Annotated in this window: 46 protein-coding genes (1 of these 46 running past the window's edge); 20 read left to right on the top strand and 26 right to left on the bottom strand. The window is 38.3% G+C overall.

Annotated features, from left to right (window positions below; translation table 11 throughout):
- The 5 genes from CDW55_RS05445 to CDW55_RS05425 all read right to left on the bottom strand — a co-directional run.
- Positions 1–667, bottom strand: the 5' portion of a protein-coding gene (locus tag CDW55_RS05445; protein WP_088468761.1) for a GSCFA domain-containing protein. 284 nt of this gene lie to the left of the window's left edge; the window shows 667 of its 951 coding nt (coding positions 1–667); the start codon lies at positions 665–667; the stop codon falls past the left edge of the window.
- Between the two features lie 17 nt (positions 668–684).
- Entirely contained in the window at positions 685–1,656 is a 972-nt protein-coding gene (locus CDW55_RS05440; RefSeq protein ID WP_088468760.1) for a polyprenyl synthetase family protein, read from the bottom strand.
- 109 nt (positions 1,657–1,765) lie between these two features.
- A complete protein-coding gene (locus CDW55_RS05435) occupies positions 1,766–2,911 on the bottom strand; it encodes an inorganic phosphate transporter (RefSeq protein WP_088468759.1) in 1,146 nt (381 codons plus the stop codon).
- Between the two features lie 28 nt (positions 2,912–2,939).
- Positions 2,940–3,578 (bottom strand): DUF47 domain-containing protein, encoded by a 639-nt coding sequence (locus CDW55_RS05430; protein WP_088468758.1) that lies wholly within the window; start codon positions 3,576–3,578, stop codon positions 2,940–2,942.
- Positions 3,579–3,740: 162 nt separating this feature from the next.
- Positions 3,741–5,450, bottom strand: a complete 1,710-nt coding sequence (locus tag CDW55_RS05425; RefSeq protein WP_088468757.1) for a DEAD/DEAH box helicase — start codon at positions 5,448–5,450, stop codon at positions 3,741–3,743.
- A gap of 141 nt (positions 5,451–5,591) precedes the next feature.
- On the opposite strand from CDW55_RS05425, the gene CDW55_RS05420 reads away from it, so the two are divergent.
- Complete coding sequence (locus tag CDW55_RS05420; RefSeq protein WP_088469519.1) at positions 5,592–6,257, top strand: DUF2461 domain-containing protein; 666 nt, start codon at positions 5,592–5,594, stop codon at positions 6,255–6,257.
- A 9-nt stretch (positions 6,258–6,266) separates the two neighbouring features.
- Here the strand turns inward: CDW55_RS05420 and CDW55_RS05415 are convergent, their stop codons facing one another.
- Both CDW55_RS05415 and CDW55_RS05410 read right to left on the bottom strand, forming a co-directional pair.
- Entirely contained in the window at positions 6,267–6,791 is a 525-nt protein-coding gene (locus tag CDW55_RS05415; RefSeq protein WP_088468756.1) for a TlpA family protein disulfide reductase, read from the bottom strand.
- 2 nt (positions 6,792–6,793) lie between these two features.
- Positions 6,794–8,419 (bottom strand): alpha-amylase family glycosyl hydrolase, encoded by a 1,626-nt coding sequence (locus CDW55_RS05410; RefSeq protein WP_088468755.1) that lies wholly within the window; start codon positions 8,417–8,419, stop codon positions 6,794–6,796.
- 129 nt (positions 8,420–8,548) lie between these two features.
- On the opposite strand from CDW55_RS05410, the gene CDW55_RS05405 reads away from it, so the two are divergent.
- Complete coding sequence (locus CDW55_RS05405; protein WP_088468754.1) at positions 8,549–9,361, top strand: FkbM family methyltransferase; 813 nt, start codon at positions 8,549–8,551, stop codon at positions 9,359–9,361.
- Positions 9,358–10,836: a lipopolysaccharide biosynthesis protein gene (locus CDW55_RS05400; RefSeq protein WP_088468753.1), complete on the top strand. Its 1,479-nt coding sequence runs from the start codon at positions 9,358–9,360 to the stop codon at positions 10,834–10,836. The genes CDW55_RS05405 and CDW55_RS05400 overlap by 4 nt, the downstream gene beginning before the upstream one ends.
- On the opposite strand, the gene CDW55_RS05395 is transcribed toward CDW55_RS05400, so the two are convergent.
- From CDW55_RS05395 to hemN, 9 genes are all read right to left on the bottom strand, one after another.
- Positions 10,833–11,888: a hypothetical protein gene (locus CDW55_RS05395; RefSeq protein WP_088468752.1), complete on the bottom strand. Its 1,056-nt coding sequence runs from the start codon at positions 11,886–11,888 to the stop codon at positions 10,833–10,835. The genes CDW55_RS05400 and CDW55_RS05395 overlap by 4 nt on opposite strands.
- A gap of 3 nt (positions 11,889–11,891) precedes the next feature.
- Positions 11,892–13,514 (bottom strand): amidohydrolase, encoded by a 1,623-nt coding sequence (locus CDW55_RS05390; protein ID WP_088469518.1) that lies wholly within the window; start codon positions 13,512–13,514, stop codon positions 11,892–11,894.
- Positions 13,515–13,518: 4 nt separating this feature from the next.
- Entirely contained in the window at positions 13,519–14,397 is an 879-nt protein-coding gene (locus tag CDW55_RS05385; RefSeq protein WP_088468751.1) for a glycosyltransferase family 2 protein, read from the bottom strand.
- A 26-nt stretch (positions 14,398–14,423) separates the two neighbouring features.
- Positions 14,424–17,273, bottom strand: a complete 2,850-nt coding sequence (polA, locus tag CDW55_RS05380) for a DNA polymerase I (RefSeq protein WP_088468750.1) — start codon at positions 17,271–17,273, stop codon at positions 14,424–14,426.
- 113 nt (positions 17,274–17,386) lie between these two features.
- Positions 17,387–17,956 (bottom strand): phosphatase PAP2 family protein, encoded by a 570-nt coding sequence (locus tag CDW55_RS05375; RefSeq protein WP_088468749.1) that lies wholly within the window; start codon positions 17,954–17,956, stop codon positions 17,387–17,389.
- Position 17,957: 1 nt separating this feature from the next.
- The gene (locus tag CDW55_RS05370) at positions 17,958–18,284 is read right to left on the bottom strand and encodes a twin-arginine translocase TatA/TatE family subunit (protein WP_088468748.1); all 327 of its coding nucleotides are present in this window, start codon (positions 18,282–18,284) and stop codon (positions 17,958–17,960) included.
- A 68-nt stretch (positions 18,285–18,352) separates the two neighbouring features.
- On the bottom strand, positions 18,353–19,576 hold the full coding sequence (locus CDW55_RS05365; RefSeq protein ID WP_088468747.1) for a TCR/Tet family MFS transporter: 1,224 nt from the start codon (positions 19,574–19,576) through the stop codon (positions 18,353–18,355).
- Between the two features lie 98 nt (positions 19,577–19,674).
- On the bottom strand, positions 19,675–22,584 hold the full coding sequence (gene secD, locus CDW55_RS05360) for a protein translocase subunit SecD (RefSeq protein ID WP_088468746.1): 2,910 nt from the start codon (positions 22,582–22,584) through the stop codon (positions 19,675–19,677).
- A gap of 190 nt (positions 22,585–22,774) precedes the next feature.
- Positions 22,775–24,136: an oxygen-independent coproporphyrinogen III oxidase gene (gene hemN / locus CDW55_RS05355; protein ID WP_088468745.1), complete on the bottom strand. Its 1,362-nt coding sequence runs from the start codon at positions 24,134–24,136 to the stop codon at positions 22,775–22,777.
- A gap of 324 nt (positions 24,137–24,460) precedes the next feature.
- Between hemN and CDW55_RS05350 the strand changes: the two genes are divergently transcribed.
- Positions 24,461–25,024: a Crp/Fnr family transcriptional regulator gene (locus tag CDW55_RS05350; RefSeq protein ID WP_088468744.1), complete on the top strand. Its 564-nt coding sequence runs from the start codon at positions 24,461–24,463 to the stop codon at positions 25,022–25,024.
- Between the two features lie 201 nt (positions 25,025–25,225).
- Positions 25,226–25,906, top strand: coding sequence for a type 1 glutamine amidotransferase domain-containing protein (locus tag CDW55_RS05345; protein WP_179285913.1), 681 nt, complete (start codon positions 25,226–25,228; stop codon positions 25,904–25,906).
- Between the two features lie 185 nt (positions 25,907–26,091).
- On the opposite strand, the gene CDW55_RS05340 is transcribed toward CDW55_RS05345, so the two are convergent.
- From CDW55_RS05340 to CDW55_RS05325, 4 genes are all read right to left on the bottom strand, one after another.
- Positions 26,092–26,385, bottom strand: coding sequence for a putative quinol monooxygenase (locus CDW55_RS05340; RefSeq protein WP_088468742.1), 294 nt, complete (start codon positions 26,383–26,385; stop codon positions 26,092–26,094).
- 196 nt (positions 26,386–26,581) lie between these two features.
- Positions 26,582–27,358, bottom strand: a complete 777-nt coding sequence (locus CDW55_RS05335; protein ID WP_088468741.1) for a copper resistance protein NlpE — start codon at positions 27,356–27,358, stop codon at positions 26,582–26,584.
- 584 nt (positions 27,359–27,942) lie between these two features.
- Positions 27,943–28,959 (bottom strand): WD40/YVTN/BNR-like repeat-containing protein, encoded by a 1,017-nt coding sequence (locus tag CDW55_RS05330; protein WP_088469517.1) that lies wholly within the window; start codon positions 28,957–28,959, stop codon positions 27,943–27,945.
- A gap of 46 nt (positions 28,960–29,005) precedes the next feature.
- Positions 29,006–30,547: an APC family permease gene (locus CDW55_RS05325; RefSeq protein WP_088468740.1), complete on the bottom strand. Its 1,542-nt coding sequence runs from the start codon at positions 30,545–30,547 to the stop codon at positions 29,006–29,008.
- A 249-nt stretch (positions 30,548–30,796) separates the two neighbouring features.
- Here CDW55_RS05325 and CDW55_RS05320 point away from each other — a divergent pair, with 249 nt between their 5' ends.
- From CDW55_RS05320 to CDW55_RS05260, 14 genes are all read left to right on the top strand, one after another.
- Positions 30,797–31,108, top strand: coding sequence for a rhodanese-like domain-containing protein (locus CDW55_RS05320; protein ID WP_088468739.1), 312 nt, complete (start codon positions 30,797–30,799; stop codon positions 31,106–31,108).
- Between the two features lie 4 nt (positions 31,109–31,112).
- A complete protein-coding gene (locus tag CDW55_RS05315; protein WP_088468738.1) occupies positions 31,113–31,550 on the top strand; it encodes an OsmC family protein in 438 nt (145 codons plus the stop codon).
- Between the two features lie 121 nt (positions 31,551–31,671).
- Positions 31,672–32,337, top strand: coding sequence for a nicotinamide riboside transporter PnuC (gene pnuC, locus CDW55_RS05310; protein WP_088468737.1), 666 nt, complete (start codon positions 31,672–31,674; stop codon positions 32,335–32,337).
- A gap of 103 nt (positions 32,338–32,440) precedes the next feature.
- Positions 32,441–33,217 (top strand): diaminopimelate epimerase, encoded by a 777-nt coding sequence (dapF, locus tag CDW55_RS05305; protein WP_088468736.1) that lies wholly within the window; start codon positions 32,441–32,443, stop codon positions 33,215–33,217.
- A gap of 40 nt (positions 33,218–33,257) precedes the next feature.
- The gene (gene mltG, locus CDW55_RS05300; protein ID WP_088468735.1) at positions 33,258–34,292 is read left to right on the top strand and encodes an endolytic transglycosylase MltG; all 1,035 of its coding nucleotides are present in this window, start codon (positions 33,258–33,260) and stop codon (positions 34,290–34,292) included.
- 143 nt (positions 34,293–34,435) lie between these two features.
- Complete coding sequence (locus tag CDW55_RS05295) at positions 34,436–36,955, top strand: TonB-dependent receptor domain-containing protein (protein WP_088469516.1); 2,520 nt, start codon at positions 34,436–34,438, stop codon at positions 36,953–36,955.
- Between the two features lie 41 nt (positions 36,956–36,996).
- The gene (locus CDW55_RS12475) at positions 36,997–37,167 is read left to right on the top strand and encodes a hypothetical protein (protein WP_179285912.1); all 171 of its coding nucleotides are present in this window, start codon (positions 36,997–36,999) and stop codon (positions 37,165–37,167) included.
- A gap of 89 nt (positions 37,168–37,256) precedes the next feature.
- On the top strand, positions 37,257–37,538 hold the full coding sequence (locus CDW55_RS05290; protein WP_088468734.1) for a helix-turn-helix domain-containing protein: 282 nt from the start codon (positions 37,257–37,259) through the stop codon (positions 37,536–37,538).
- A gap of 159 nt (positions 37,539–37,697) precedes the next feature.
- Positions 37,698–39,878, top strand: a complete 2,181-nt coding sequence (locus CDW55_RS05285) for a VapE domain-containing protein (RefSeq protein WP_088468733.1) — start codon at positions 37,698–37,700, stop codon at positions 39,876–39,878.
- Positions 39,879–40,322: 444 nt separating this feature from the next.
- Complete coding sequence (gene dndC / locus CDW55_RS05280; protein ID WP_179285911.1) at positions 40,323–41,684, top strand: DNA phosphorothioation system sulfurtransferase DndC; 1,362 nt, start codon at positions 40,323–40,325, stop codon at positions 41,682–41,684.
- Positions 41,681–43,780 carry a DNA sulfur modification protein DndD gene (gene dndD / locus CDW55_RS05275; RefSeq protein WP_088468732.1) on the top strand — a complete coding sequence of 700 codons (2,100 nt, stop codon included), beginning with the start codon at positions 41,681–41,683 and terminating at the stop codon, positions 43,778–43,780. The genes dndC and dndD overlap by 4 nt, the downstream gene beginning before the upstream one ends.
- Positions 43,764–44,159, top strand: coding sequence for a DndE family protein (locus tag CDW55_RS05270; protein WP_088468731.1), 396 nt, complete (start codon positions 43,764–43,766; stop codon positions 44,157–44,159). The genes dndD and CDW55_RS05270 overlap by 17 nt, the downstream gene beginning before the upstream one ends.
- An 11-nt stretch (positions 44,160–44,170) precedes the next feature.
- Positions 44,171–45,313 (top strand): ParB/Srx family N-terminal domain-containing protein, encoded by a 1,143-nt coding sequence (locus CDW55_RS05265; RefSeq protein ID WP_088468730.1) that lies wholly within the window; start codon positions 44,171–44,173, stop codon positions 45,311–45,313.
- Positions 45,297–46,301, top strand: a complete 1,005-nt coding sequence (locus tag CDW55_RS05260) for a hypothetical protein (RefSeq protein ID WP_088468729.1) — start codon at positions 45,297–45,299, stop codon at positions 46,299–46,301. The genes CDW55_RS05265 and CDW55_RS05260 overlap by 17 nt, the downstream gene beginning before the upstream one ends.
- 61 nt (positions 46,302–46,362) lie before the next feature.
- On the opposite strand, the gene CDW55_RS05255 is transcribed toward CDW55_RS05260, so the two are convergent.
- From CDW55_RS05255 to CDW55_RS12470, 6 genes are all read right to left on the bottom strand, one after another.
- Complete coding sequence (locus CDW55_RS05255; protein WP_088468728.1) at positions 46,363–47,310, bottom strand: hypothetical protein; 948 nt, start codon at positions 47,308–47,310, stop codon at positions 46,363–46,365.
- A gap of 44 nt (positions 47,311–47,354) precedes the next feature.
- Positions 47,355–52,571, bottom strand: a complete 5,217-nt coding sequence (gene dptH, locus CDW55_RS05250; protein WP_088468727.1) for a DNA phosphorothioation-dependent restriction protein DptH — start codon at positions 52,569–52,571, stop codon at positions 47,355–47,357.
- Positions 52,519–53,991, bottom strand: a complete 1,473-nt coding sequence (dptG, locus tag CDW55_RS05245; RefSeq protein ID WP_088468726.1) for a DNA phosphorothioation-dependent restriction protein DptG — start codon at positions 53,989–53,991, stop codon at positions 52,519–52,521. Before dptG ends, dptH begins: the two co-directional genes overlap by 53 nt.
- Positions 53,988–55,730, bottom strand: a complete 1,743-nt coding sequence (dptF, locus tag CDW55_RS05240; RefSeq protein WP_088468725.1) for a DNA phosphorothioation-dependent restriction protein DptF — start codon at positions 55,728–55,730, stop codon at positions 53,988–53,990. Before dptF ends, dptG begins: the two co-directional genes overlap by 4 nt.
- A 14-nt stretch (positions 55,731–55,744) precedes the next feature.
- Complete coding sequence (locus CDW55_RS05235) at positions 55,745–55,957, bottom strand: helix-turn-helix domain-containing protein (protein WP_088468724.1); 213 nt, start codon at positions 55,955–55,957, stop codon at positions 55,745–55,747.
- 329 nt (positions 55,958–56,286) lie between these two features.
- Positions 56,287–56,439, bottom strand: a complete 153-nt coding sequence (locus CDW55_RS12470) for a hypothetical protein (protein WP_179285910.1) — start codon at positions 56,437–56,439, stop codon at positions 56,287–56,289.
- A 931-nt stretch (positions 56,440–57,370) separates the two neighbouring features.
- Between CDW55_RS12470 and CDW55_RS12400 the strand changes: the two genes are divergently transcribed.
- Positions 57,371–57,580 carry a DUF6943 family protein gene (locus CDW55_RS12400; protein ID WP_143332924.1) on the top strand — a complete coding sequence of 70 codons (210 nt, stop codon included), beginning with the start codon at positions 57,371–57,373 and terminating at the stop codon, positions 57,578–57,580.
- The last annotated feature ends 91 nt before the right edge of the window (positions 57,581–57,671 follow it).

Raw genomic sequence — 57,671 nt, 5'->3', positions numbered from 1 at the left:
GATAATGGCAGTTTTCGAACTGTGGCAGGATTTCATGAATTGCTGCAATTAATTTGGCTTTACTCAGATTATTTTCAACCATTCCGTCTTTGGTATGACGCACTGGAGAAACCGTGAACAGAATCTGAACATTTTCTTTGCAGATATCTTTCAGCAAGGTTACTGTTTCGTAAACAGCATCTGTGATTTCCAGATGTGTTAAAAGCCTTTTTTCAAAATATTTTCCGGGGATTTTATGACAGTTTGCCACCAGTTTTTTCTTGGGCAGAAATTCATAAACAAATGAAGTTCCGTACGTGATAATCACCCAATTGGTTTCCTGCAGAAAACGGTTTCCAAACTCAATTTCAGCATTTATTTTCTCCAAAGTCTGATGAACAAACCGGGAATTGAATTTGCTGTGATGATCCAGGGAAATTACTTCTTCATTGAACTTTATTAAATCGTCTTCAGCATAAAATTCGGAATGGTACAGCCTTTTAACCGCCTGATTGATTGAAAAGGGGTTAAATATTGTTCCGAACGGATTATTTAATGTCTGAATTTGCCCAGTTTTCAGCAAATCTGATATTTCAGACGCAAAACATGAGCCGATTGAAAACACGCGGTCATCAATTTCCAGCGCTGTATCTGAAACTGGTATTTGTACTTCGGTACGGAATTTCATTGGTTGCAGTGTGGCTGTTAACTTTCGCGTCGAAGAAGATAATTTGCAAGTTCGATAAACGGCTTCTTTTTCTCATCCGGAACATTAATCTGGTTAAGGTATTCCTGGGCGATTTCGTTATACTTTTGAATAAGATGAAGGGTTTTTTCATCAACTTTTGTACGGCGGAAGATCTTCTCAACACTGTACACTTTGTCTACATTATCGGTTTTTTTCGCGTACCAGTAATCAAGTTCTTTCTTTTCTTCTTCGGTTCCGTGTTCTTTGGCTAAAAGATATAGAACGGTTTTCTTGTTTTCGTAAATATCACCGGCGTGTTTTTTACCGAACTGTTCCTGGTTACCGAACACATCCAGATAATCATCCATAATCTGGAAGGCAATTCCTACATTTTTCCCGAAATTAAAAATCGCTTTAGCGTCTTTAAAATCCGCACCGGCAATCAGCGCACCAATTTCAAAAGAAGAAGCACTTAAAACCCCGGTTTTATAAGTAATCATCCGAATATAATCATTGAAAGTTACATCTTCCTGGGTTTCAAAATTAATGTCGTACTGTTGTCCTTCGCAAAGTAAAAGTCCGGTATGGGTAAATACTCTGATGCAGGCTTTGAACAGTTCCGGCTCTAGGTCATCGAAAAATTTATAGGCTTTCAGCAGCAGTCCGTCTCCCGACAGAATCCCGGCATTAATTCCATGTAAAGTATGAATGGTAGGTTTGTTTCTCCGCAAGGGTGCCTCATCCATAATATCATCATGAATCAGCGTAAAATTGTGGAAAAACTCAATAGCCAAAGCCGGTTTTATCGCTTTTTGAAGATCACCGCCAAACATATCGTTCGCCATTAAAACCATAATCGGACGAAGTCTTTTGCCACCATGGGAAATGATGTAATTCATCGGATCATAAAGCTCCACGGGTTTATCTTTGAATCTATATTTGTCGATCGCTTTGGAAACTATTTCCTGATATTCTTCTAAAAACTGCATAAATTTCTTGTTTGTACAAAATTACGATTTTAAAAACTTTTCTCCCTCACAGTTGGGCATAAAAAAACCACTTTGTTACAAGTGGTTTCAGGTTTTTTCTGAATAATTTTTATCTTACTGCAATAACAAGCAGGTAAGTAACTCCTGCTACGATCGCCGAAATTGGGATGGTTAAAACCCACGCCCAAAGAAGACTTACGGTGATTCCCCAGCGTACTGCGGAAACTCTTTTTGTTAACCCTACCCCGATGATTGCACCGGTAATGGTGTGGGTAGTAGAAACAGGGATCCCAAGGTGATCGGTAATGAACAGAGTGATCGCTCCGGCAGACTCCGCACTTACCCCTTCCAAAGGAGTAACTTTAGTAATCTTGGTCCCCATTGTTTTTACAATCTTCCATCCGCCGCTCATTGTACCCAAACCGATCGCGAGGAAAGATACAAAAGGCACCCAAATGTAATCGGTAGTGAAATGCTTAAACCGGTCTGCTGAATCCATCAATGCATAAGGATCATTTCCGCCAATCAGCGTTACGTGATAGTAGATTACTGCAGCACCAATAATTCCCATTACTTTCTGCGCGTCATTAAGGCCATGACCTAAACTGAAAAGTGCAGATGAAACCAGCTGCCATTTCTTAAAATGCGCGTCAGCTTTTCGCGGATTGCTGTTTTTGGCAAAATTTACGATAATCAAAGTAATGATTACAGAAACCAACATACCGATAAACGGCGCCATAAAGATGAAGAGGAAGATAGGAATCACCTTTTCATATTTTACCACGTTTTGGGTAAACAGCTGCTGGAAGGCCAGTTTCAGTTTCTCAAAAATACCCAAATCCGGACTCGCTAATGCTACGTGATGATAATCCGTCACCAAAGCGTGCATTAAGGCCGCGCCAAGGAAACCGCCGATCAAGGTGTGCGATGATGAGGAAGGTATCCCGAACCACCAGGTAAGGAGATTCCATGCTATTGCTGCGATAAGCCCAGAAAATATAACTTCAAGGTTAATATAATCTTCGTTTACGGTTTTGGCAATCGTGTTACCGATTTTAAACTCACCAATGATGTACATTGCCACAAAAAACGCTGCGAAATTCCATACAGCTGCCCAAAGAACTGCCTGAAAAGGCGTAAGAACTTTTGTTGAAACAATGGTAGCAATGGAGTTGGCCGCATCGTGAAACCCGTTGATATAATCAAATATAAGTGCGAGGACAATAATGATTATTAATAATATTGGTAATTCCATTCTTAACTTTTAAGGTTACTTCCCTGGATTAAGCATATTTAATAACAATACTGTCCATTGTGTTTGCTACATCTTCAGCCTTATCGGTTACGATTTCAAGATATTCCAGAACAGATTTAATTTTGATGATGTTAATCGCATCATTAGTCTCGAAAAGTTTTACGGTAGCCTGACTTAAGACATCATCAGCAATATTCTCGTAGGAGTTAATTTTAATACACGATTCTTTCACGGCTTTTCCGTTTTTGAAATCCTTCAGGTTTTCCATTGCAGTTTGGATTTCAATACAAGATTTGTATATCAATAAGCTGAATTCGGTATAAGCAGGATCAAGCGGTGTTTTATAAAGGTAAATGTACTTTGCAGAAGCATACATATAATCTGCAATATCATCCAGCCCGCTCGCTAAATGGCTGATGTCTTCTCTGTCGAAAGGCGTAATGAAGTTTTCGCCTAACTGTACAAAAATCTCATGGGTAAGATCATCGAGTTTGTGCTCATAATCGCTCATATTGGTAAGCATCGTATCATCATTGATATCGAAATCCAGAAGCCCTTCATGAAATTCTTTAGACATCTCAGTCAAAGTTGCTGCTACTTTTTCAAACAGTACAAAAAACACTTTGTCTTTTGGTTGGAACGCTTTAAAAATATTGCCGATTCCCATTTTTTTTGATTTAAAATTAGTGGTGCAAATTTCCGAAAAACCGTTTTAACTTAGCCATTTTAATATTAATTTTTCGTAACATTGAGAAATATCTATCCACAAAATTACAAAAAATAAGTCCCGAAATAATATCGGGACTTATTAATTAATTGAGAAAGGAAATTAGTTTGCCACTTCGGCTCTCATTTCTTTTCCTTTAAATTTCTGGGTTTGTAAACCTTTTATCACTTCATCTTTAAATGATTTTTCAACTTCAAAGAACGAGAATTTTTCCAGAATCTCGATTTCACCGATATCAGGTCTCTTCTTGGATTTTGCGGTAGATTTGTTAATAATCTCTAGCATATCCATTTTCTTCAGCTGGTCTTTTTTTCCTAAGTTAAAGAAGAAACGCACCATATCACTGTTGCTTTTTCTAGGCTTTCTGTCGCGGTCGCGTCCACCATCTCTGAAGCTGTCTCTTCTGTCGCCTCTGTCGCGATCTCTGCCACGGTCACGATCTCTTCCTCTGTCACGGTCTCTTCGACTGTCGCCACGGTCATCAGCATTAAATTTCTGGTCAGCAAGATCATTTTTGTCTTTATAGAACAGGGCCAAATCTCTCAACTGAAGCTGCAGTAATTTGTGAACCAATTCTTCTTTCGAAAATTCAGATAAATCCGGGATCAAAGAATCATCAAAAGTAAAAAACTCTTCGTGTTCGGTAAATAATTTCTCGAAAACACCGCCAACCTGAGCTTTGATAATCGCCTCACCGGTGGGGATTTTCTTTTCAACAATGTCAATTTTAGTTGACGATTTAATCTGCTTCAATTTTCTTGATTCCTCTGGCTTTATTAAAGCCATTGATACTCCGTCTTTTCCCGCTCTACCCGTTCTACCGCTTCGGTGAACAAATACTTCAGGATCATCCGGCAAAGAATAATGAATAACGTGCGTCAATGAATTTACATCCAATCCACGTGCAGCAACATCTGTCGCCACCAAAATATCAATATTTTTAAGACGGAATTTTTTCATAACCGTATCACGCTGAGCCTGAGACAAATCTCCGTGAAGTGCATCGGCAGCATAACCATTCTGCATCAGAAAATCTGCAACTTCCTGCGTTTCCATACGGGTACGGCAGAAAATAATCGAGTACTGATTAGGATTTGCGTCGATCAGTCTTTTCAAAGCTTCTTTCTTATGACGGTAACCTACCACATAAAATTCGTGCTTGATGTTTTTCTTCACCTCATTAATCGATCCTACGGAAATACGGTGTGGTGAAGTTAAATAGTTTTTAGAAATTCTTTCAACCTCTTTGTTCATCGTTGCAGAGAACAGGTAAGTTTGTTTGGTCTCGGGAGTTTCTCTTAAAATTGTTTCCAGATCATCTTTGAAACCCATTGATAACATTTCGTCGGCTTCATCTAAAACCAACCACTGGATTTCGGAGAAATCAAGTGCTTTTCTGTTAATTAAATCGATCACACGACCTGGCGTACCCACAATAATCTGTGGTTTTTCGCGGAGTGACCGGATTTGATCCATAATACTGCTGCCTCCGTAAACCGCGGTGGTTTTAACGCTCGGCATGTATTTCGAATAATTTTTAATGTCTTTCGTAATCTGAAGACACAGTTCTCTTGTCGGACAAAGCACCAAAAATTGGATTTTGCGACTACCCTCGTCAATCATATCCAAAATCGGAAGCGAAAATGCTGCTGTTTTGCCCGTCCCCGTCTGCGCTAGTGCGATCATGTCGCGTATATCTGTAGAGATAAAAGGAATGGTCTGTTTTTGGATTTCTGTGGGGCTTTCGAAGCCCATTTCGCCAATTGCCTTCAAAATTTCAGGACTTAGATTGGTTTCCGTAAATAAATTCATTAAGTATTTTAAAATATTCTGCAAAGATACACTTTTTTGAATTGATAAAAATTACATTGTTTTATTAAACTTTTGTTAAAGCAGTCTTCCGTTCTGCAGCTTTATAAATTTTCTCTAAATTTGAATAAAAATACCAGAAACATGTCTGCTGTCATCAAAAATTCTACTTTACTCTTTCTTAAAGATCTTCATAAAAACAATAACCGCGAATGGTTTAATGAAAACAAAGGCCGTTATACCGCCGCAAATACCAATGTGTCAGATTTTGTCGAAACGCTGATTGAAGAAATTGGAGAATTTGATGAAGAAATCTTAAAGACAGATGCTAAAAAAGCACTGTTCCGCATTTACCGCGATGTAAGATTTTCCAAAGACAAATCACCTTACAAAACCAATTTCGGTGCGGGTTTGGGAATGGGAAAAGGAAACAGAATTTCAGGCTACTATCTTCATATCGAGCCCGGAAAATCTTTTTTAGCAGGCGGTGTTTACCAGCCCGAACCTACAGTTTTAAAGGAAATACGCAAAGAAATCTCCATGAACGGCAAAGAATTCCTGAGTATTTTACAGCAGGATGAATTCCGCAATAATTTTCGGGGATTAAGTGTAGAAAATAAACTGCAGCGGGTTCCGGTCGGTTTCGAAAAAGATGATCCCATGGCGGAATTTTTAAAACTGAAAAGTTTTATTGTGGTTCATCCGGTTTCCAACGAAGCGCTGATGAAAGAAAATGCCGCAGAAAGTTTTGCCAAAATCTATAAAAGCATTAAACCACTCAATGACTTTCTGAGGGCACCTTTCCTTTAAATATTTTTTCTAAAGACTTTTGTTTTTCAGCTGATCAATCGTTTTCTGCATTTCGGGATCGGTTGGACTGATTGCATAATATTTTGCGATTCCGCCTTTCTGGTCTACAATAATAAACCTTGGCACCCAGTTCAGATCGATATAATTATTGAAATTATTTTTCCAGCCTTCATCAAACCAGTAATTTTCACTTTCAGCAATCTGGTATTTTTCCAAACCTTTTTTCCATTGCTCGTGCGAGCGGTCGAGTGAAAAATAAACAAATTCAATTTCAGGGTTTTTCTCCTTAAGTTCTTTTGTGGAAGGCAGCGCGAGAATACAGTCTCGGCACCAGCTTGCCCAGAAATCGATGATTAAAATTTTGCCTTCATGCATTTTTAAAACTTCCGATACCGAAAGTTTTTTGCCGTTTTGCGAAGTAATTTTCTGAGCCAGGGCTTCTTTTGAAAATTCCGTTTTATTGACTTGGGGAACTTTCTGTGAAAAAATCGTACACGAAATGAATATAATGACTAAACTGAATATTTTTTTCATATTTAAATCTGTTCAAACAAAACCAACGAAAATTCAGTATTGATTATTGCTTTTCCGTTTTCAACTTTTATCGTTTTGCCGGAATACGCATCGCGGAGTTTTGTGCCGTTTTCGAAAATACCTGTTACAGAAACTTCTTTGGTTCCTGTATTTAAATCCAAACCAATCAAAACTTTGTCGGTATTGAAAGTTCTTATAAACCAATAAGGTGAAGAAGAAACCATCTGATGAACTCCTGCTCCAACAGCAGGATGATCTGCACGGAATTTTCCTAATTTTTGGTAATGTACTAACAGTTTTTTCGTCTCAGCATTATTCTGAACATCGTTCCAGTTCATGTTGCTTCGAAGTGTGGCGTCACCGGAAGCACCTTCAATCGTTAAATCTCTGGCGGTTTCGTCACCATAGTAAACCTGCGAAATCCCCGGTGTAAGAAGGAGTTTGGTCGCGGCTTCGAAAGTTCTTGTTCTGTCTTTGTCGAAAGGTGAACCATCGTCGTGGGAAGTCAGATAATTCATCACGGTTTTACCGTTCAGGTCGCCGTGCAGAAGTTTTGAATAATTTGAAAACAGTTCTTCATACGATTTATTTGCGTCACCTTTAAAATCGAAATTAATTAAAGATTTGAAACCGTTTTGGTAATAATTTACTTTTCGGTCACTAAAATTGTAATCCTGTTTTTGGGAAATCCCGTAACCGTAAACCTCGCCCACGGTGAAAAACAGATTATTATCCAGAACTTTTGTAGGATTATCCCGCTTATAAATATCGAAAGCTTCCTGACAAACTTTCTGGAAGTCTTTCCAAACATCCTCATTCGTATGTTTTACTGTATCCACGCGATACCCGTCTATTCCGAAAGTTTCCACATAATCTGCGAGCCATTTCATAATGTAATATTTGGGAGCTTTCGGATAACCAGTTCTCGCAAAAAAATTGTTGAGCGATTTCATCTCCGCATCGTATCTGCCCTCTTTTTTCCATTTTTCCACCAACATTTGCGGCAGCTGTGCTTCAGCATCCGATTCCGTAAGAACGTCCGGAAGATTGGCAACCAAAGTACATGCCGTGGTATTTTGGTAGCTGTTATAAGTACATTGCGGGGAAGTGCGGACCCAGGAATTCGGGTAAACCGAATCAATTGGCGTTACCGGACCGGTGTGATTAATCACTGCATCCAAAACAACTCGGATTCCTTTGGCGTGAGCTTTTTCTACAAGTTCCTTTAGATCTTGTTTCGTACCGAAATTGGGATCCAGCGCCGTCCAGTCTTTCGTCCAGTAGCCGTGGAATCCGTATGTTTTACCAGTTCCCTCGTCAGTGGCTCCGTGGATTTGTTCCACAATCGGCGTCATCCAAATCGCATTGATTCCCAAATCTGAAAAATAATTGTCATCTATTTTCTGAATGATTCCGCGGAGATCGCCTCCTTCAAAACCCCTTAAAACTGCTGCTTTTTCAGTTCTTCCGAAGTTTAAATCATTGGTTTGGTCACCATTCTTGAAGCGGTCGGTCAACAGAAAATACATATTGGCGCCCTCCCAGGAGAACGGCTGTTTATTGGAGTTTTGCACTGTTGCACACGATGTAAGAAGCGCAAATCCGGCGAGGAGAAATATCTTTTTCATAAAAAAACTGTTCGAAGGCTAAAGGTAATGAAAAGCTGTTTTTAGAGGAAATAATTTCATCTTCAAACGTTGTTTTAACATTTATTTAACATAATTTACTATCTTTGTTTGCTGCAATCGAAAAAACGTATGTCTTTATACCACCGAATTACTGAAAAATTACAGTTTTTTGCGCCGGCTTTTTACAAGGAAAGATATTTTAAACACTTAAAAAATATTTCTAAAGTAAATTATTCTGCACGCAATATCGAACCGGAACTGATCTGGATTAAAGATTTTTTACCAAAAAATGCGGTAATGATCGACATTGGTGCTAACGTAGGAAGTTTCATTTATCAGCTTGAGCACAAACTTTCGCCACAGAATATTTACGCCTTCGAACCGAACAAAAAACTTTACATGCGTCTTAAAAGAATTTTCCCTCAGGTTCATGTTTATCCACTGGCGCTTTCCGACCGAAATGAAACTGCAGAGTTTAAAATTCCGGTCATCAAGGGAAAAACCTACACTTCACGGGGAACACTGAAACTCGATTACCGCGAAAATGAAGAATCGAAACATTTTCTTCAGCAGGTGAAAGTAATAAAACTGGACGATTGGGCAGGCCTTGAAAATCTTAAAAAAATCGATTTTATTAAAATTGATGTGGAAGGGAACGAAATGAACACCCTGCGCGGCGCAAAAAAAGTGATTGAGGATTTCCGCCCAACTTTAATGGTAGAAATGGAACAGCGCCATCATGCGGAACCGCTTCAAAAATTGATCAGTGAAATTGAGCATTGGGGTTACGGGGCTTTTTTCCTGAACCGCACCACATTCGAACTCGAAAAACTTACTGAAAATATTGTTGCCGGACTTTCCGGAAACAGTGTAGGCAGCAAAGAGACGTATATCAACAACCTCATATTTATTCCGAAACCTCTAAAAAACACCCACGGATGAGTGTTGTAGCAAGACAGGGTTTTAAATATTCGATTATTGGGTATCTGGGTTTTTTACTCGGAACGTTTTCGGCAATTTTCGTATTTCCGCACGATATGGAATTTTACGGAAAGCTCCGCTACGTGCTTCCTACAGCAGAAATGCTTCTTCCGGTTGTGGTTTTCGGACTATCTTTTTCAAATGTAAAATTCTACACCCAAAGCCGCGAAGACGGTAAACACCAGAATTTTCTGTCGTTGTCTTTAGTGGGAATTCTGCTGAATTTCATCATCTTCCTCATCGGTTATTTTGCGGTAAACCTAATTTTTCCAAAACTTCAGGAAACTGAAATGTGGCAAATGAAGCGCCTGATTTTGCCGCTGATTCTCGTGCTGGCATTCAGTGCCGTTTTTAATAAATATTTATCAAACTTTAAGAGGATTGCCATTCCGAATGTTTTTGAAAACCTTCTGCCAAAGCTTGCCAATCTGGGTGCCTTCTGTATTTTCTTTTTCCTGGGATTTCCCGAAAAAGCAGCGTACCTGTTTTTTATATTGATGTTTGTTTTAGGGCTTTTCGGCTATGTGTATTACACGAACCGCCTCGAAAAATTAAAGCCCGATTTTTCCACAGATTATATTAAAAAAGACAATCTATGGAAAGAAGTGCTGAATTACAGTTTCTACGGTTTCCTCGGAAATATCGGGAACTTCGTCGCTGTAAGAATCGACAGTGTGATGATCGGTGAATTTCTTGGTTTCGAGCCGAACGGCGTTTACAACACGCTCTACTCTATCATTTCGCTCATTACGGTTCCGGCCATGGGATTGTACAGCATTTCGGCGCCGATTATCAATAAACACCTCGCCGGAAATGAGTTCGAAGAACTCGACAAACTGCACAAGAAATCTTCCCTTGTGCTGTTTTTTTTAGGGTTTGTACTGCTTTCCTGCGTTTTGGTTGGTTTCCCTTATCTCACTCATTTCATTAAAAACGGCGAACTTTTACGGCAGTCGGAACCTGTGATCTGGGTATTGGGATTTGCCATGCTTTTCGATCTGGCAACCGGTTTCAACGGGCATATTATTTCGCTCTCGAAGTATTACCGTTTTAATATTGTAGTGATGCTGTTTTTAGCGGTAACCACGGTAACACTAAATCTTTACTTCCTCAACAACACCAACCTTGAACTGCTCGGCGTGGCGATTGCGACCGCAATTTCACTTACCCTTTTCAATATTGCGAAGATCGTTTTCAACTACATTAAATTTGGAGTTTTCCCACTGACGATTGAAATGATTTATGCCCTGATCATCGGGACTTTAGGAATTACAGTAGCGGTAATTCTTCCGGAATTTAAAAGCAGTTTTCTAAATCTGTTTTATAAACCCGGAATCGTATTACTCATGTTTTTCGTCGGCAATTATTTCCTGAAAATCTTCCCGCTGGAAGAATACATCAACCGAAATTTTCTGAAAAGTCTTTTTAAGTTTTAAAGAAATTTGGCCAGCATTTTTTCTAAAGATTTTAACACGGTGCCCTTCGCGAAATGTTCCCGAAAATCATAATCCATCCACTTTTGATAGGTGTAAATCTGTTCTTCGATATTTTCATTTTCGGGAATGATGAAGGGTTGTGAATTCGGATAATTCTCCGGAAATATCGCAAGTTTTCCGTACTTAATCGCATCACCAATATTTCCGCTCATTTTGGTGATTCCGTATGATTCCTTTTGGCTGAAAAATTCAGTTTCTTTCTTAAGCGGACACCATAAAAGATCGGCTTTCTGCATCCATTCGTCGAAAACCAATTGCGGAACTTTCTCGGTAAAATATTTAACTGAAATATTATGAGGTTTGTGTTTCTCAAAATCTTTTAACCACGATAGCTCCTGCCCCGAAGCTTTTCCCAGAAAAACAAACTGATAATGACTTTTTCGCTGAAAATTTTTTAAGGAGTTTAAAACATGCAGGTAATCCCGTCTTTGCTGAGAAACCGCGCCAGGAATCACGATCGTAATAATTGATTTTCGTGATTTTTCGTACTTAAGCAAATAAAAAACCGGCAGGAATTTGAGGCTTAAATCCGGATTTTTCTTAATTAAACTTTCATCTAAAACCAAAAGATTGCTTGCTTTTTCGAAAACTTTTGGAGCAGAAAGCAAATCTTCTTTCAACAGAAGTTTTAAACGGTATTTAAAATCTTTTTTAAAGATATTTTTAAGAAGTTGAAACCTGGAAATCTTCGTAAAATTAAGATTATGAACGATTACAGAGGTATTGAACTTATTTGAAATTTTTAAAAACGCATCAAAATACCGGTGAACAGTCCCGATAATAACCAAATCATAATTCTTTTCTTTCAGAATATTGAAAATATCAGAACTCTCCGCCACAAATATTTTGTCAGCAGTTTGCCCGAAATGCTTTGAAATCTTTTTACTAAAATAATAATCCACAGAAAAATCGTTGGAATCCTGCATGAGATCCATAAAATTTCTTGCAATTTCAGCGTGCGTATCGAGCTCAATGTAGGCGACTGTCTTCAACGGTTAATGTACTTTTTTTCCGTTGGAATACGTTGTATTCACTTTTGTATCAAGAATTTTTCCTTCTTCAACAGTCATTAAATCCTGATTCAGCACCACGAAATCCGCAGATTTTCCTACTTCAAGACTTCCTATTTCTTTTTCCTGAAAAGCAGCTTTTGCAGCCCAGATCGTCATTCCGCGCAGCGCCTGTTCTCTTGTCAGCGCGTTTTCTTTCTGGAAACCGTTTGCCGGGAAATTCTTCGCGTCTTTTCTTGCCACCGCAGCATAGAAAGTTTTTATCGGATTGATTTCTTCCACAGGAAAATCGGTTCCCAAAGGAAGCCAGCCGTTCTGTTTCAATAAGTCTTCGTAAGCATAAGAATATTTCAGCCGCTCTTTTCCTAACCGCTCTTCTGCCCAATACATATCCGAAGTCGCGTGTGTAGGCTGAACCGATGGAATAACAGAATATTTACCGAACAGATCGAAATCGGTTTTTTCCACAATCTGTGCGTGCTCAATCCGCCATCTTCTGTCATTTTTTATGCCTAAAACATCACCGTAAATTTTCAGAATGGTACGGTTGGCAGAATCGCCAATCGCATGCGTACACATTTGAAGATCGCTGTTTTTGAGTTTTTTCGCCAAATTCTCAAAATGTTTCTGATCACTTAAAAGAAAACCTTTCCAATCTTTTTTATCTGAATAATCGTGTAGCAAACACGCACCACGACTTCCCAAAGCACCGTCTGAATAGACTTTATAACCACCAAAAGTGATGTTACCATTGGTAAATCTGCCCTTTTTAATCCATTCGTTGTAACTTGTAGGATTGTCCTCAAGCAAGGCAAAAATCTTCATCTGAAGTTTATTCTGCTTCTGCATTTCTTCCAGAAGCGAAAAAGTATGCGTTGAAATTCCACAGTCGTGAAGTGAAGTGAGTCCGTAAGAAAAACACTCTTTTTGAAGATCTGCAAAGTAGTTGATCGCCATTTCGCTGCTGATTTCAGGAATGTGTTTTTCTACTAAAAGCATGGCATTGTCAATTAGAATTCCGGTGAGTTTACCATTTTTCTGTTCGATTTCTCCACCGGTTAATTTTGTATTCACCGTAATTCCTGCAATATCCAAAGCTTTCTGGTTCGCCACTGCGGCGTGTCCGTCGATTCTTTTTAAATATACCGGACGGTCCGGAAACAGTTGATCAAGTTTTTCCTTCGTCGGAAATTCCTTTACCGGCCAGTCGTTTTGATCCCAACTTCTGCCGTAAAGCCATAGCATGGGAGCGTTTTTGGAGTATGCTGTAAGCCGCGAGATAATTTCGTCCCAGGATTTTGTTCCCCACAGTTCACATTTCCACTTATCGGTTGCGTAGCCTGTAAAATGGCAGTGTGCATCGATAAATCCCGGAAAAACCGCTTTACCGTCGAGATTCTGAATGTTTTGGGATTTATATTTTTTCAGAATATCCTTGCTTTTCCCAACCGCAAGAATTTTTCCGTTGGTAACCGCCATCGATTCTGCTACATCGAATTTCTGGTTAACAGTATAAATTTTTGCATTCGTAATGATGAGATCCGCAGATTTTTGTGCAGATAATCCTAAAGAAAGCAGGACAGAAAAAATTCCAAAAATGTATTTCATGATTTTATTTTTTTTTAAGCATTTCACGCCAGCGCAAATTGCGGATGAACTGAAGTTCTTCTTTCGTCAATGACCTTTCACCTTTCTGCTTAAGGAACGATTTCATTGTGAGAATAAATTCAGAAAATGATCTGTTTTTTAAAGAAGATTTTGCTGAGGAAATTACAGCCAAAGGTAAACTCAAACCAATGTTGTAAAAATATTCACCAAGTTTTACGGCTTTTTGATTTTTGTATTTGTAGGCGGTTGGCCTTAGGTGCTTCACCCACAAATCTTTAATCGTCACCACTTCCCAACCGTGTTTTTTTGCCAGCATCACGTCGATATTATCCCAACCGAGAACAGGCCGCAAACCGTTCATGTCCTGGAAACATTTTTTACGGTAAGATTTTATAGGTCCGCGAACATGATTTTTTGAGGAAATATTCTCGAAAATCCACTGCTTTTTTTCGTCTCTGAAATCGGAAGCCAGTTTCTTTTCGAAAACGGATTTTTTAATTTTTACGATTCCGGAAACCATTCCTGCTTTTGGATTATTCTCGAAAACTTCATTTACTATTTTGAGATAATCGGGCGGAAAAATAACATCTGCATCGAATTTACAGATGATATCAAAGCTTTTCAGGTTCACCGTTTCCAAACCTTTATTAAAAGTGCGGACCACTTTTGCGCCAGGCTGATGTTCCGATTTTTCTAAATTCTTTAGTTCAAAATCTCGATGATTTGCGACAAATTCCTCCACAATCTTCTGAGTATTGTCACTCGAGCCATCATTTACAACTACAATTTTATAGTCTTTGAAAGTTTGATTTTTCAAGGATTCCAGACAGAAAAGAATGTTCTTTTCTTCGTTGTGCGTAGGAATAATGATGAGGAATTTCATAGTTTAAAACCGTTTATTTCCGTTTGCTAATGGGCTTCCAGCCAGTTATCACCTACTCCAACTTCCACCAGCAAAGGTACTTTGGTTTCAAATGCCGATTCCATTTCGGTTTTTATTAAATTTTTGGCGACCTCAATTTCCTCTATCGGAGCTTCAAATAAAAGTTCGTCATGAACCTGAAGCAGCATTTTGGTTTTTAAATTCTGTTCCGTCAACTTCTCATCTATTCTGATCATCGCCAGTTTAATCACATCGGCAGCACTTCCCTGGATTGGTGCATTCACTGCATTTCTTTCTGCATGCGCTTTCACCACAAAATTAGCGGAATTGATGTCTTTTAAGTGGCGCTTCCGGTGAAGAATTGTTTCCACATAACCCAGTTCCTGCGCTTTTTGCACCTGCTCTGCCATATACCTTTTAAGTCTTGGATAGGTTTCAAAATACGCTTCAATCATCTGTTTGGCTTCGGTTCGTGAAAGTCCGGTCTGTTCAGCCAAAGCAAAAGCGCCCTGGCCATAAATAATGCCGAAGTTCACCGTTTTCGCCTGAGAACGCTGGGTTTTGCTAACTTCTTCGAGTGGAATATTAAATAATTTCGAAGCTGTGGAAGCGTGAATATCTTCTCCATTCTGGAATGCCAGAATCATATTCTCCTCATTGGAAATTTCTGCAATCAAACGCAATTCGATTTGTGAATAATCTGCAGAAATAATTTTTTTCCCTTCACCTGCAACGAAAGCCCCGCGAATCTGCTGACCTCTTAAAGTACGGATTGGGATATTCTGAAGATTCGGATTTACCGAAGCCAGACGGCCTGTAGCTGCAGTTGTCTGCGAAAAATTGGTATGAACCCGCTGATCATTTTTGTCGATCTGCAGAGGTAACGCATCAACATATGTTGATTTCAGTTTCTGATAGGTTCTGTATTCTAGGATATATTTAATGATTTCATGCTTGCCGGAAAGCTTCTGCAATATATCTTCGGAAGTGGCGTACTGACCGGTTTTAGTCTTTTTCGCTTTCGGGTCGAGCTGCATTTTTTCGAAAAGAATTTCGCCAAGCTGTCTTGGGGAATTCATATTGAATTCTTCACCGGAGAGTTCAAAAATATTCTTTTCAAGCTCTCGCAGATCATTTTCGAGGTCTTTACTTTCCTGTTCAAGCCAGTTTTTATCCAGTGAAACACCCTCAAGTTCCATCTTGGCCAGAACTTTCATTAACGGCATTTCAACTTTATAAAATAAATCCTGAAGATTTTCTTTGTGAAGCTGTGGCGCAAAAAGCTTGTAAAGTTGCCACGTAATATCTGCATCTTCAGCAGCATAATCCGTTTGCTCTTCAACGGAAACTGCCCGCAAAGTGACCTGGTTTTTTCCTTTGCCAATCAGCGTTTCAATGGATACCGGTTTGTAATTCAGATAAATTTCAGAAAGGTAATCCATACCGTGTCTACCATCGGGATTCAGCAGATAATGGGCAATCATCGTATCGAAAATTGCTCCCTGAACCTCGATTCCATACCGCTTCAGGATTTTATAATCAAATTTAAGGTTATGCGCTACCTTCAGGATTTCTTCTTTTTCAAATAAGGGCCTGAAAATTTCGAGCGTTTCCAAAACTTCCTCCCTGTTTTCAGAAAGCGGAATGTAATAAGCCAACCCTTTTTTATAAGAAAAACTCATCCCGATTAGTTCCGCTTCCAGCTCATTTAAAGAAGTGGTTTCGGTATCAAAACACACGGCGTTCTGCTGCAGCAGGTTTTTAACGAGAATCTTCTGTGCTTTCGGAGAATCGATGTATTGGTAAAGATGATCGTTCTCGGTAATATTGGACTTGGTATTGGTCGCGTGATCGAGTTCTTCGTAGCTGGCAAAAAGGTCGAGCTGAACCGCCGCAGCTCCCAGATTTCCTTGCGGAGCAGGATTTTCAACTTTGTCATACCGCGAAATTTTATTGGGATCGCCATTCTGTGGTTCTACCTGGGACGGCGCAAAAGCCCGGTAAAGGTTTTCATACAGTCTGCGGAATTCGATCTCGTCGAAAACTGTTTTCACTTTTTCGAAATCGGGAGTTTCCAGATCGTACTGTTCCTGATGAAATTCTATTGGTGAATCACAAATAATCGTGGCCAGTTTTTTTGATAAAATACCGCGTTCGGCACTGGCTTCTACCTTTTCACGCAATTTCCCTTTAATTTCGTGCGTGTTTGCCAGAAGGTTTTCGATGCTTCCGTATTCTTTAAGGAATTTTTTTGCAGTTTTTTCGCCTACACCGTCCAGTCCCGGAATATTATCTACTGAATCTCCCATCATGGCAAGGAAATCGATCACCTGTTTCGGATCATCAATTTCGTATTTGGCTTTTACTTCTTCAACGCCTAAAATTTCAAATTCCGCTCCCTTTAATCCGGGTTTGTAAATTTTAATTTTATCGGTCACCAACTGCGCAAAATCTTTGTCCGGCGTTACCATATAGGTCGTGTACCCTTCTTTTTCTGCTTTGCAGGCAATGGTTCCGATAACATCATCGGCTTCATAACCTTCAACTCCAAGAATGGGAACATGCATCGCCTCCAGAATCCTGTGAATGTAAGGAATTGCTATCTTAATGGCTTCCGGGGTTTCGCTTCTGTTGGCTTTATAATCTGAAAAATCAGCAGTCCTCACGCTGGCTTCCCCAACGTCGAAAACTACGGCCAGATGCGTAGGTTTTTCCCTACGGATGAGCTCGATTAAAGAATTGGTAAACCCAAAAATGGCAGACGTGTCTTTTCCGTCGCTCGTAATCCGCGGACTGCGGATTAGGGCGTAATATCCACGAAAAATCATCGCATACGCATCGATGAGGAAAAGCCGTTTATCGTTGTTGTGTGACATAAAAGCAAAGATAATATTTTTGGCTGTAAGCCGGGGACGAAAACAGAAGTTTTGGCGCTCGCGAAGCGAGCGCCAAAAACTATAATAATAAAATCAGTGAAAAATAGGCGCTGTCAGGAATTTGTTTTCTGTCTTTTGTAAATCACTTTTAATGAAAGTGTCGCAAAAAAACCGCCCAGGAAAAAGCCCATTAAAGCGCCCATGATAAGATCCATCGGGAAATGTACCCCCAAATAAATGCGGCTGTAGGAAACCATTGCGGCCCAGAAGAATAATAAATAGGGCAAATATTTGTGGGTTTTCCGAAGCAGGATGCTCATTAACGTGGCAATAAAGAAAGTATTTGAAGCATGGCTGGAATAAAAACCGAATTGCCCGCCACATTTCACCTCTCTTACTAAACCTTCCAAAGTTGGGTCATGACACGGTCTGAGCCTTGCAATCCCGGTTTTGAAAATCCCGGCAAGCTGATCTGAAACCGTAACTCCCAGCGCAATGAAGATCAAAATGAAAATTAAATTCCGGACTTTGTATTCTTTGTACAGTAAATAAAGAAAAATAACATAAAGCGGAACCCAGATCCAGGTTGCAGAAACCATAATCCAAAACTGGTCGAACGGCTGGCTCCCCAGATTATTGAGGTAGAGAAAGGCTTGTTGGTCTTCCTGAATGATTTCGTGCATATTAACGGCTTACAGGTCCTTCGTGCTGGTCGTCGTCAGCAAGATTAACTTTAGGTTGTACTTTTTCAGCGAGTGCTTCCTTATGCTGTGCCTCAGCAAGTGGATTATAATCTTTGGCGGCCTGCTTTACTTTGTCGATTTCACGCTTTATTTCAGATACAGGATTATCGGTTTCTTTTAAAATCTCAGTTTTCACATCCTCCATAGCACCGCGCATCTTACGCACACCCTCTCCCAAATCTCGTGCAATCTGAGGTAATTTATCTGGACCGAATAAAACGACGATTGCAACAGCAATCAAAAGCATCTCTCCTATACTTAATTCCATGGCGTAAAATTACGAAAGTTTATGAAATCAATTTTCATTTTTAAAAATTTAAATCTTCGAGGGAAAAGTTAATGACTCCTTTTCTCCCGGAAAACATAATATACGATTACCGCACTGATGGCCATCAGCAAAAATCCAAGGAAAAACGGTGCTCCCGGAAATATAAACGGTGCTGAATCGTGTGTAAAATAATAAAAAGTATTGGTCATGAGCGGTGGACCTACAATGGCGGTAAGACTAACCAGACTTGCCAGCGCGCCCTGAAGTTCGCCCTGTTCACTTTTCGGCACTTCCGAAGAAATGACCGACTGCAGCGCCGGACCTGCAATTCCGCCCAGACCGTAAGGCACCAGAAACGCGAACATCATCCAGCTTTGGCTTGCAAATGCAAATAAAATCATCCCGACGGCGTACAGCGAAAGACCGTAGAAAATACTTTTTTCGTTTCCGATCTTAGGTTGAATGAAGCGGATTAAGTAGCCCTGAACCAAAGCCGCCATAAAACCTGAAACTCCTAAAGAAATTCCGACTAAAGTTTCAGTCCATTTGAATTTATACATCGTGAAGAATGTCCAGTTGGTCTGTACCGCATGTCCTGCAATATATACGAAAATTAAAGCTGCGATAAGTCCAAGGATTTTGGGGTATTTTTTCAACTGCAAAAGCGAACCTATAGGATTTGCACGCCTCCAGTTAAAGGGACGGCGGTGTTCTTTATCGAGACTTTCAGGGAGAATAAACCAGCCATAGAGAAAATTGACAAGACATAGAATCGATGCTGCGTAAAACGGAACCCTTGCGCCATACTGCCCCAAAACACCACCGATCACCGGTCCGATGATGAAGCCCAATCCGAAAGCCGCTCCAATCATTCCAAAGTTTTTAGCGCGGTCTTCATCGGTAGAAATATCGGCAATATAGGCACTGGCCGTTGTAATACTGGCTCCCGTAACTCCGGAGAACATCCGGCCTACAAAAAGCCAGAAAATAGTCGGTGCTAAAGCCTGAATCATAAAGTTGATCGAAAACCCAAGCAGTGAAAAAAGAATAATCGGTCTCCGCCCAAACCGGTCGCTTAATCCTCCCAGAACCGATGCAAAGACAAACTGCATTGCGGCGTACACAAAACTCAGCCAGCCTCCGTATTGAGAAGCCACACTGAGATCCGGATTATGAATTAACTCCTGAATAAGCTTGGGTACCACAGGAATTACAATTCCCCATCCTGTAATATCGATGAGCAATGTGATAAATATAAAACCGATGGCTGCGGATTTCTGATTCTTTTTCATGACAGAATGCAAAGATAGTTTTTGTAAAAGCAAGTTTTATTACAAAGCCAAAAAAAATGCCCTTTTTTAAAAGGACATTCTCTTTATATAAAATAAGATTAAGCTTCTTCAGGCGTAGCTTCTTTCTTAGCAGCTAAACTCTTCTTGGTTCCTTCCACCCCTTTCTTCTTCAGCAAATCATAAGATACTGCTGATGCGATAAACCAGGTAGAATACGTACCAAAACCAACCCCGATAAGCAGGGCAAACATAAATCCTCTTAAGTTTTCACCACCGAATATAAAGATGGCAAGAATTACAAGGAAGGTCATGAATGCGGTATTAAACGTTCTTCCCAAGGTACTTGAAATGGAGTCATTGAATAATCCTTCCAGAGTTATGGCTTTTTTCTCGTTTAGATATTCACGGATTCTGTCGAAGATGATTACCGTATCGTTGATGGAGTAACCCAGTACCGTAAGAATTGCCGCGATGAAATCCTGATTGATCTCCATATTGAAAGGCATTACATTCTTCAGGATCGAGTAAGCACCCAGAATTACAATCGCGTCATGCACTAGCGAAGCCACTGCGCCTGTTGAAAACTGCCATTTCTTGAAGCGTACCAAAATGTAAAGGAAAATCCCGGCCAGTGCAATAAGCAATGCAATAACACCGCCTGATTTAATATCATCCGCTACCGTAGGTCCTACTTTTACAGAACTTACAATTCCGTAACTGCTTCCTGAATCTTTAAACCCTGAAAGCTGTGCATCTGCAGGAAGATAAGGCTTCAGTCCGTTAAACAATTTGCTTTCAACATCCTGATCGGCTTCTACACTTTCTTCATCAATTCGGTAATCTGTTGTTATTTTAAGCTGGTTATCGCTTCCGAAGGTCTTCACATCCACTGCGTTTTTCTGGCCTTCTTTGTTAACGAACTGTTTTTCAAGATTATCGGCAGCGTCATTTGCCACTACAGGTTTCTCAAAACGTACCACATAACTTCTGCCTCCTTTAAAGTCGACCCCGAATTTAAATCCTGAAGTTAAGATGGAAGCAAGACAGATGATGGTAATAATTCCGGAAATGATATAAGCATATTTTCTTTTTCCAATGAAATCAACCCAGGTATTTCTGAAGATGTTTTTACTGAATTTAGTCCATACAGAAAGACCTTTTCCTTTTTCAAGTCTGCTGAAAATAAGTACTCTCGTTAAAAGTACACAGGTAAACATCGAAAGGATAATACCGATACCCAATGTTACCGCAAAACCCTGAATCGGACCTGTACCGAAGATATAAAGCACCACCGCTGTAAGAAGTGAAGTTATGTTACCGTCGATAATCGCCGAAAGCGAGAAGTTGAAACCTTCGTTGTATGCTTCACGGATATTTTTACCGGCAAAGAGTTCTTCTTTGGTTCTTTCATATACAATTACGTTCGCATCAATCGACATTGCCATGGAGAGTACGATACCCGCGATACCAGGAAGCGTAAGCGTAGCATCTACAGAATCCATGATTCCCATCAGGTAAAACAAGTTGAAAGAAATCGCGATTACCGCATAAATCCCTGCCCCACCGTAATAGAACAGCATATAAAGAATAATGATTACAAAGGCGATGATGAAGGAATACATCCCGGCATTTACCGATTCTGCTCCCAGTGATGGCCCTACCACTTCTGCCTGTACAATTTTTGCACCTGCAGGCAGTTTACCTGCTCCAAGAACGTTTACCAGGTCCTGAGCCTCTTCCTGAGAGAAACTTCCGGAAATCTGTGTTCTACCGTTAGGGATTTCGTTTACAACGTTCGGTGCGGTATAAACCACGTTATCCAATGTTACGGCAACGGGTTTGTTTACGTTTTTACCGGTCAGTGTTTTCCAGTCTTTAGAACCTTTAGAGTCCATCTGCATGTCGACCACGATTCTTCCAAGGTCATCATAGTTTACCCTTGCAGATTCCACCGCACCGTCTACGGGAGCTTTTTGGTTGATGTTTCCACGGATGGCGTAAAGTACAAGATTGTTTGCGTCACCTGCTTCCGGCTTATATCCCCACATAAACTGGGTATATTTAATGTTCTGCGGTCTTAAATCGTGAGCAATTTTGCTGTTGATGATTTTATTAATCGCAGCAGTATCGGAAAGTTTTACATTCGCAACACCGTTAGATCTTAACGAATTTAACTGTAAAAGGTTTATGAGGTTGGTATTTTTGGCAACACCCATAGAATCACCTTTGGTAGCGATTACAGCATTAAGCTGTTCCAGGTAAGGATACACTTCCTGAAGCTGCTGAACCTCCCAAAACTGTAGTTTCGCAGAAGTCTGAAGCATTTTTTTCACCCGGTCGATGTCTTTCACGCCAGGCATTTCCACAGAAATTCTTCCTGTTCTTGGTACACGCTGCACATTCGGCTGCGTAACCCCCATTTTATCGATACGGGTTCTGATTACTTCGTAGGCAGTCCCTGTAGAAAGCTCAATTCTGTTCTCTATAATTTTTTTAACCTGCTCATCGGGCGTATTGAATTTAATCTCAGAAAGATTAGTGTTCCCAAAGATTTCAGCGTCTGCAAGTTTCAGGTTGGTCCCTTTTTCTTTATTTACCAGATCGAATTGGGTAAAGAAATCCTTGATATAAGGATTGGTAGAGTTTTTCTGCATCTGGTCGGTACGGTCCAGCGCCTCCAGAAGTACCGGATTGGTAGAATAATTGGTTAGGTTATTTACCAAATCTCTTTGGTTGATCTCCAAGAGTACGTTAATCCCGCCTTTCAGATCCAGACCAAGCTTCATTTCCTTTTCTTTCGCCTGGGAGTAATAAAGTTTTGTAAAACCGAGATTCAGGGTGTCTTTAGAAAGTCTGGCCATCTCTTTCTGATACTTTTCCGGGTTGTTACCGGCGAGTTCAGTGGCCTGTTTTTCAATTTTGCCTGCATACCAGGTTGGTAACAATTCATTAAGACAAATAAGTCCCAGAATTATCGCAACCAGCGTAATAAGTCCTTTTCCTTGCATTGTTAATAGTTTACAACATTAAAATTATAGTCGGCAAATATAATGATTTTCAATAGAATTAAGAATTTTTAACAAAATAATTTAGATTGAATTATAAATGGATAAAAACTCTCAAAACATTGCTAAACCAACGGCGTTTTGCGGGTTTCCCGACTGAAATATAAAAAGCGGCTCAATGGCCGCCTCCCTATTATATCGTCATGGAGAAAATTCTGGTTTCGGGCTTGTTGCGCATCATTCTGAGATCGAACGTCATGGCAACGTTTCTGGTAAAGGCCCGTCCTTTCTCGGTGATCTTTATGGAATTATCGTGCAGTTCCACCAAACCGTCGGCTTCCATTTCCTTTAAAGCTTCCAGCGCGTTTTCAAGCTCAGGGAAAGAATTCTGAAGATCCCATGAAGTTTCCAGACGGCACATTAAATTCAGGATGTGTCTGCGGATATTCAGGTCTTCTTCGTTCAGGATATGGCCTTTAACCACAGGAAGTATTCCCTCTTTCACCAATTTCTGATAACCTTCCACTGTTTTTTCATTCTGGCCAAAGGCGTACCACGAATCCGAAATAGCGCTCATTCCCAAACCAACCATCAATTGGGTTTTGCTGGATGAATAGCCCATGAAATTTCGATGAATCTCTCCCGAAACCATCGATTGATATAGGTCGTCATGCTCCAATGCGAAATGATCCATCCCCACTTCGATATAGCCCAAATCTTCCAAGAGTTTTTTTCCGTTTTCGTAAAGTTTTCTTTTCTCCTCTCCACTTGGCAAATCGTTTTCATCAAAACCTCTCTGTCCAACCCCTTTGATCCACGGAACGTGTGCATAAGAATAGAAAGCCAAACGGTCGGGTTTCAGTTGCAAAGTCTTGCGGATGGTATATTCCATTTTTTCCCAATTATGAAAAGGAAGTCCGAAAACCAAATCGTGAGAAACGCTTTTATAACCGATTTCTCTAGCCCAATTGGTCACTCTTTCTACATTTTCGAAAGGCTGAATTCGGTTGATCGCTTTCTGAACTTGCGGATCATAATCCTGTACCCCGAAACTGCATCTTCTAAAGCCTAAATCGTATAAAGTTTGCAAATGCGCTTTCGTGGTATTATTCGGATGTCCTTCAAAAGAAAACTCCGGATTTTCGGCAATTTCAGCGTGAGCGAAAATCCCTTCCAATAAGATTCTAAGGTTTTCAGGCGAGAAAAATGTTGGCGTGCCACCACCCAAATGAAGTTCTTTGATTTTCGGTTTTTTACCAAATAATTGCAGGTATAATTTCCATTCCATCAGCACACTTTCCAAATAAGGTGTTTCCACAGAATGTTGTTTGGTAATGCGTTTATGACAAGCGCAAAACGTACAAAGTTGCTCGCAAAACGGCAAGTGAATATAGATGGAAATTCCCTCAGCATCGTTGCTTTCATTGAAAGATCGGATGACGGATTGCTGCCACAAATCCGCGGTAAAAGCCGCTTCGTCCCAAAAAGGAACAGTAGGATAAGAAGTGTAACGCGGTCCGGGAATATTATATTTATTGATGAGTGAAGTATTCATGGTGCAAAAGTAGGAAATTTATTTCCTTTGTTTCACTGATTAATGTCAACTGAAAAATTGCCTATCATGATAACAAAGAACCTTAGGATTTTCAATTCGATGGGTTTTACCTCATCGTATTATTATTTTGATGCAACCGATGGTTGGTAATTCTTTTGTTACCGGAATTGATATGATTTTATCTATTCTAATTTCTCTACCAATCCGTAAGAATTCCATCTACCCTATTTAAAAAATCCATCAAGAGCGATGGATTTTTTTGGTTTCAATAGTTTACATTTGGAGTCAACAATTCTTTTGTTTGCAATTTAGAATGATAAAAATATGAGTGAGATTTTAAGACGTCAAATTGAGAAAATTACGCCATTAACTGACCAAGAGTTCGAGTACATCCTGTCTCATTTTACCTTGAAAAAATTTAAAAAGCATCAGATTTTAATTCAAGAAGGAGAAACCGTACAAAATGATTATTTTGTGATGAATGGTTTGTTAAAAGCTTCTTACCTGAATAAAGAAGGGAAAGAGCACATCATGCAATTTGCAATGGAAGATTGGTGGATTACCGATTATCAAGCGTATTTTAATCAAACGGAAGCTACTTTTTCCATTGATGCATTAGAATCTACCGAAGTACTTACTTTGTCTCTCTATAACCGAGAGAAACTATGTGCAGATATGCATAAAATAGAACATTTTTTCAGGAAAAAGTCTAATAATGGTTATATAGCGCTCCAAAGAAGGATTTTATCTCTGCTGAATAGCAATGCCAAAGAACGCTATGAACAATTTATTTCTCAATATCCCACACTTTTACAACGATTGCCCAAAACATTAATCGCTTCATATTTAGGTGTTTCCAGAGAAACCTTAAGTCGGCTTTCGGTGTAATGTGATGTAGGTCACAAAAAAGTTGTGAGGTAAGTCCTGTTGTTTGTGGGGAGCTGCATTTACCTTTGCACTATCAAATCATTAAAAATCAATAGTAAAATGAATCACAACAAGTTTTTATCCAAGATTATTTTCTTAACGGTTTGTATTCTTTTTTTAGGGATTAGTATGATAAATGCACAAACAATAAAATCTAACAAAATGAGCAAAAAAGTATTATTCGTGGTTACGAGCCACGACAAATTAGGAAACACTGGTGAATCTACCGGTTATTATTTAGGTGAAGTAACACATCCTTGGGCTGTATTAGTAGATGCTGGTTACGAAATAGATTTCGTGAGTCCAAAAGGTGGAAACCCGCCGTATTATGGAAATACTCCAGATGATAAGGTCAATGAAAGATTTTTGGCAGATGAATATTATCAAAATAAAATTCAGAACACCATGACGCCTTCAGAAGTAAATCCTGATGAATATGTAGGGATTCTTTATGCTGGAGGTCACGGTACGATGTGGGATTTTGCAGATAATGAAGAATTGGCAGTAATCGCACAAAAAATCTACGAAAAAAATGGAGTCGTAAGTGCTGTTTGTCACGGTCCTGCCGGATTGGTGAACATTAAACTCAGCAATGGAAATTTTTTAGTAGATGGCAAAAAAATCAATGCTTTCACCAACGAAGAAGAAGCTGCTGTGAAATTAGATGAAGTGGTTCCATTTAGATTAGAATCTAAATTAATAGAACGCGGAGCCAAATTTGAAAAATCTGGTTTATGGCAAACTCACGTTACCGTAGACGAAAGAGTGGTAACAGGACAAAATCCTCAATCTGCTCATGCAGTTGGCGAAGCTGTTTTAGAAGAACTTAAAAAACTTCAATAATCAAGAATAGAAAAGAGACGTTTTCAGTCTCTTTTTTTTGTGCTCAATTGAAATTTTCTTTGAATAATCAAGATAAATCTTGTATACATAGCAAAGGTTCAACCTTTCACAAAATGATAAAAAAAAATGGAGCCGGGGAAATACCTGGCTCCATTTAACTGTATTAAAAATTTGTGTTCGATTGCTTACTTTACTGCTAGTAGATCTACCATTTCAAGTACAGGTTCTTTAGCAAGTAATTCAGAAGCATTGGCCATTAAAGCCTTTGCAATCTCACCATTCAGGTGAGCATCTCTTGCATCTGTAGTTCCGAACGTATCGAATATACCAAAAGTAGAAGGGCCAATTTGTAAAGCATACCATCTTACGGTTCCTGGCTCACCTTCCGCAAGCGGTAAGGCAGACTTTAGGAATTCCAATACGTCATTTTCTTTACCCGGTTTTGCTTCTACTCTAGCTAATATTGCAAACTTTTCCATAATTTAAAATTTTAATGTTATTAAGAGTGTTCTTCAACTCTTTATAACAAAAATAGGTTTTACTAACCAGTCTAAAAACACAAAAGATGTTAAATAACGTTAATGTGGATCATCGCAAATCAGCATCATTTGTGCTGCCCACCTACAATTTGTTCAGCAGAAAGTAGTTCAGACGATTCCTTGGGTAGCTTTAGTATTATTTTTTATAATAATCTCCGGCTAAACTTGCACCGCCGCCACAAAAGTAATTTAATGCGAATCTATCTTCAAATCTCGAAGTAAATACTTCAGCTGTTTTATCCTTAAATAAAATCGTCATCGTCCCTTTTAATTCTTTATTGATGGTTTTTAAATCAACATCAATCTGATTATTCACTAACTTTCCTTTGCCCTCAAACGTACATCCTTTTAAAGCGCCGGTAAATGAAATTCTCACCGAGTATATACTGTCATTTTCAGATTTCAATTCCAGAATTTGTTTGTATCCTTTTCCATTGGCGTTGGTGTTATAGGTACCGTTCAATTGAGCGGGCGTATAAGCATTTACTTCTTTAAAAATATAATTTTTGGCTAATTCTCCGCTTACTTCTTTCTTGTCAGCATCCAATCTAACCAAGGTTTTGTTAGGTTTTACCATATAATATTCCGTGGGCGAATTTGGGATGGATACTTCAATAATGTCATCATTCTTTGTCCAAGTACCATACTCGTTTTCAGAAGTACCGTCGCTGTCTAAATACATTGTACTTTTAACCGCTTTGTTGTCTTTTTGAAAGGTAATATAGGTTTCGATTCCCATACAATCAGCGCAAGGCAACGTTGCAGTGTAGATTCCTGTAGAAAAATCATTATTCTGCTGTGCCTCAGTTTTTTCCTGCTCTTTATTTGCAGTTTCAACGGTCGATTTACTGTCGCTGCAAGAAACAAAAATGGTGGTTAGTGCTGCTACGGTTAAAAATTTAAATGTGTTCATTATTTTTTTTTGATTAATTTAAAATGTTTGATGACCTAATTATTGATTCTAAAAGACAGATTTAAGTCTTGAGAAGTATTAAAATTTGAAGTAATTATCTTTGATATAAGAATAAATTTCCATCGAAAAACTGCTGTTATCGTTGCAGGTGATTTCCCATAGAGGAAAAAATAACAAACTTAATTTTTGGTAGCTTAACTACTTGCACAACTTTGTTAAGATCAATTTAAAAAGGTTGCAACTGACTTACAAAAAAGAGACCATTCTAGAGGTCTCTTCAGTATTTTTAAATTTTTTATCGATAAACCCATAATGCTAAAAAAATCTTTCGAATCTTTCGTTCAACAGAAATCTATTTCAGCGTTTTTTATTTTTATTTTGATTCGATGATTTTTTCAATTCATTGTCGGCTTTTTAAGAAGGACAAAAGTCTGGTTATAACCTGCAGTCTTTATTATTCCAAATTGTTATCTGCAGCGTATCTGTGGGCGGGCATGCAGGGTGAGTAACATTCGGTCTGCATGCGTATGAATTCGCGGCTCAGCACGCTTGAAGATTAAGTTTTTATTGATTGAGAAGTCTGGTCAGCGCAGGGTCATTTTCACAATTCTGTCTTTGCCCGCAAAAATCAAGGTGTTTTTGTCGAGCCATTCGCACACATACAATCCTTTTTCATCGGAAATCTTCGTCCAGGTTTTCCCATAATCACTGGAGAATTCGATATTCTGGTCCCCAACGGCAATGATATCTTTTCCTTTGGATTTCGGGCGGATTTTTACACAGGTTTTATACCCGGCATTTTTCCCTGAAGCCTGAATCTGCCAAGTTTCGCCGCCGTCGTGGGTCGTTGCGATGTTGTTGATGTTTTCGGCCTGTTTGGTGTAATCGCCACCCACTGCGATACCGAATTTATCATCATAAAAATCAATGGAATAAATGCCCTGCGAAGAAGTGCCCTGGATGAAAGGGGTATCGAAAACTTCCCAGCCGCAAGATTTAATATTTTGTCTGAAAATTCTCGAAGATAGCCCGCCGGTTGCAAACCACATCTGTTTTTTTGATGAAGCAATATTGGTATTACTGGCTGCAAATGCAGCTTCACCAGTTTTAAATTCCGGCAAACAGCTCGCAGGACACTTTTGCCAGAGTTTACCGCCGGTTTTTAAGGAAGAAGTTGCTGCTTCTTTTCCGTTTGGGTCACTTAAAGCAAATCCAAATCCGTCTTTGCCAAAATGCAGTGCGTCATAAAAAGCGGTTTTCGCAGTATCTGTAAAAACGATTTTTGAGTTTAAAGACTTTTTGTCAATCTTAAAAAAATAAGCCGGACTTTCAATATTAATAGCGTAAAAAGCATTTTGATCCTGCCCCAGCGTTCTGAACTGTAAGTTCTTTTCAGAAAGTTTCAGCTGCTTTTTATCCGCTGTATCCCTCAGACTCACGTATCCGAATTTGGAATCGGTGCCGGAGTACCACACTTTACCGTCATACAGCTGCAGGGCTCGGATGGAGATTTTATCTTTCAGAAGAATTTTTGTTTCCAGCTTTTGTGAAAAAATGATTTGGCTGAACAGACACAGAATAATTAAAGCTGATTTTTTCATAAGCATAGTAAAAAAAGTCCGCATCAATGCGGACTTTGGAAATTAATTAATCTTTGTTATCGATGTCGACATCTACTTTTTCCAGAGGCTCCTGCTCGGCTTTGAAAGTCTCACCAAAACCGCCGTTCTGAAGGTTCGAATGTTTTTTACTGTAAAGAAAATAAATCACAGTACCGATAAGCAGCCAGATGAACGAGTACGTCTGGGCTTCAATACTCAGGTTAATGATCAGGTAAACATTGATGAGGATTCCCAATGTAGCGATCACCGGTAAAAACGGCACACGGAAGCTTCTTGGCAGATTAGGCTGCTTCACCCGCAACATCCAAACCGCTACACACACCATGGTGAACGCGAACAAAGTTCCGAAACTGGTCATGTGCGCCAGGTCATTGATCGGGGTAAAAGCCGCAACCACAGAAATTACAGCGCCCAGAATCATCAGGTTTTTTCTCGGTACCCCGCTCGCAGCGTTTACTTTAGAGAAGGTTTTAGGAATTAAACCGTCCTTCGACATGCCAAGGAAAATTCTTGACTGTCCCATGATCATCACCATTAATACAGAAATTAATCCTACCGTCGCAGCAATGGTAATAATATACCCTGCCCACGCCTGCCCTGCAATATCGAAAGCATACGCTACAGGCGCCTTAATCGCATCAGGATATTTCCCCAGCGGATTGAAATCGGTGTAATGCATCATCCCGGTAAGTACCAGAGATACCAAAATATATAGAATGGTACAGATCACCAAAGAGGTAATAATCGCAAACGGTACATCTTTCTTAGGATTAATAGCTTCACCGGCCTGCGTAGAAACGGCGTCGAAACCTACATACGCAAAGAAAATAGCAGAAGCTCCGGCTACAATACCTGCATATCCGTAGGCCTCATGTGAGACTCCGTTTTCTGTAATTACAGTAGGCTCAGGAATAAAAGGAGTCCAGTTTTCAACATTGATGAAGAACAAACCGGCGATAATTACGAAAATAATAGCCGACACTTTTAGGATTACAATAAAGTTATTGGCTTTCGCAGCGCCTTTGGTTCCTCTTACTAGAATAGAAATAACGAAAAGCACGATCAGTAGTGCCGGCAGGTTCATGGAGAATCCTGTTCCGCCCGCTGCCGCAAAGGTTTGCGGATCGGTCGTAAGCCAGTTTGGCAAATGGATCCCAAACATGTGCAGGAATTTGGTAAAGTAACCCGACCAGGATACGGCGACCGTCATGGATCCCATGGCATATTCCAGGATGAGCCCCCACCCGATAATCCAGGCGAACACCTCGCCTACGGTTCCGTAAGCATAAGCATAAGCCGATCCTTCCACCGGTAATATGGAGGCAAATTCTGCATAACACAAAGCAGCAAACACACACGCAATGCCTGCAATAACAAAAGAAAGCGCAAGCGCCGGTCCTGCATGATAATACGCTCCGGTACCTGTTAAAACAAAAATACCGCCGCCAATGATGGCACCGATACCAATTGCTGTCAAACTCCATTTCCCCAATACACGTTTCAGCTCGCTTTTTTTAATGTCTGCTTCATACGCTTCCATGGGTTTCTTAATCCAAATATTTGCCATAAGTTTTTAATTTTTTTAAAGATTTCCAAAAATATAAAATATTTTGAGATATAATTATTTTCTGGTGATTTTATTTGAGTTTTAATGGCTTTTATTGGCTTATTCACTGATTTTGAAAGGAAAAAGATAATTCACCTTTTCATTTTTATTCCGAAGCAGATCACATTATGCAATGTAACATCTGTTACCGAACACCGTGCAGGCTTGCCCTACCTTTGCATCATTAAATAACAGTAAAAATACAGAGCTATGTTCGATTCGATTAAAAATTTGTTCGGGATGGAAACCACCGATTTCGCCGCACTTGTAAAACAGGGCGCCACCGTAGTAGATGTAAGAAGCAAAGGCGAATATGCCGGCGGCCATATTAAGAATTCCATTAATATCCCGGTAGACCAGCTGGCCGCAAACCTGGCAAGACTTAAAGATAAAAACAAACCGATCATTACCTGCTGCGCGTCGGGAATGAGAAGTTCTTCGGCCCTGACGATTCTGAAAAATGCCGGCTATACCCAGGTGTACAACGGTGGCGGCTGGATGAGTTTAAACAATAAAATTTAATATCATGGATGCACATTTTTACAATGTAGACATTAACTGGAAAAGCGGGCGCAACGGCGAAATGACTTCTCCCGAACTTAACACCGCAGTAGAAGTGGCTACCCCACCTCAGTTCCCGAACGGTGTGGAGGGAATCTGGTCGCCGGAACATCTTTTTACCGCCGCCGTGGCAAGCTGCCTGATGACAACTTTTGTGGCGATCGCGGAAAATTCTAAACTCCAGTTCAAAGAGTTTGCCTGCAAATCCAGCGGAAAGCTCGACCGGATCGACGGTAAATTCCTGATGACCGAAGTGATTCTGGAACCAACAGTGGTCATTCTTAACGAAGAAGACCGTGAAAAAGCAGAACGAGTTCTTCAGAAAGCTGAAGCCAACTGCCTAATCTCGAATTCAGTAAATTCAAAAATTACGATGACTCCGAAGATTGTAGTCGGATCATAAAACAGAAAAGTGAAAATGACAGGACCCCGGTATTATCGGGGTTTTTCTTTTGCTGAAGTCTTATCTGGAAAATGCTGTCCCACCGCGTACGATAGTCAGGCAAAAAAATTATCTTTGAGTCATGAATTTCTACGATCTCTTCCTGAAACCTTACGAATCCTACGAAACCTATCAGATTATTCTGGAAATTACTGCGGCGGTCTTCGGCCTGCTTAGCGTGTATTTCTCGATTAAAAAGAACATCTGGGTGTATCCTACCGGGATTGTTTCTACGGCACTTTATGTTTACATCCTCTTCAAATTCGGGTTACTTGGCGACATGATGATTAATTTCTACTACACAGTAATGAGCATTTACGGCTGGATTTTGTGGGCTAAAAACGCTGAAGACCATGTACATGTAGAAGTTTCTGCAGCCACCAAAAAAGACTGGCTGGTAGCATCGGTTTTATTTGCCCTAAGTCTGGTTTTTGTTATGGTGGTATATTATTACAAACCATTAATCGACAATCAGTTTTCTACTGAAAATGTAAACTTCGGACTGTATCACCTCGACTGGGCCAACTGGCTCGACATCTTCACCACTGCTATTTTCCTTGTCGGGATGTGGCTCATGGCGAAAAGAAAGACCGAGAACTGGATTTTCTGGATCATCGGCGACCTCATCTGTGTACCCATGATGCTTTACAAAGGGCTCGGCATTACCTCTGTTCAGTATCTGGTTTTTACGGTGATGGCGGTGATCGGGTATCTGGAATGGAAAAAAAGCAGGGTTCCGAGCCCTTAAAGACGAACCCATATTTTGTAAAAACTTTAACGCAGCAACTTAAAATGAAATTACCGGTTTTAAGTATCTTTGCTGCCATATTTTATAACCATTTCGGTTTATTATGCAGAAAACCATAGAATTTTATAAATACCAGGGAACAGGCAACGATTTCGTGATGATTGATAACCGCGACCTGCAGTTTCCCAAAGAAAAAGAGTTGATCGAAAGACTTTGCGACCGCCGGTTCGGAATTGGTGGCGATGGGCTAATCCTTTTGGAAGATGATAAAAATTCAGACTTCAGAATGGTGTATTATAATTCCGACGGTAACGAAAGCACCATGTGCGGAAACGGCGGAAGATGCATCGTAGCCTTCGCTCATTTTCTGGATATATTTGAGAACACTGCTACGTTTGAAGCGGTGGACGGGCTACACGAAGCCGAAATCCACAACGGTATCGTAAAACTGAAAATGATTGATGTTGCCGGGATTAGTAAAGATGGCGAAGACAGTGTGCTGAATACCGGTTCGCCCCATTACGTAAAGTATGTGGAAGATGTGGCCAATTTTAAAGTCTATGATCAGGGTAACAAAATCCGCAATTCCGCGACTTACAGAAATGAAGGAATTAACGTAAATTTTGTGGAAGAGATGGGTGACCACGAAATCTTTGTGAGAACCTACGAACGCGGAGTTGAAGACGAAACGTTCAGCTGCGGAACCGGCGCTACAGCTGCGGCACTCGTTTACCTGAAAGACAGAGACGAAAACATGGTGAACGTAAAAGTTCTTGGCGGAAACCTTAAAGTATATGCCGAACAGCACGGTGGTTCATTTACGGAGGTATGGCTCGAAGGTCCGGCAAAACAGGTTTTCAGAGGAAAAATAGATCTCTGATCAGAACAACAATCAGAATAAAAAAAACAGTAAGAAGTATATGAAAAAAGGAAATTCGGCTGTTGCCGTTATCGCACTGGCCATTCTTTTAATCGGTGGATTTTTCGGGTTCCGGTATTACCAGAAGTTTTTCGCAAACAATGTGGAAAAAGAAGGCTACATCCTGATTCCGCATTCGGCCAGTATGAATTCTATTCTGGATTCCATTGCTCCTTATATTAAAAACAAAGAAAGTTTTGAAGCGGTAGCCAAAGACAAAAACCTGGGCAAACACTTCAATGCGGGTCGTTACCGCATTAAATCAGGAACGAGCAACACCGATCTCGTGAACATGATTAAAGCCGGCAACCAAACTGAAAATACCTACAGGATTGGTGATTTTGGTGATGTGTACCAAATGGTGGGACGCGTCTCCAAGAAAACCGAACTGGATTCTCTGAGATTTGTTAAAGATCTGAACACCATTGCGGTTAAAAAAGGCTACAGCAATGCAGAAGACCTGAAGAAATACTTCTTCATTGACACCTATAATTTCTTCTGGACGGTAACACCGGAACAGTTTTTCAAGAAATTCGAAGACCAGTATAATGACTTCTGGACTGCGGAAAGAAAAGCCAAAGAAGAACAAAGCGGCTTAACCCGTGACCAGATTTACGCCCTCGCCTCCATCGTGTACAAAGAATCCGGCGGTAAACCGGATGAGCAGAAAACCATTGCAGGGCTCTACCTGAACCGCTACAGAAAGGGCATGAAACTGCAGAGTGATCCTACGGTAATCTATGCTATTAACAAAGACAGCAACTTTACAACGCCAATCAAAAGAGTTTTTTACAAGCACCTGAAACACCCTTCTCCCTATAATACGTATGCCAACGCGGGAATTCCGCCGGGACCTATCTGTATTACTGATAAAAACTCCGTGGATGCGGTTCTGAATCCTGCGCAGCATAATTACATCTTTATGGCTGCTGATCCGGATAAATTCGGGTTTCACCGCTTTACTGCAAGCGATACAGAGCATGCTAAAAATGCCCGGGACTACCAAGAATGGCTCAATTCCAAAAATATTAAATAAATGTTTAACATTATTTAACATCTTCTGGTTTAACATTTTCGCGAAAACAGCGTCTAATTAACTGTTACATTAAAAAAATTGCCATCTAATCGTCTGTACCTGCCATCCCGGTAAGGGTGCTGAGCGATTACAAAACGACTAACATGATTAGAACTGAAATTACTCAAAATTTAACCAGAAAAACTTTAGGCTTAACCTTTATGCTCTCCGCTGCGGCGTTTGCATTTGCACAGGAAAAAATGAATGTAAGCGGCCAGATCGTCGACAAACAGAACCAGCCGGTTCCTTATGCTTCGATAAGCTTCAGCAACAAAGCAAACAAACTTTTCAGCGACGCCACACTCACCGATGAAAAAGGAACCTACCAAGTGGCACTTGTTCCCGGAAATTACGACATCACTATTGAAGCGATAGACTTTAAGAAATCTACACTCAACAAACAAATAGCAAAACCGGGCAGTCTGGGTAATTTTACTGTAGAACCAGAAGGTTCTTTAACCAATACAAAAACCCAGGATATTCAGGGCGTGACCATCACCGCTGCGGCAACAAAACCATACCGTGTAGAACTCGATAAAAAAGTATACGATCCTTCCACAGACCTCATCAGTAAAGGCGGTAACCTACAGGATGTGTTGACCAACGTGCCTTCGGTTTCTGTAGAAACTGATGGAACGGTATCGATGAGGGGAAACTCAAATGTGAGATTCCTGATCAACGGAAAACCTTCTGCATTACTAGGAATCGACAGTGGCGCTAATGCTCTGCAGTCCATCCCCGCAGACCAGATTGAAAGAATTGAAGTAATCACCAATCCTTCTTCTAAATTTGAAGCCAGCGGAACTGCAGGAATTCTGAATATTATCCTGAAGAAAACAAAAGGAATGGGCTTCAATGGAAGTGTTACAGGCAGTGTAGGCTATTTGCCAAGCACCAACCTCAACACCAATCTTAGCTGGAAAAAAGGCAACTGGACGTGGTTTCTGAACGGCGGCGGCGGCTACCGTGAGAGCGAAGGAAAAAATGACAGCGATACCAGATTTTTTGATCCTGCAACTGGGGCGACTACATCATACTTCGAGCAGAACTCGCTCAACGCCAGTGAAAATAAAAATTACAATGCCAACGCAGGTTTTACAGTAGATCTTTCAGAGAAAACAGCATTTAACCTTTCGGGAATGGTTCGTACTTTCGAAAGTGAAAACAACAATACAGTAGATAATTTCGCATATAATGCTGCAAGAGTTGTTGATTCCTATTCCCAGACCCTTGCTTTAGGGAACAGTAAAAACCTTTCACTTCAGGGTGATTTAGGTTTGGATCATAAATTTAATACTAACGGGCATAATATTTATCTCTCTTTAAGTTTACAGAAAAGCGACAATAAATCCAGCGAAGATTCCCGCGAATTTGACAATGCGGTATTTCAGTATGGATCCCTGGGTTCAAACAATACAATAAATACATCTGTAATCGGTAAAATTGATTACGAATTACCAATCGGTGAAGCTTCAAAACTAGAGGCCGGTTACCGTATCGACAGCAATAAAAACGATTACGACTTCCTTAACCGTGAGACCGATACCTTCCTGAATTATGGAACGGTAGACGCATACAGCGGAAACACTGTGTACAGCGAAACCATCAACGCGGCTTACGCACAGTTTAAAAGCAAAATCGATAAATTTGGTTACCAACTTGGTTTGCGTGCTGAAAATTCCGATATCGGGATCGACTACAGAAGTTTAAGCGGCAACGTTTCGCGTAAGGACAAAAATTATACAGGATTTTTCCCAAGTATATTCCTGAGCTATGATTTAGGAAGCACCAACAATCAGCTTTTATTGAACTATTCAAGAAGAATCAACCGTCCGCGTTCATGGTTCATGATTCCTTACCCGACTTCCTTGGCAAACCGCCAAAATTTATTCCGTGGTAACGAAGACCTAAACCCTGAATACATCGACTCTTTCGAATTGGGTTATGCCATCCAGAAGAAAAAACTTACCATTAACCCTACCCTGTACTACCGATCTACACAGGACGAAACCCAGTTTGTAGTGATGAGTGAGAGCCCGGGATCGAACGTACTGATTACCCGTCCGTACAATATCGGCAGCGATCAGCAGTACGGTCTTGATCTGAATGCTACTGCAGATCTGTTCTCGTGGTGGAAGGTTATGGCCAGCGCAGATCTGTTCGGGTATAAAACCGAGGGTGAATTTTTCGATGCTGCAACCATGACCAAACCACTTTCTTTCGACGGTTCAGGTTTCTCAACAAGATTTAGACTTACCAACAGTTTTAAAATTGATAAAACTTTGGGAATGCAGGTTCAGGGATTCTATCGAGGCGGTCAGAAAACAGCTTCCAGCGAAAGTAAGCCAATGTACGTTCTTAATTTTGGTGCTAATAAAACCATCTGGAATGGAAACGGCACTCTCGCCTTCAACATCCAGGATATCTTAGGAACCAGAGGCCGTGAAATGACAAGTTTCGGAAACAATTTCGAAAAAGAATCATTTATGCGGTGGATGCCAAGAACATTCAACCTTTCACTCACCTACCGTTTCAAACAGGGTGAAAAGGTTGATCAGCCAAAACGTAAGAAAGACATTAACAGTAATTCTTCCGGCGATGATGAGCCGCAAGGACCAATGTAAATAAAAGTGTTAGTTTTATTATAAAACAGTCCCGTTCGCTAATGAACGGGACTGTTTTGTTTATAATCTTAAATGAAATTATCGTCAATAAGTTAGTTGATAAGGACGGAAATGCAATAAGTCCCCAGACGGTAAAGACAATTCTGAAACCTTCCAAAGAAGAAAAGCGTCCAAATACCGATAAAAGAATAGATTTGAATAAACTCATGTAAAAAACTTGGTCCCCGGGGACCAACTGGGGACCTGGGGACTTCGTTCTATCTTGCAATTTTGCTTCATAATCTTAAACCCAATAAAAATTATGGAAGCAATCATCCTTACCAAAGACCAGTTCAACGAGCTCATTTCAAAAATCGAGGAAATCAACCAAAAGCTGAATACCTCCAGATCTGCCAAAACAGAAACCTACCTGAACAACAAACAGTTCATGGAAATGCTTGATGTCTCCCTGCGAACCGCACAATCCTGGCGCGACGAAGGAAAAATCAGCTTTTCCCAGGTCGGTAACAAAATCTACTACAAACTCTCTGACGTAGAAAAATTCATCCAGGACTACCGCAACGCCGCTTTTGCAAGGAAGTAATCGCTGTGATTACAGTGCCGCATGCTAAGCGCCGGCGCCTTTGCGAACACACAAGTTATGCGCGAAGACTGTAAAGAAAAACCTTTGCGGACTTTGCGCTTAATTTTTCACAATCCCCAGTCTCAAATCTCAAATCTCTAAATCTCAAATCTGAATCAAATGAAATCCACCATATTCAAAAACTTCAATGAAGTCATCGAAAACAAAGACATCCTGAAAATCCTCGACGACATCAAAACCGGAACGTACCGCAACGCCATCACTTACCTCCGGAAATCACTGGCCGAGAATAAAAAAGAAGCTGCAGAACGCGCCAAAAAATCCCTTCCGGCATTCACGCCATCAGCAACCTTTAAAGGCGGCAGAAAAATGCAATTCCTCACGAACTACAACGCTTTAGTGGTATTGGACATCGACAAAATCACCAAAGAAAAACTAGCCGAATGCAAAGAAAAACTCCAGAACAACGAGTTTGTATTTGCAGCCTTCACCAGTCCATCAGGAAACGGACTGAAAGTATTTGTAAAAGTGATAACCGACACAACGGAACACAAGGAAACCTTTTTAAAACTTCAGGCATATTTCGAAAACCTGCTGCAGCTCGAAATCGACAAATCCGGCAAAGACATCACCCGCCTTTGCTTCTTCTCTTACGATCCTGAACTCTACCTGAACGAAAACTCAAAAGAATTTTCGACGATTGAACCACAAAAACAACCTGAAATAAAAAAGCCTGCACCGACACCCAGCACCCATCATCCAGCACCCATCAATTACGATGCTTTGTACCAAAACGCCATCACCTTCACAGAAAAGAAATACCAGTTCGTCGAAGGCAGCCGAAACTACTTTGTATTCACCTTAGCGAATAACCTGAACAGAAAAGGAGTTCCCGAATCCCTTGCCTTAGGCTACATTCTCGCAGATTACGACTACAATACCCAGGAAGTAATGACAACCGTAAAAAGCGCATACGCAAACACCGCTGAACATGCCACTGATCAATACCAACCACCAAAAAAAAATCCAAAATTCGTGACATCTGCGAGCGTTAAAAAAAATTCAGGTGAATCATCCGTGACGACAAGCCACGATGGAACAATGACTTTAGACAAGGAAGAGGAACCCGCCCTTATCGACAAGCTCGAAAACTTCCTCAACAACCGATACAAGTTCCGGCACAACGAAGTCCTGGGTAAACTCGAATACGAAAGAGTCAACGGCAAAGTCTGGAAATACATCACCGACTTTAAAGAAAATTCAATTCTGAGAGAAATCCAGAAAGCTAAGGTCCGCTGCAGTATCAACTCCCTCCGGAACCTGCTTCATTCTGACTTCTGCGACAGATACGATCCGTTCAAAGATTATTTCGAAAATTTGGCGGAATATACGGGCGATAAAGATTACATCGAAGAATTGGCCTTAACGATTACCACTACAAAACCCGATCTCTGGAAAGAATGTTTCAAAAAGTGGTTTGTCGCCATGGTCGCCTGTGTTCTGGATGAAAAGCAAATTAATCAGACGGTAATTGTATTTTCCGGGAAACAGGGATTAGGAAAAACAACCTGGATAGAAAAGCTCATGCCTGCAGAACTTAAACAGTACATCTTCTCTGGAACCGTGAACCCCAACAACAAAGACACCCTAATCCACTTGGCAGAATGCATGCTCATCAACCTGGACGAACTCGAAAACCTGAACCGCACCGAAATCGGTTCCCTGAAAGAACTCATTACCAAAACCCATATCCGTATGAGAAAAGCCTACGGCCACAACAACGAAAACATGCCACGCCGTGCCAGCTTCGCCGGCAGCGTAAACACTGCGCAGTTCCTGAACGACACCACCGGCTCCCGCCGCTTCCTTTGCTTCGAGCTCGAAAACATCGAGTACCAACATGAAGTAGATATCAACCTGTGCTATGCTCAGGCATTAAAACTTTACAAAGACGGCTTCCGCCATTGGTTCAACCAGGAAGAAATCAAAGACATTAACGCGAACAACGAGCAGTACCCGTTAATGAGTCCCGAAGAAGAACTGTTACTTACTTGGTTTGAACCTGCAACGAGAGAAACGGCAAATGCATTCCTAAATGCGTCCCAAATAGCAGTCAGACTTGCAACCGTAGCTAACATAAATGTGACAGACGGAACTGTCAATAAATTAGGCAAAGCATTAAAGAAACATGGCTTTATCCGAATTCCTAAAAATAAAGCTTATGTTTATGCGGTTAATGTACTGGATGTTGATGAAGTTGACCGTAGAGCACGAGAAAAAGAAAAGGTTTCGCAGGTCGATTTTCAGACAGCAAAAATCCCTTACAGATTCGAAAACTGAATGCGATGCTAAAAGCACTGCGTTTCTTTCAAATGCGGGTGTAAGGGGTGTAACCATTTTTCGGCAAAAAACTTTTTTTTATTTTCTTTCAAAAAAAACATATGAATAAGATGAAATTTAAGGCAAGGTGAAACATCCATTTCCTTTGTCTGCCTTCCACTTCCTAAGATTAATAGGTAAATTTTTCACCTAAAAAATAAAAATTTTCTTTTGCTAAAATTTGCTTACACCCTTACACCCTCTTAAATGTGTATAAATTTTCACTTATTTGCATAATTGAAGATAACATCAAAATCTGCTTATATAAGTTAAAATCAACCCTGAACATTTGTGCATTCTGTAAAAAATGTCACTGTAGCGACAGTGTAAATATTATAAATTTTAATACTAAATTTGCAATTAGCGGACAAAAGTTTAGTATTTGCTAAATCCCATAAAGAAATAATGATTATAAAAAATAAAAAAGTTGAAGGAATCATAGCTGAGATCATAGATCAGTATGCTTATGCTGACAACTCAGATAGACCTTGGATTATTGGTTTCAGCGGAGGAAAAGATTCTACCGTTTTGCTAATGCTCGTGTGGATTGCCCTACAAAGAATTAGAGAGGAAATGCCTTTTCCTTATCAATTAAGGAGAAAGGTCTACGTAGTTTGTAATGATACAATGGTGGAAAATCCAATTATTTCAAATTATGTAGAAGATGTTTTGGCCAAAATTTCAGAAGCAGCGAGGGAGCAGGATTTGCCAATATTTGTTCAAAAAACAACTCCTAAGCTTGAAGAAACTTTTTGGACAAACGTTATAGGAAAGGGATATCCAGTCCCAAATAATGCTTTTAGATGGTGTACTGATAAACTGAAGATTAAGCCTACGTCAAGCTTTTTGCTGGAGCAGGTTGATGAAAAAGGGGAAGCTATAGTTCTATTGGGCACCCGTTACGATGAAAGTGCAACCCGAGAACGCTCTATCAGAAAACACGAAGTTACTGGTAGCAGATTATCGAAACATCAAACTACAGTTAATACGTATGTTTATGCTCCGATAAAAGAAATGATTGTTGATGAAATCTGGTACATCATTAATGCGGTACCATCTCCATGGGGATTTGATAATTCCATTCTTTTCAAAATTTATGCTGATGCTAGTGCTGACGATTATGAATGTCCGACAGTAGTCGTGAATAAAGAACATAATTCATGCGGGCAGAGCCGGTTTGGATGTTGGACTTGTACAGTGGTGAAGAATGATAAATCAATGTCATCATTAGTAAACAACGGCCAAAATTGGATGGAACCTTTGCTTGCTTTCAGAAACAGATTGGTCGAAGGTAGAAATATCTCAGAAAATCGTTCAGATACAAGAAGAAATGGTCAGGAGGCCGTTAGAGATGATGGCACTTTTAACGGAAACTACACCGTTGGATACCGTTATCAAATATTAAAAGATCTTTTATTAGTTCAAAAGGAGATCCAAAAAGAGCGCCCCCATATTACGTTAATAAACAATCAGGAATTAATTGCAATTCAGGTAACCTGGAATCGGGATGGTTATTTCGACCATACAGTTGGTGAGTTATACAAAGAAATTTATAATAAAGATATCAGCACAAATAACATTAAATCCCTGGATGACACCGAACGAAGAATATTAAGAGATGTGTGCGACGAAGAGCCAGGATATTATCACCTCATTGACAACCTGATATCTTTACAGGAAACCAAAACATTGATGATCTCAAAATATGGGCTTCATAACGATGTGGAGAAAAGAATTGAAAGTTTTGTAAATGAACAGGAGTTATGAAAATAAATAAAATTAAATTTCAGAATTTCAGAATTTATAAAGGAGAAAACGAGATCATATTTTCCCCCAATCCTTCCAAAAACATCAGCATTATCGCTGGTAAGAATGGTTTTGGAAAGACTACTTTTTTGACTTCTTTGATCTGGGTATTTTATGGGAAAATGATGAACGAGGTTGAGGATAAATATAAAAAAGACATCAAGAACGCCGGTGGATACGATAAGTTTATCAAAACACTTCTAAACAGAGAAGTAAGAACAGACTATGAAAATCATGTTAAAACAAATCCAGTTTTTTCAGTAGAAATTGAATTAAAAGATATACTCATCCCATCCATTCCCTGTAAGTCAGTGGTCATCAAAAGATCGTATGATTTAAGAACAGATACGGAAGATTTAAAAATTACCATTGATGGTTTAGAAAATGAATTAACAAAAGAAGTTGGTTTTGAGGTTTTCATTAATGACTTCATACTGCCCCGTGAAATTGCTAAATTTTTCTTTTTTGATGCTGAAAAAATTGTTTCACTTGCAGAAGCAAAATCAAAATCTGAATTAAGAAATTTAAGCAAAGCATATTCAGAGGTTTTGGGAATTAAGAAATACGAAGATTTGCGCAAGAATCTAGAAACATTGCTTTCTAAATTGAGAAGAAGTGGTGCTTCTCCCGTACAACAGACCAAGTTATTTGAGCTCACAGAAGCCGAAGCCGAATTAAGTGGTTTATTGGAAATCAATCAAGATCGACAAGCTAATCTTGACCGGGAAATTTCCAATCATAAATTAAATAGTGATGCCATTCAGGAAAAATTAATTCGTGAAGGGAATGGAATTACCCTGGAGGAACTTCAAAAAATGAAGTCCGAGAGAGATCATTTAAAGCATGAATCTACCGAAATAAAAAGCAAGCTGAAAAAACTAATGGACATTGCTCCTTTAGTGATCGCAGGTAAAAAACTATTGCAGTTAAAAAATCAGCTTGTTTTTGAACAAGCTGCCAATAATAATTCAGCAGATAAGACGATGCTTTTTGCAGAATTAACTTCATTTTCTTCCCTATTATTAAAGAAATTAGAATCGCTCAATTTAGACCATACAGCACAATCTCAGGTAGAAAAGGCACTAGAACAGATCATATCAGAAAAAAAATCTGGCAGTATTCCGGGCAAAACCGAGAAAGTGCTCTTAGACTATACCGCAGAACAATACCGCAATTTTGAAGCTGTTTACAATAATATAAAAGGTGCATTTTCCAGCCAGTTTAATGCAGTAGTTCAGGAGGAAAAAAACAACAGAATTTATGCCTCGAAAGTGTACCAGCAGATCAGGCAGGCTGAAGCAAGGAAAGATAATCCTTTGGCCCAAAAATTACGGGAGGAAAAAATAGAAACAGACGAAAAAATTAATGCTTTAACCCTTAGCAAAGGAAAACTTATGGAGGAATATGAAGGATTAAGTACCCGATTATCTTCAATGAGAAAAGTGTTGTCTGAGTTTGAAAAGAATTTCAAACTGGTTAAAACTGATCAGAAGAAATTTGAGGTAACAGAAAAACTTTTGGTAAAAATCAATACAATTATTCAGAAAATTAAAGAGGATAAGAAGTTTGCTTTGCAAAAATCCATTATGTTGGGTCTTAAAAAGATCATGCACAAAGACGACTTTATTTATAATGTCCGGGTAAATGTTGTAGATGATGTGATGGATATTGATCTCTTAGGCAAAAATGACGAGATCATTGATAAAGATTCATTATCCAAAGGGGAACAGCAACTGTATGCTACTGCTTTACTGAAAGCTTTGGTGGATGTATCAGGTATTAAATTCCCGGTCTTTATAGACAGCCCTCTACAGAAGTTTGATAAATACCATTCTAAAAATATTATCAAAGAATTCTATCCTGCCATTTCAGAGCAGGTTGTTCTATTCCCTCTTTTGGAAAAAGAACTGTCTGAATTGGAATATGAATATTTAAAACCAAATGTAAATAAGGTTTTTGTCATTGAAAATTATAATGGTGGCTCTAGCTTTACACCGTACCCGGTTGATCAGTTATTTACTCACTTAAAACAGGAGCAAGATGTTTACGCAAATTAAAACGAGCAAAGAAAATAAAGAAATTGTTTCATTGTTGACTCGTAAACTGGGATTGGGAACAGAGAATGTCATTGCAAGAATTGCTTTTACATACTCCTTATCTCAAGATAAAAAACTAAATCTAAACGATATCCAAGATGCAGGTGGAAAAGAATATTCCAAATCTGTTCTGTTTGGTGATTATTACGATATCTATTTAGGCTTGCTTTGCGTACATTATGGGCTATATAAGACTGATAAAGATATTGGCAGATATATTAAAATGCATGTTGACGATGGTTTGCAACTTTTGAATTATGAAGTTAATGAGCGTTCAAATATTGATGGATTTGATTTTTTAACTGAAAAAATAGATATTGGTTTTAACAAAATATTTTAAAAACAAATTAAATGGATCAATTAGAATACCCATATTTCAATGGTAAAATACCTGTTGAAAATCTGATTCTTGATAATGAAAATCCACGATTACCTGATTACATCCAAGGTAAAGATGAAAGTGAGATTATAAGTCATATGTTAATTGAGGAGTCAACATTAGAACTAATGCAGGCAATTGGTCAAAAAGGCTTTTTCCCTGGTGAACAATTATTAGTTGTTCCTATTGGTGATGATAAGTATAAAGTAATTGAGGGAAATCGTAGGCTTACTGCTGTTAAATTATTAAATAATCCAGAATTAGCAACAGTACAGCGAAGTCTAGTTGATAAAATTAGAACTAGTATTAATATAACTTTACCAATTTCCTTTTTGCCATGTATGGTATTTGAAAAAGACGAAAATATTCATGACTATTTAGGATATAGACACGTTACTGGAATACAACCTTGGAATTTGAGACAAAAAGCGAAATACGTTTCGTATTTAAGAGAAAAAAATTACTCTGAATTATCTCTAGATCAAGCCAGTAATGAATTAAGAAAAATAATAGGTAGTAAAAAAGATTATGTAAAAAGATTATTGACAGGACACAAAATATATACATTAATAAGAGATAATGCTTTTTTTAAAATAAAGGGACTTGATGAAGAAGGACTTTATTTTTCATATATAGCTGATAGTCTGTCTAGGTCAAATATTTCGAATTACCTAAATGTTGATTTAGACTTAAACGATCCAATTGAAAAAATTAATTTGGAATCTTTAAAAAACTGGACATCATGGCTTTTCGAACCAATTGATGGTAGTGATAAGTATTTAAAAAGCACTAGATTAAAAGGTAAAAGCCAAGATTTGAATATGTTAAATTCCATTTTGGGTAATGAAAAAGCCAAAAAAGAGTTTATAGTAAATAATGCAACATTAGAGGAAGCACACACCTATACAGGAGAAGAAGATAATTTATTTACCAATTCCATCGCAGAATCATTGATGAGTCTAAAAAAAGCAAATAGTTTAATTTATAAAATAGATGAATTTTATCCTTCACTTGATGATGATTTAAGAGAAATAATAAAAGTAGCTAGAACTATTAAATCAGTTAAAGATGAATTAATCAAAAACGAATTCGATGGCGATGAGTTTGGAAGATAAAATATCAGAACAATTTGATGGTTTCACCATTAAAGCACCAGATCCTAAAAAAGACCATCCTTGGCATTTGGAACATTTGCATGCTGATTTTGTAGAGTTAAGAGCATTGTTGTGGGACAAAAATTCTTTTTTAACATTACAAGATGCAATAACATTTTATAAAGATTTTGAATTTAGTATAAATTTTGAGGAAACACATTCGATTGAAGATATGACTTCAAGTTCTGTATCTGAAAAAAATGATAAGTGGGTATCTAAATTTAAAGAAATCTTCGGAGTAATTGAAGAAAGATATTTGATTTATGAAGATTCTTATCCTTTTGAGATTGATGGGTTGAAAATAAAGCTAAAAGAAAGTTTAAACGATGTTAATAAACTCTACTTATATCTGTTAATTTCTTCTAATTTGAATAATTTCAGCAAGTTAGAAAATGTCTTGACCACTGAATTTGAAACACTTTCCAAATTGACTTTAGAAAGTTTCTTTCCTGGAATGACGGTAGAAGAGTTCGGTCAAAATTCTGAATATAAAGGAAACACCATAAATAAAATTAAAGCATTATCAACAAAACTAAAAGTTAAAAGTAGAATAACTGAAATTGAACAAATTACAAAAATTGCAAATAAAGAAAAAGGATTAGATATAATTGGCTGGCAAAATTTTAGGGATAATATATCAAATATGTTAGTTATTTTAGGCCAATGTGCATGTGGTAAAAATTGGGTAAACAAAAGAGGTGACACTGGAGATTATGAGGATTCATATTTAGATTTCCATAGATTAAAACCTATTCATGCCATGTTTATACCATATGGATTAATAAGATACTCTGACACCTTATTTCAATCAGATAATACTAATGGTAGATTACTTTTTGAGAGAAAAAGGATTCTTGATGTCTTGATTCCTAAAATAAATATTATTAAAGATATAGAATCATTCAAAATAGTTGAAAAATGTATTGATTTTGACGAAGTTGAAATTTAATACTAAAAAAATTATTTATATTATAAATACATTTCAAAGCGAAGTTTTAAAACTTCGCTTTTTAGTTTACAGGAATATACTTTTCTTTACAATACTCATCAATTTCAGTATCATTCAAAAAATAGCTATCGCAAAATTCATCAAGCTCTTTTTCTGTAGATTTGTAATATTTATCGCTTGCTGTCATCAATTTTTCAACCTGCTCTATAAATTTTTCAAAATCTTTATTGATTTTGCATAACTTATCAATTGTTTTGAAATCAAGATCTTTATATTTTGCAGGAAACAAAATTTTACTTTCATATGGATTGGCTTTCAATTCAATTATACCAATTCCGAACGATTGATTTAATCTTTCCATTTCCTCATTCAAACTATCACTAATTTCAAATGCTACAAGATATCCATAATTAGCCCAACTAGAATTTGAAACTGCTTGAAAAAATGTTTTCTTTAGTTCGTAATCTGAATTTATTTCTCTTTTTATTTCGTATGAGGATATTTTAAAAATGTCAAGTTTATTGATAGCTTTTAAAAAAGTTTGATTAATTTTTGAATGAAGATTCAGAAATTGTATCCCTACAACGTCTGGATGAATCCACTTTTGATGATTATCTTTGGAGTTTAATGATTGTTCATGAAAAATAGTTTTAGAATAAATATCTGTGTTCTTTAAAAAACTGCTCAACAGTTTATGTAAATCCCGTTCTTGGTATTCATTTTTTTTTGGCTTTATTTTATCAACATCCAAATCTAACTGATCGATTAAGACTGTCTTTTCTATTTTAGTAAGATAATACTTATAGGTTTGTCCGGAGACCTTAGTTCTTTTAATTCGCGAATCACCATTCTTAATAAACTCGCCTAACATTGCTGATACTAATGCAGCAGGGCTTTTTGCGCCAAATTCATAATACCCTTTTGTTACAATGTGATTGTAAACTTCAGCAGCATTTGCAAGATTATTTATGTCTTCCAAACTCTTTAATATTGATTCTTTGATAGTCATTACACGGTAATTAATTTATATTAACAACAAGCTGTCTAAGTCAGTTATATTCTATTTTGATTGAGAAGCTCCCAAAAAGCCTTGTCCTTTATCAAAATCGGTGCAGAACCTGCCAAGTTTACAATACTTTGGTGTTTCTCTAACCCCTTGATCGTTTTTATTAAACTTTCTTTTTCATATTTGTTATCCAGTGAAAATAAGGACTCAACTTCCTTCATTTTAATTTCATTCACACGATGAATAACCCACGTAAGAATGTAATTAGAGTACTCATTTTCACCTGTCGCAAAATGATTCAAGAATTGCGTTGAAAGAATCGTTCCGACACCAAATTCTCTTCCTTCCTTTAATATTTTGCGGATAGAGTGGAAGTTTTTACTTAGGAAGTTGTCGGCTTCATCTACCAAAATCATTTTCTTAATCTCGCGCGTACTACCATTGATCTTGCTGTGACCATGTCTTTGCATTTGAGAATAGAATGCATCTAAGGTAATAGCGACAATCAGATTCTGAATCGACTCATCATAACCGGATAAATTAATCACCACAACACCTTCAATCAATGAATACAATGACTGTGCTTTGGCCGCATCAGGTTCGAAAATCTCGAATTCGGAAAGATTGGAAATAGCAGCGTACAAACTGTCTTGTGAGTTTTTTTCGCTGCTCAAATAAATATCGCACACATCTCCTAATGTTGGTGGTGTTCGTGTCCAGGAATCTTTATTTGCCTTTGTGATGCCTTTGTCTTCATATGCTTCAACGATAACATCCCTCAACCGCTGTTTTTGAACGTTTCCTAAATTGAAAGCATTTGCAATGGTTTCCTTAAGATCGTTAGCCGTGTGAAGTGGCAACATTGGTTTTGAGTTCTGCGTGGCATCTAAAGCTAATGGATTATATGGCAAGTGATACGGGTGTAAAACCTTTGCATTGGTTTTATTTACAAAGTCTTCCTTAATGTAATCTCCCTTATAGTCAAATACCAAAATACCAAGTTTTTCATCTCCAATATTTTTGTTGGCGTGCGCATTAAGTTGGGTGATGAGCGATTTGGTAAATTGTGTTTTTCCGGTGCCCATTGTGCCAATAATACCTGTGTTGGTATGCATCACTTTGTTGGTGTTGTTGGGTTCCCAGAAAACGGTTTTAAAATTGTTTAAATCAGTTCCAAATTCTATTTCAATGCCTTCGCCCGTATTTTGAACAGCAGTGGTATCTCGCTCTGTAGTGGCAGTAACTTGATCCGCATTTGTTAGCCCCTCAATTTCAGTCTCTTTTTCCTCCTGATGAGGCTCCTGAAAAACATTTTCACCCGGTATAAAAAACTCTGTGGTGGCCGTTGAAAAGGTATTGATTAATAGTTTGCTTTTTTCAATAGTAGTCTCGGTTTCATGGAATAGATGTATGAGATCGTCAATGGATTTCACCAGAAAGTTATAACCATCTGTTTCCTGCAAATTAACACGCATAAAACCTTCCTTGATCTGAAGTTCTCTTTTATACACATCACTTCCAAAATAGATGAGTCCGAAGCTGCCCAGTGATTTATTTAATCGGTTGCTGATAGTGAAATTATTATTTAATAAATCTTTTCGGTAATCCTCGGTGATGACATTCCAGTTTTGGGTATCCCATACATGGAAAAGTTTCATCTTTTCCGCATTAGTAAGGGCAATTTTAGCAAAGAAGTTTTTGTAGAAGTCACTTAAAAAACCATCCTTATGTAAGTGTTCCCTGAGTAATTCAGCGGTGCGCTTTCCCTGATCGATTCCTTTTTTTACAATACCTAGTCCACCAATTTTTAATTCTACCGGGTACAGATGCATCAATAACGCTCCATCAAGATTCTCAAGCCCTATAAATAATAAATCATCGCTGAAGGAACCTATGGCCCCTAGATTTTTGGTAGAAAACAAACCGTCACCCATGTTCAACCCCGCATTTCCAGAAACCCTTAATATTTCCTCCAACGATATGGGGATCCAAATGATGTCTGGATGATAAAGGAAGGTTAATGACGTTTTGATTCCAGATAAAAGACTTAATTTCTCTCTCGGAAATTGATTGTGCTGACGGATTAATTTTAATAACCAGTCCCCATTAATAGCATTGAAGAAATTTATAATGTTAATAGTGTCGGTACTTGGATCAAACTTCACATTGTGTTTCTCAAGAAACTCTTTAACAACAAACTCGTACTGGCTGGTTTTACGGCTAACAGTTATTGCGTCATAGCCATTAGAGTTGTTGTATTGGTCACTATAATGAATAATAACCAAATCTTTATTCTCCTTAAAAAAATCGAGGTCAACTTTAGGGTCAATATAAGTTACCCATTGAGAATCTGAATATAGCTTTGCTAATTGTTCCTTTATTTCATAATTAATAGTAGTACAAATAGCCTTATTTCTTTCATAAGGATCTCCGTTGGTGGCAACACGCACGAAGGAATTATATAGACAAGATAGGGTAGTGAGATCATTTCTTTGTTCAGGCAAATCTTTTGTTCCAAAACCAGTTCTGTAATTTTGTACTGTGGGGGTGGAAGTTACATCAGCCATCAAACCATTAAAGGAAAGGCCGGTTTTTACTAAGCTCATATCGTCATACGATATTTCGGTCTTTGTAACATCAAACTGGTAGAACGTAATATGAGCATATTCGTATCTCTCAGTTTTCTCCGGATGCTTTTTAGTGTAAAATTTGACACGTTCTAGAAAAGCGTTTAATAAATCTTCTCTTTCAAAATTTTTTGTCTTCAGATCCAGTTCCAAGTGTTTTTCAACGTCGTCAACTTTCTCGTAAAAGGTAAGTTCTTCAAATTTATTTACTAATTTTTCCGAACCGTAGATATTTACTTCAATGGGAAGTAAATCAGTCATACGTTTACTTAAATTGGCGTTAAGAAATTTCCGGTAAAATTCAAAAATGCCTTCTACAACTTCCTTACAGTCTCCCAAATTAATAACATTAATTTTGATAGGCGCTTTTTTTGACTGATGAAAGAGAGATTCGAAATTAATTGCAAAATCCTTGATTTTATCAGTTACCAGATTTGAAACAAAACTTTTTGGTACCGCTTGCTTAGAATTCAAATAGACCGTATAATATAACCACTCTGGAGAATGACTTGATTCAATCGGAATGTATATTTCATTCGGCTTACCTTCTAAATAAGGGATTAAATTATAGGGGCTTAATCTTTTTAATACCGCATTATAAAGTTCTTCATCTTTTAAATGATTATCCAATTCAAGTTGGTAAGCTACATTAAGCGGATGCAAAGGGCTAAACTTAATTTTCTCTTCTCCATTTTGCTCTTTAACAACGCCTAACCATAACAGGTTTTTCTGTTCGTAGGTGAGTGGTTTGTTTTCTTCAAATTTTTCAAGTTGATCAATAAAGCAGTTCACATAGGCAAGAGACAGTTCCTTCAATTCGGTATCTAAAAATACTAAACTAGGTTGTGTTTTTTTATCTTTATAATAATTCCTTAAGTTATTGAATGCATTTTTTATATCAGTATTCAATTTCAACTCTCGATTAGAAATTGAATTGTCGTTTCCTAAAAACCATGAATATCCTTCAGAATTTATAATCTGATCTTCCTGTATTAAATTGTTTCTAAATTCTCCACTTACTGTTTTTTCATTATTTTTAAATAATAATTTAATGATGGATCCTTCTTTTAAATATTTAAAATTACGTTGGTGAATTCTTTTTTCTTTCCACACATCAAGCCCCGAAATTGGTTTGGGCATTTCAAAATCAGTTTTTATGGCGATGGGTACTAAAATATCGAACAGCTCAATCTTAAAATGAATCAAATCCTCTTGGGCAAGTGAATAATCATAGTTTACAATGAGTTGTTGATCCTCTCCCAATTTAAAATGTGAATCAATAGCTAATATTTCTTCAACAATGGTTTCCGCAATAGGATTGAAAATTAATGCTTCACTCTCCTTAATTTGAAGGTACGATTTAGAGTTCTGGACATTTAAATGAAAATTGCCCTCGAATTGTGATAAGACATTCGAATCGAACGGCAGATGAAGTACTTTGATTAAATACCTTTTATCTGTTTCAGAATCGCGATATTCAATTAAACTGAAGAGCTTGTCGGAATCAAATTCTTTAAATTCAATAATGATATTGTATCCGCTGGCTACAGCATTTATTTTGTCGGAACCTTGTTTTATGTTGATGCCTTCATTCCTGATGAATTGATCATATTTTAATTTTACTTTAAAAGGAAGTTCTAGTGATGGATTAAAAACGATGAGATTTACATTTCTTTTCTTCGATACAGAATCGCCATCCGTTTTGTACCAAAGCGTTTGTAGTAAATTCTCACCTTCGATAGATTGGAATACAGGTGGTGCCTTTTCTTTCTCCTTATCCATCCATTTTACAAGCTGGGCATAATCGATATCATGCCAATCTTCCTTCGTAATTTTTGCTAATGCCGAACTTGGTAAATCTTGTTCTAGGTCTGTAGCTGGATTGCCATTTGTAAAGATATTTTCAAACCTATCATACAAATTGAAATTACCTGTGAGGTCAGTGGTAAGATCTCCGGTTTTGGTACTTAATTCTTGATGAGGAAAAAGACCTAAATATCTATAGTCTGCTTGTTCAATACTGCCTTTTTGCAATGCATTGATTACCTGTTCATAATCAAATATTGAATTATTGTCTTCTACGACACTTTTGGTCTTTCTCTCTAAAACCTTTTTGAGGATATTTCTTTCGTAAGATTTCAATGAAGTGCTCCTCTCAATATCTTGCTCTATTCTATCTTTAAATCTACTATAGTGTAAAGGCATTCCCTCTTTAATCAAACTCCCGCTACCTCCCAATAAACTATCCAATTTACCACTAAACAATATTAATATTGCGGTACCATAAAAAATATCATTCTGATCAGCAACTTTATTTCTTAACATAGTGAGGTAATCCTCAGATGCTAAGGTGCTTGATGCAATGATTAACTTAGTGCTACCAATTATAAGGTAGAAAGTATTATATACTTCGCCACCTTCCGGATGGGTATAAGAAAAAGAGTGAGCTGATGTTTCCGGAATCGTTTTCAATGCTTCATAAAGCATTTCAATATTTTCTTTGTCTTCAAGATAAAGATTAAATCGATCTCCATACAGGATTTGCTGTAATGAGAAATATTCGACAATTAGATTCGAAACATAACTATATAGTTGACTTGACGTATTGTGCATCTCCGCTATCACTTTTTTTCTCAATTAAATTTATTTTTTCAAATAGTTTGATGATTTCCAGTTTACTGGTTTCATCAAACAGAACTCCTCTCTCCCTTAATCTGTCCCACAGTAATTTTAATCTGATTTTATCTTCATTTCCAATGCATAAGCGGGTTAGAAATAGTAAAAGTTCTTGTGACAGCACCGTAGTATGACCCAATCGCCCTCTGTTTTTTGTATAATTTACCTTTACAAAATGGGAGTACCATTTTGAATAATCGCTATAAGGTTTGCTTCTGGGTGAGTTTTCGAACTGGTATCTTATTTTGAACCATAGTGCATAAACGGCTTTTAGTATATCATCCTCAAGTTTGGTAAAATATAAATCCATGTTTAATAAGTACTCGCAATGTTCCCAATTCTTCCCAGTGTCAAAAACCGTGATATTTTTTGTGTAAAAATTACTGACTTCATCTAAACATCTTTTGAATTCCTGCTGCTCCATCAGGTCCAAACTATCATAAATCATTTTGATATTGTGATAATCTTTTAATGGTATTCCATCCACCTGCACATAATTCAATAATTCCAAAGTATTGACATGGGCAAAAATAGAGTGTGAATATTTATTAAGATGTTTCCAGCCAATAGTATGACTTGAAAGTCTTGATTCCGAAAGGGTTTCCCAATCCATTGTAAAGTTAATAGGCCTTACTTTTGGAGAACTGCTTCCAAAATCATTAAAAATAATCATTACTTGGCTCAGGTAGTGAAAGTAATAATATTTAAAGAAGTCTTCGGAATGTTTTAAGAGCAGAGAATCATTATTCTTTAAAAATTTAAAATCATTAACAAATTGTTGCTTGATCTCCGCAAATAAATTATGATAAGATCTACCATCCGATATTGTCTGCGCTGTCGAGAGCTCTGGTAAACTTTGAAGCATTAACTGATTTAACAAATTCTCATCACTGTCATCTGCCTTTAAGTCTTCAGCACTAAAATCTTCTTTCATAAACAAATCGAAGATATATCTTGCCACATCTTTGATTGCTTTATGGGAATTGATAAAATTCATATATGATAGCGTCTTAAGATTGAATTTTATAAGTCCATCGTCTTCATCAAAGAAAAGCTTGGAAAGCATGTGCGATAATTCATCTATATGCTCAGTATCAACATTACCAACTGCATTTTTTATAATAGTTTCTTTAAGCTCAATTTTTAAAGTTTCATGGTTCTTTCCTACTTCAACTTGCGATTTATTATTTAAAACTCTAAACAATTCGCCCACAATTCCTTGGAAAGATTTAAAATCTTCTCCAAATTTATCGCCGCTTGGGTTTGTTTTAAAAGGCAACAGCCTTATCTGATTACCGGTGACATGACTAAAGCTATTATTTTTAATATAATTTTTTTCAAGACTGTTTGGTCCTTCTATATTTAACTTTATATCTCTCATACCACTTGAAATTTGTAGCCGCTAAAAGCGTCTCTTGAAAATTTATAATCTACCGGTTTGCCGATATTCACTTCATCAATATACAGTGCAGCCTTGCTGTTGTTCTGTTTAATTAATATATTGACGGCATCAACAAAATATACAAAGTTGTTATGGTCTCTTTTATTAGGTCGATATCCTTTTAAAATCATTTTTAATATTTTAAACAGGCTGAAATCAACGTGTATTTTAACGAGTTCAGTACCATTATTGATTCTGAAAGTCAATGTGAATTCCTGGGTAAATTTGTGAAGAACATTATCCTGCTTCACATCCTTTTTACTTAACTCTGGTAAAACTTCAAAGTCTTTAAATACCCGATATTGTGTTTGTTTTTTTCCAACATTTATTATGACTTTATCACCTGCCTTTGGATCACCATTCCAGTTTCTCGCAGCATGTTCAACCAAGTGATATATTTCTTTGATGTACTTCGGATGATGATTGTGATAATAAAATAGCCATATTAAATATTGTTCAAAATCAGGATCTCTAAGGTATTCGTTCTTGTAGTAATTACTGAAATAGTTTAATCGCATAAATAAACCAGAAAGATCTGCACTTCCAACTTTCTTTTGAGCAAGCTTTTTTTCAATTTCTGATAAATAGTTTTGGTCTACATATTTCGAAAAAATTTCAAGCGGACGTTCAGCATTTATTAGGGTCAATAAAACGTCATCAGTACTGGCGTCTCGCAGGTTTTTAGGGTCTAAATTTTCTATTTTTTCAAATAAACTCGACAGCTCAGGATGCTCAAATAAATAATTAGGAATCAGGTTAGCTAGATAATCCGCAACATTCATTTTTTCCACAGTTTTAAAATAATCTGTTTCATTTACTGCAGAAAGGTCAACTGGAACTATAATGTCATAAACGAAATTGAGCAGGGTACGAAGCGAAACAATTTCTTTGCTCTGAATAATGGCTTTAATAATAAGCTGTGAGATAATATTTCTGTTATTCTCGCTGAATAAAAATTCATAATTGTACAGAATAGGACAAAATGAGCGCTCCGAATTAAGAAGTTTATAATCCAGATAAGCTTTGTAAATGGAGTTTTCTTCATCATTGGCAACTATTTTTTGTAGAAGCGTAGAAATTACTGGCGAAATTGCTCCATTTTCAGTTAAGGAATATAGGTGGTAGTCTGTAAAATTTACATGATGAAAATGACTTTCGCTGTCATATTCATCTTCATGTATTAAGTCTACATCAAGTATTTTATGGGATGAAATATAATCTCTCAGGATTTTAAATTCTTCTCCAAATTCCTCTATGAACTTACTTAGAGTTCCTAAATTAATTGCCAGGATGATCCTGTCTTTCGAATCCTTCAGTTGATCATCTTTAAAACCGCCTAAAAGCTTATAAAGTGTTTCATTCGAAGATTCATGAGGATTATGGGATTCCGTAGCATCATTATGTATCGCGAAGCGGCTGATGTCATCACTTAATTCATCATGTAGATAGGAAAGAATATGCGACTTCCCGTCACCTACATTTCCGCAAACAAGCAATAGTTGTGCATGATCTGCTTGACTTGCTTTGGTAATAATTGATTTTAATTTTTTTTCTACAGCTCTTTCGATATGAAGATATTTTTTAAAACCATTTAATTTTGAGTAAGTACCCTGTGCTATTGCATATTTAGATGATTCACGTAGCTTTCTTAACTCTTCAAGTAGTGGATTCTTAGTCATTTAATCTTTTTTATTTAAAAGTCTTTTAAAAGCTCAGAGATGGTGATACCAAAAGCTTTGGATATTTTTTCCACTACAAATAGTGACACATTTCTTTTTCCAGCTTCAATGCCTGGAATATAAGTACGGTCTAAGTCAGCAATTTCTGCTAATTTTTCCTGCGAGTACCCTTTAAGCAATCGCAACTCTTTAACCCTTTGTCCGAACTTTACTGAAATACCATCCATGTTACGAAGTTGTAACTTAGTAGACAATTGTACAACCGACAATAGTCTACTTTTGCATTTAAATGCACTTTAAAATGTATTTTTCATATTGATTCACCCTACAATTTGTAATATAAAAACATATTATGATGATAAATAAAGAATATTTGAATAATTGAATAACTGTAATAAATAAAACTGAACTCTACTACGAAAAAACGAATCCCCGCCTTGCCACAGCAAATAACATAATTGCAATTATAGTCAATTTGCCATCGCAAACCGTTGCCCTCCACTCCGCTGCGCTGCGTTACGTGCAAACCAGCACCATTATCACCTATAATTGAAAATTATGCTAAATGCTTTCCTTTTGTCTGGGCGAAGCCCACACAAGCCACCGCCTTCCAGCCGCCAGGATAGTTATAATTTAGAAGACTCTTTCGCCAATCCACCGCGCTACCCGGAAAATACAGTTCCAAAAACCCCATGTACCTGCAGTCCATAGCCTGCTTTTTTCAGCGGAAAGTATAGTGGCAGGCTATGCACATCGGCACCGCGCACAGCAGTATTCCGGGCAACAAAAAAATGCGTAGGCCGTCGCTTTCCCTTTGCCCCCTTCCAGCACCATCACGCATTTTTTCCATTGCCCTCCATACCGCTGTCTTTCCAGCCCCTTTAGTATTTGTTTATCGAAATGGAGTTGCCAGCGCTTTCCCATGTTCCTCCAGCACATAGCCGGCTTCCACTTCACGGACGTGCCCGGCCGTTCCGTTACAGCCGTCTATACGCTTCCGTCACCGCGCACAGCAGTATGCCGGTATACCGGGATTTGTCTATTGAATTTTAGCTCCGGCACACCGTCATACAGCTATCTTTTCCATCGCTTTTTCTTTCCTTGAAAGTCGGTTATAAAAGCAATCTATTCCTTGCCCGAAGACCCGAAAAACTCCCAGATCGAAGACTCGCTACAACAATTTGTCCCGTACCGTTCGTCAATAAACTGCTTTGTTTCAGCGGAAAAGTGTAGTGGTAGTTTATTCACTATCGTTACCGCGCACAGCAGTATGCCGCTGCTGCGAGCCCTCGCATCGGCATACCGCTGTCTTTCCCTCCGCTGAAGGGATTTAGTAAAATAGCGCTTCGAATTCCCTGAGTTTTATAATAAGCAAAACTCCTACTGCACCAATCGATAAACCCGGATAAGAAAAAATAAAAAAAAAGAAAGTAAAGGTATACCGTCGGAAAAATGCCCTGACAATATCTCGCCCTGCCGGGTTTTTTGCAAAAAAGTTGGCCGTGAAAAATGATACGGCAATCTTTTTTGCAAAAAAATATTGCATAGCATTTTTCCTCCCGAAGGGTAGAGCACTTTCTTTTTTTTCTTTTTTTCTTTTGAATAGTATTCAGAAGAGCAAATTTTTTAAAACAAAAGTTATGCTTACCAACAAAGTACGGACGTACTCAGTCCACCGCCCAGCCCCGGAAACGGCTGTTTTTATTCTGAATCGTGGCCACAATGCCGGAAAACCTTTGCGTGAACCTTGCCCGAACTGCTTCATCATCTACTGCGGCAACCAGGAAGAACTCGAAACCGCTTACTGGACCTGTTATGCCCTCTGGAAAAACGGATTCTTTCATCCTTAACTCTGAGGGAGCGTCATCGAAATGCTCCGTCTACTTGAGCCGACGAAGCTGCCGCCGAACTATATCTAGACTGGCATCGAAAAAGCCATCC

Source organism: Chryseobacterium sp. VAUSW3 (genome assembly GCF_002205795.1).
Lineage (GTDB): Bacteria > Bacteroidota > Bacteroidia > Flavobacteriales > Weeksellaceae > Kaistella > Kaistella yananensis.
This window is presented reverse-complemented; position numbering and strand designations above follow the sequence as displayed.

What these genes read in the sequence shown, in the direction of transcription:
- CDW55_RS05440 (WP_088468760.1), bottom strand. Translation starts at nt 1,656, where the DNA reads ATGCAGTTTTTAGAAGAATATCAGGAAATAGTTTCCAAAGCGATCGAC.
- CDW55_RS05345 (WP_179285913.1), top strand. Translation starts at nt 25,226, where the DNA reads ATGAGCAAAAAAGTATTATTCGTGGTTACGAGCCACGACAAATTAGGA.
- CDW55_RS05270 (WP_088468731.1), top strand. Translation starts at nt 43,764, where the DNA reads ATGTTTACGCAAATTAAAACGAGCAAAGAAAATAAAGAAATTGTTTCA.
- CDW55_RS05425 (WP_088468757.1), bottom strand. Translation starts at nt 5,450, where the DNA reads ATGAATTTATTTACGGAAACCAATCTAAGTCCTGAAATTTTGAAGGCA.
- dptG (WP_088468726.1), bottom strand. Translation starts at nt 53,991, where the DNA reads ATGAGAGATATAAAGTTAAATATAGAAGGACCAAACAGTCTTGAAAAA.
- CDW55_RS05375 (WP_088468749.1), bottom strand. Translation starts at nt 17,956, where the DNA reads ATGCACGAAATCATTCAGGAAGACCAACAAGCCTTTCTCTACCTCAAT.
- CDW55_RS05255 (WP_088468728.1), bottom strand. Translation starts at nt 47,310, where the DNA reads ATGACTATCAAAGAATCAATATTAAAGAGTTTGGAAGACATAAATAAT.
- CDW55_RS05385 (WP_088468751.1), bottom strand. Translation starts at nt 14,397, where the DNA reads ATGAAATTCCTCATCATTATTCCTACGCACAACGAAGAAAAGAACATT.
- CDW55_RS05430 (WP_088468758.1), bottom strand. Translation starts at nt 3,578, where the DNA reads ATGGGAATCGGCAATATTTTTAAAGCGTTCCAACCAAAAGACAAAGTG.
- CDW55_RS05405 (WP_088468754.1), top strand. Translation starts at nt 8,549, where the DNA reads ATGTCTTTATACCACCGAATTACTGAAAAATTACAGTTTTTTGCGCCG.
- CDW55_RS05400 (WP_088468753.1), top strand. Translation starts at nt 9,358, where the DNA reads ATGAGTGTTGTAGCAAGACAGGGTTTTAAATATTCGATTATTGGGTAT.
- secD (WP_088468746.1), bottom strand. Translation starts at nt 22,584, where the DNA reads ATGCAAGGAAAAGGACTTATTACGCTGGTTGCGATAATTCTGGGACTT.
- dndC (WP_179285911.1), top strand. Translation starts at nt 40,323, where the DNA reads ATGATTATAAAAAATAAAAAAGTTGAAGGAATCATAGCTGAGATCATA.
- CDW55_RS05265 (WP_088468730.1), top strand. Translation starts at nt 44,171, where the DNA reads ATGGATCAATTAGAATACCCATATTTCAATGGTAAAATACCTGTTGAA.
- CDW55_RS05435 (WP_088468759.1), bottom strand. Translation starts at nt 2,911, where the DNA reads ATGGAATTACCAATATTATTAATAATCATTATTGTCCTCGCACTTATA.
- CDW55_RS05325 (WP_088468740.1), bottom strand. Translation starts at nt 30,547, where the DNA reads ATGGCAAATATTTGGATTAAGAAACCCATGGAAGCGTATGAAGCAGAC.
- CDW55_RS05330 (WP_088469517.1), bottom strand. Translation starts at nt 28,959, where the DNA reads ATGAAAAAATCAGCTTTAATTATTCTGTGTCTGTTCAGCCAAATCATT.
- hemN (WP_088468745.1), bottom strand. Translation starts at nt 24,136, where the DNA reads ATGAATACTTCACTCATCAATAAATATAATATTCCCGGACCGCGTTAC.
- CDW55_RS05420 (WP_088469519.1), top strand. Translation starts at nt 5,592, where the DNA reads ATGTCTGCTGTCATCAAAAATTCTACTTTACTCTTTCTTAAAGATCTT.
- CDW55_RS05320 (WP_088468739.1), top strand. Translation starts at nt 30,797, where the DNA reads ATGTTCGATTCGATTAAAAATTTGTTCGGGATGGAAACCACCGATTTC.
- CDW55_RS12470 (WP_179285910.1), bottom strand. Translation starts at nt 56,439, where the DNA reads ATGGACTGCAGGTACATGGGGTTTTTGGAACTGTATTTTCCGGGTAGC.
- CDW55_RS12400 (WP_143332924.1), top strand. Translation starts at nt 57,371, where the DNA reads ATGCTTACCAACAAAGTACGGACGTACTCAGTCCACCGCCCAGCCCCG.
- CDW55_RS05370 (WP_088468748.1), bottom strand. Translation starts at nt 18,284, where the DNA reads ATGGAATTAAGTATAGGAGAGATGCTTTTGATTGCTGTTGCAATCGTC.
- CDW55_RS12475 (WP_179285912.1), top strand. Translation starts at nt 36,997, where the DNA reads ATGAACGGGACTGTTTTGTTTATAATCTTAAATGAAATTATCGTCAAT.
- mltG (WP_088468735.1), top strand. Translation starts at nt 33,258, where the DNA reads ATGAAAAAAGGAAATTCGGCTGTTGCCGTTATCGCACTGGCCATTCTT.
- dptF (WP_088468725.1), bottom strand. Translation starts at nt 55,730, where the DNA reads ATGACTAAGAATCCACTACTTGAAGAGTTAAGAAAGCTACGTGAATCA.
- dndD (WP_088468732.1), top strand. Translation starts at nt 41,681, where the DNA reads ATGAAAATAAATAAAATTAAATTTCAGAATTTCAGAATTTATAAAGGA.
- CDW55_RS05340 (WP_088468742.1), bottom strand. Translation starts at nt 26,385, where the DNA reads ATGGAAAAGTTTGCAATATTAGCTAGAGTAGAAGCAAAACCGGGTAAA.
- CDW55_RS05290 (WP_088468734.1), top strand. Translation starts at nt 37,257, where the DNA reads ATGGAAGCAATCATCCTTACCAAAGACCAGTTCAACGAGCTCATTTCA.
- CDW55_RS05315 (WP_088468738.1), top strand. Translation starts at nt 31,113, where the DNA reads ATGGATGCACATTTTTACAATGTAGACATTAACTGGAAAAGCGGGCGC.
- CDW55_RS05415 (WP_088468756.1), bottom strand. Translation starts at nt 6,791, where the DNA reads ATGAAAAAAATATTCAGTTTAGTCATTATATTCATTTCGTGTACGATT.
- CDW55_RS05235 (WP_088468724.1), bottom strand. Translation starts at nt 55,957, where the DNA reads ATGGATGGTATTTCAGTAAAGTTCGGACAAAGGGTTAAAGAGTTGCGA.
- pnuC (WP_088468737.1), top strand. Translation starts at nt 31,672, where the DNA reads ATGAATTTCTACGATCTCTTCCTGAAACCTTACGAATCCTACGAAACC.
- CDW55_RS05295 (WP_088469516.1), top strand. Translation starts at nt 34,436, where the DNA reads ATGATTAGAACTGAAATTACTCAAAATTTAACCAGAAAAACTTTAGGC.
- CDW55_RS05350 (WP_088468744.1), top strand. Translation starts at nt 24,461, where the DNA reads ATGAGTGAGATTTTAAGACGTCAAATTGAGAAAATTACGCCATTAACT.
- CDW55_RS05260 (WP_088468729.1), top strand. Translation starts at nt 45,297, where the DNA reads ATGAGTTTGGAAGATAAAATATCAGAACAATTTGATGGTTTCACCATT.
- CDW55_RS05335 (WP_088468741.1), bottom strand. Translation starts at nt 27,358, where the DNA reads ATGAACACATTTAAATTTTTAACCGTAGCAGCACTAACCACCATTTTT.
- CDW55_RS05285 (WP_088468733.1), top strand. Translation starts at nt 37,698, where the DNA reads ATGAAATCCACCATATTCAAAAACTTCAATGAAGTCATCGAAAACAAA.
- dapF (WP_088468736.1), top strand. Translation starts at nt 32,441, where the DNA reads ATGCAGAAAACCATAGAATTTTATAAATACCAGGGAACAGGCAACGAT.
- CDW55_RS05365 (WP_088468747.1), bottom strand. Translation starts at nt 19,576, where the DNA reads ATGAAAAAGAATCAGAAATCCGCAGCCATCGGTTTTATATTTATCACA.
- polA (WP_088468750.1), bottom strand. Translation starts at nt 17,273, where the DNA reads ATGTCACACAACAACGATAAACGGCTTTTCCTCATCGATGCGTATGCG.
- CDW55_RS05390 (WP_088469518.1), bottom strand. Translation starts at nt 13,514, where the DNA reads ATGAAATACATTTTTGGAATTTTTTCTGTCCTGCTTTCTTTAGGATTA.
- CDW55_RS05410 (WP_088468755.1), bottom strand. Translation starts at nt 8,419, where the DNA reads ATGAAAAAGATATTTCTCCTCGCCGGATTTGCGCTTCTTACATCGTGT.